This is a genomic window from Streptomyces sp. NPDC058295 (assembly GCF_042880655.1).
Taxonomy (GTDB): domain Bacteria; phylum Actinomycetota; class Actinomycetes; order Streptomycetales; family Streptomycetaceae; genus Streptomyces; species Streptomyces coriariae.
On the sequence record NZ_JBHVYO010000038.1, the window covers coordinates 1 to 56,100 of the forward strand.

At 69.4% G+C, this 56,100-nt stretch carries 51 protein-coding genes, 5 pseudogenes and 1 riboswitch; of the genes and pseudogenes, 24 read left to right on the plus strand and 32 right to left on the minus strand.

The features are described 5' to 3' along the window. Window positions 1-216: 216 nt before the first annotated feature. From ACFVYS_RS32155 to ACFVYS_RS32165, 3 genes are all read right to left on the minus strand, one after another. Window positions 217-828, minus strand: coding sequence for a hypothetical protein (locus tag ACFVYS_RS32155; RefSeq protein WP_389507782.1), 612 nt, complete (start codon window positions 826-828; stop codon window positions 217-219). 347 nt (window positions 829-1,175) lie between these two features. Next, window positions 1,176-2,603: a helix-turn-helix domain-containing protein gene (locus ACFVYS_RS32160; protein ID WP_389507784.1), complete on the minus strand. Its 1,428-nt coding sequence runs from the start codon at window positions 2,601-2,603 to the stop codon at window positions 1,176-1,178. Then, the gene (locus tag ACFVYS_RS32165) at window positions 2,579-3,070 is read right to left on the minus strand and encodes a DUF3099 domain-containing protein (RefSeq protein ID WP_389507786.1); all 492 of its coding nucleotides are present in this window, start codon (window positions 3,068-3,070) and stop codon (window positions 2,579-2,581) included. The genes ACFVYS_RS32160 and ACFVYS_RS32165 overlap by 25 nt, the downstream gene beginning before the upstream one ends. Before the next feature lie 28 nt (window positions 3,071-3,098). Here ACFVYS_RS32165 and ACFVYS_RS32170 point away from each other — a divergent pair. The 3 genes and pseudogenes from ACFVYS_RS32170 to ACFVYS_RS32180 all read left to right on the plus strand — a co-directional run. Continuing rightward, a pseudogene (locus ACFVYS_RS32170) lies at window positions 3,099-3,250 on the plus strand (transposase); the annotation flags it as partial. Between the two features lie 97 nt (window positions 3,251-3,347). Then, entirely contained in the window at window positions 3,348-5,381 is a 2,034-nt protein-coding gene (locus tag ACFVYS_RS32175) for an amino acid adenylation domain-containing protein (RefSeq protein WP_389507788.1), read from the plus strand. Window positions 5,382-5,388: 7 nt separating this feature from the next. Next, the gene (locus ACFVYS_RS32180) at window positions 5,389-5,634 is read left to right on the plus strand and encodes a phosphopantetheine-binding protein (RefSeq protein WP_389507790.1); all 246 of its coding nucleotides are present in this window, start codon (window positions 5,389-5,391) and stop codon (window positions 5,632-5,634) included. 145 nt (window positions 5,635-5,779) lie between these two features. Here the strand turns inward: ACFVYS_RS32180 and ACFVYS_RS32185 are convergent, their stop codons facing one another. From ACFVYS_RS32185 to ACFVYS_RS32195, 3 genes are all read right to left on the minus strand, one after another. Next, on the minus strand, window positions 5,780-6,775 hold the full coding sequence (locus ACFVYS_RS32185) for an aldo/keto reductase (RefSeq protein ID WP_359034133.1): 996 nt from the start codon (window positions 6,773-6,775) through the stop codon (window positions 5,780-5,782). Window positions 6,776-7,048: 273 nt separating this feature from the next. Then, window positions 7,049-8,194: an MFS transporter gene (locus tag ACFVYS_RS32190; RefSeq protein WP_389507792.1), complete on the minus strand. Its 1,146-nt coding sequence runs from the start codon at window positions 8,192-8,194 to the stop codon at window positions 7,049-7,051. 168 nt (window positions 8,195-8,362) lie between these two features. Continuing rightward, window positions 8,363-10,090 (minus strand): non-ribosomal peptide synthetase, encoded by a 1,728-nt coding sequence (locus ACFVYS_RS32195; protein ID WP_389507794.1) that lies wholly within the window; start codon window positions 10,088-10,090, stop codon window positions 8,363-8,365. A 321-nt stretch (window positions 10,091-10,411) separates the two neighbouring features. Here ACFVYS_RS32195 and ACFVYS_RS32200 point away from each other — a divergent pair, with 321 nt between their 5' ends. Continuing rightward, window positions 10,412-11,743, plus strand: a complete 1,332-nt coding sequence (locus ACFVYS_RS32200; RefSeq protein ID WP_389507796.1) for a condensation domain-containing protein — start codon at window positions 10,412-10,414, stop codon at window positions 11,741-11,743. 276 nt (window positions 11,744-12,019) lie between these two features. Here the strand turns inward: ACFVYS_RS32200 and ACFVYS_RS32205 are convergent, their stop codons facing one another. From ACFVYS_RS32205 to ACFVYS_RS32215, 3 genes are all read right to left on the minus strand, one after another. Beyond that, the gene (locus tag ACFVYS_RS32205) at window positions 12,020-13,255 is read right to left on the minus strand and encodes a condensation domain-containing protein (RefSeq protein ID WP_389507798.1); all 1,236 of its coding nucleotides are present in this window, start codon (window positions 13,253-13,255) and stop codon (window positions 12,020-12,022) included. Between the two features lie 211 nt (window positions 13,256-13,466). After that, window positions 13,467-14,249, minus strand: coding sequence for a thioesterase II family protein (locus ACFVYS_RS32210; RefSeq protein ID WP_389507800.1), 783 nt, complete (start codon window positions 14,247-14,249; stop codon window positions 13,467-13,469). Further along, a complete protein-coding gene (locus tag ACFVYS_RS32215; protein WP_389507802.1) occupies window positions 14,242-16,803 on the minus strand; it encodes a beta-ketoacyl synthase N-terminal-like domain-containing protein in 2,562 nt (853 codons plus the stop codon). Before ACFVYS_RS32215 ends, ACFVYS_RS32210 begins: the two co-directional genes overlap by 8 nt. Before the next feature lie 618 nt (window positions 16,804-17,421). On the opposite strand from ACFVYS_RS32215, the gene ACFVYS_RS32220 reads away from it, so the two are divergent. From ACFVYS_RS32220 to ACFVYS_RS32235, 4 genes are all read left to right on the plus strand, one after another. Beyond that, window positions 17,422-18,132: a thioesterase II family protein gene (locus ACFVYS_RS32220; protein ID WP_389507804.1), complete on the plus strand. Its 711-nt coding sequence runs from the start codon at window positions 17,422-17,424 to the stop codon at window positions 18,130-18,132. Then, window positions 18,123-18,947 carry an SDR family oxidoreductase gene (locus ACFVYS_RS32225; RefSeq protein WP_389507806.1) on the plus strand — a complete coding sequence of 275 codons (825 nt, stop codon included), beginning with the start codon at window positions 18,123-18,125 and terminating at the stop codon, window positions 18,945-18,947. Before ACFVYS_RS32220 ends, ACFVYS_RS32225 begins: the two co-directional genes overlap by 10 nt. A 16-nt stretch (window positions 18,948-18,963) precedes the next feature. Beyond that, entirely contained in the window at window positions 18,964-21,705 is a 2,742-nt protein-coding gene (locus ACFVYS_RS32230; RefSeq protein ID WP_389507808.1) for an amino acid adenylation domain-containing protein, read from the plus strand. 326 nt (window positions 21,706-22,031) lie between these two features. Then, window positions 22,032-22,481, plus strand: coding sequence for a transposase (locus ACFVYS_RS32235; protein WP_389507810.1), 450 nt, complete (start codon window positions 22,032-22,034; stop codon window positions 22,479-22,481). Here the strand turns inward: ACFVYS_RS32235 and ACFVYS_RS32240 are convergent. Then, the gene (locus ACFVYS_RS32240; protein WP_389507812.1) at window positions 22,439-23,149 is read right to left on the minus strand and encodes a PRC-barrel domain-containing protein; all 711 of its coding nucleotides are present in this window, start codon (window positions 23,147-23,149) and stop codon (window positions 22,439-22,441) included. The genes ACFVYS_RS32235 and ACFVYS_RS32240 overlap by 43 nt on opposite strands. Window positions 23,150-23,749: 600 nt before the next feature. Between ACFVYS_RS32240 and tap the strand changes: the two genes are divergently transcribed. The 4 genes and pseudogenes from tap to ACFVYS_RS32260 form a co-directional block, all read left to right on the plus strand. After that, a complete protein-coding gene (gene tap / locus ACFVYS_RS32245) occupies window positions 23,750-25,843 on the plus strand; it encodes a telomere-associated protein Tap (protein WP_389507814.1) in 2,094 nt (697 codons plus the stop codon). A 3-nt stretch (window positions 25,844-25,846) separates the two neighbouring features. Continuing rightward, on the plus strand, window positions 25,847-26,404 hold the full coding sequence (tpg, locus tag ACFVYS_RS32250; protein ID WP_389507816.1) for a telomere-protecting terminal protein Tpg: 558 nt from the start codon (window positions 25,847-25,849) through the stop codon (window positions 26,402-26,404). 112 nt (window positions 26,405-26,516) lie between these two features. After that, entirely contained in the window at window positions 26,517-27,089 is a 573-nt protein-coding gene (locus ACFVYS_RS32255; protein WP_389507818.1) for a GNAT family N-acetyltransferase, read from the plus strand. 96 nt (window positions 27,090-27,185) lie between these two features. Beyond that, a pseudogene (locus ACFVYS_RS32260) lies at window positions 27,186-27,500 on the plus strand (transposase); the annotation flags it as partial. 222 nt (window positions 27,501-27,722) lie between these two features. On the opposite strand, the gene ACFVYS_RS32265 reads toward ACFVYS_RS32260, so the two are convergent. The 6 genes and pseudogenes from ACFVYS_RS32265 to ACFVYS_RS32290 all read right to left on the minus strand — a co-directional run bounded on the left by ACFVYS_RS32265 (window position 27,723) and on the right by ACFVYS_RS32290 (window position 32,433). Beyond that, a complete protein-coding gene (locus tag ACFVYS_RS32265) occupies window positions 27,723-27,965 on the minus strand; it encodes a DUF6411 family protein (RefSeq protein ID WP_020126348.1) in 243 nt (80 codons plus the stop codon). 577 nt (window positions 27,966-28,542) lie between these two features. Then, on the minus strand, window positions 28,543-29,346 hold the full coding sequence (locus ACFVYS_RS32270) for a hemolysin III family protein (RefSeq protein ID WP_389507820.1): 804 nt from the start codon (window positions 29,344-29,346) through the stop codon (window positions 28,543-28,545). Between the two features lie 36 nt (window positions 29,347-29,382). Continuing rightward, entirely contained in the window at window positions 29,383-29,715 is a 333-nt protein-coding gene (locus ACFVYS_RS32275) for a MerR family transcriptional regulator (protein WP_389507822.1), read from the minus strand. Between the two features lie 870 nt (window positions 29,716-30,585). Further along, a pseudogene (gene tpg / locus ACFVYS_RS32280) lies at window positions 30,586-30,871 on the minus strand (telomere-protecting terminal protein Tpg); the annotation flags it as partial. Further along, window positions 30,852-31,266, minus strand: a pseudogene (locus ACFVYS_RS32285) (transcriptional regulator); the annotation flags it as partial. The pseudogenes tpg (ACFVYS_RS32280) and ACFVYS_RS32285, both read right to left, overlap by 20 nt. Before the next feature lie 1,041 nt (window positions 31,267-32,307). Then, the gene (locus ACFVYS_RS32290) at window positions 32,308-32,433 is read right to left on the minus strand and encodes a hypothetical protein (protein WP_389507824.1); all 126 of its coding nucleotides are present in this window, start codon (window positions 32,431-32,433) and stop codon (window positions 32,308-32,310) included. Between the two features lie 4 nt (window positions 32,434-32,437). Between ACFVYS_RS32290 and ACFVYS_RS32295 the strand changes: the two are divergent. Continuing rightward, window positions 32,438-33,131: pseudogene (locus ACFVYS_RS32295) on the plus strand (transposase); the annotation flags it as partial. On the opposite strand, the gene ACFVYS_RS32300 reads toward ACFVYS_RS32295, so the two are convergent. Continuing rightward, entirely contained in the window at window positions 33,128-33,556 is a 429-nt protein-coding gene (locus ACFVYS_RS32300) for a hypothetical protein (protein WP_389507826.1), read from the minus strand. The pseudogene ACFVYS_RS32295 and the gene ACFVYS_RS32300 overlap by 4 nt on opposite strands. Before the next feature lie 204 nt (window positions 33,557-33,760). On the opposite strand from ACFVYS_RS32300, the gene ACFVYS_RS32305 reads away from it, so the two are divergent. Then, window positions 33,761-33,967, plus strand: coding sequence for a hypothetical protein (locus tag ACFVYS_RS32305; protein WP_389507828.1), 207 nt, complete (start codon window positions 33,761-33,763; stop codon window positions 33,965-33,967). A gap of 36 nt (window positions 33,968-34,003) precedes the next feature. Here the strand turns inward: ACFVYS_RS32305 and ACFVYS_RS32310 are convergent, their stop codons facing one another. Next, window positions 34,004-35,455 (minus strand): phytoene desaturase family protein, encoded by a 1,452-nt coding sequence (locus ACFVYS_RS32310; RefSeq protein WP_389507829.1) that lies wholly within the window; start codon window positions 35,453-35,455, stop codon window positions 34,004-34,006. 39 nt (window positions 35,456-35,494) lie between these two features. Beyond that, window positions 35,495-35,674 carry a hypothetical protein gene (locus ACFVYS_RS32315; RefSeq protein WP_389507831.1) on the minus strand — a complete coding sequence of 60 codons (180 nt, stop codon included), beginning with the start codon at window positions 35,672-35,674 and terminating at the stop codon, window positions 35,495-35,497. A 170-nt stretch (window positions 35,675-35,844) separates the two neighbouring features. On the opposite strand from ACFVYS_RS32315, the gene ACFVYS_RS32320 reads away from it, so the two are divergent. The 4 genes from ACFVYS_RS32320 to ACFVYS_RS32335 are packed head-to-tail and all read left to right on the plus strand — an operon-like array spanning window position 35,845 to window position 38,751. Continuing rightward, window positions 35,845-36,195, plus strand: a complete 351-nt coding sequence (locus ACFVYS_RS32320; RefSeq protein ID WP_389507832.1) for a hypothetical protein — start codon at window positions 35,845-35,847, stop codon at window positions 36,193-36,195. Beyond that, entirely contained in the window at window positions 36,192-36,872 is a 681-nt protein-coding gene (locus tag ACFVYS_RS32325; protein ID WP_389507834.1) for a DUF5819 family protein, read from the plus strand. Before ACFVYS_RS32320 ends, ACFVYS_RS32325 begins: the two co-directional genes overlap by 4 nt. Next, window positions 36,869-37,891, plus strand: a complete 1,023-nt coding sequence (locus ACFVYS_RS32330) for an HTTM domain-containing protein (RefSeq protein WP_389507836.1) — start codon at window positions 36,869-36,871, stop codon at window positions 37,889-37,891. The genes ACFVYS_RS32325 and ACFVYS_RS32330 overlap by 4 nt, the downstream gene beginning before the upstream one ends. A gap of 5 nt (window positions 37,892-37,896) precedes the next feature. Continuing rightward, entirely contained in the window at window positions 37,897-38,751 is an 855-nt protein-coding gene (locus ACFVYS_RS32335; protein WP_389507838.1) for a serine hydrolase domain-containing protein, read from the plus strand. Between the two features lie 520 nt (window positions 38,752-39,271). Here the strand turns inward: ACFVYS_RS32335 and ACFVYS_RS32340 are convergent. Both ACFVYS_RS32340 and ACFVYS_RS32345 read right to left on the minus strand, forming a co-directional pair. Further along, window positions 39,272-39,397, minus strand: a complete 126-nt coding sequence (locus ACFVYS_RS32340; RefSeq protein ID WP_389507840.1) for a hypothetical protein — start codon at window positions 39,395-39,397, stop codon at window positions 39,272-39,274. A 370-nt stretch (window positions 39,398-39,767) separates the two neighbouring features. Then, the gene (locus ACFVYS_RS32345) at window positions 39,768-39,899 is read right to left on the minus strand and encodes a hypothetical protein (RefSeq protein WP_389507842.1); all 132 of its coding nucleotides are present in this window, start codon (window positions 39,897-39,899) and stop codon (window positions 39,768-39,770) included. 264 nt (window positions 39,900-40,163) lie between these two features. Between ACFVYS_RS32345 and ACFVYS_RS32350 the strand changes: the two genes are divergently transcribed. Further along, window positions 40,164-40,919, plus strand: coding sequence for an ASCH domain-containing protein (locus tag ACFVYS_RS32350; protein ID WP_389507844.1), 756 nt, complete (start codon window positions 40,164-40,166; stop codon window positions 40,917-40,919). 905 nt (window positions 40,920-41,824) lie between these two features. Here the strand turns inward: ACFVYS_RS32350 and ACFVYS_RS32355 are convergent. From ACFVYS_RS32355 to ACFVYS_RS32365, 3 genes are all read right to left on the minus strand, one after another. Continuing rightward, window positions 41,825-42,385, minus strand: a complete 561-nt coding sequence (locus ACFVYS_RS32355) for a hypothetical protein (protein WP_389507846.1) — start codon at window positions 42,383-42,385, stop codon at window positions 41,825-41,827. Window positions 42,386-43,606: 1,221 nt separating this feature from the next. Beyond that, window positions 43,607-44,212: a dihydrofolate reductase family protein gene (locus ACFVYS_RS32360; RefSeq protein ID WP_389507847.1), complete on the minus strand. Its 606-nt coding sequence runs from the start codon at window positions 44,210-44,212 to the stop codon at window positions 43,607-43,609. Between the two features lie 212 nt (window positions 44,213-44,424). Continuing rightward, a complete protein-coding gene (locus tag ACFVYS_RS32365) occupies window positions 44,425-44,649 on the minus strand; it encodes a hypothetical protein (protein ID WP_389507849.1) in 225 nt (74 codons plus the stop codon). Window positions 44,650-45,077: 428 nt separating this feature from the next. On the opposite strand from ACFVYS_RS32365, the gene ACFVYS_RS32370 reads away from it, so the two are divergent. After that, complete coding sequence (locus ACFVYS_RS32370; RefSeq protein WP_389507850.1) at window positions 45,078-45,323, plus strand: hypothetical protein; 246 nt, start codon at window positions 45,078-45,080, stop codon at window positions 45,321-45,323. Window positions 45,324-45,525: 202 nt separating this feature from the next. On the opposite strand, the gene ACFVYS_RS32375 is transcribed toward ACFVYS_RS32370, so the two are convergent. The 7 genes from ACFVYS_RS32375 to ACFVYS_RS32405 all read right to left on the minus strand — a co-directional run bounded on the left by ACFVYS_RS32375 (window position 45,526) and on the right by ACFVYS_RS32405 (window position 50,468). Beyond that, a complete protein-coding gene (locus tag ACFVYS_RS32375) occupies window positions 45,526-45,720 on the minus strand; it encodes a hypothetical protein (RefSeq protein ID WP_389507852.1) in 195 nt (64 codons plus the stop codon). A 536-nt stretch (window positions 45,721-46,256) separates the two neighbouring features. After that, window positions 46,257-46,379, minus strand: a complete 123-nt coding sequence (ykgO, locus tag ACFVYS_RS32380; protein ID WP_020132570.1) for a type B 50S ribosomal protein L36 — start codon at window positions 46,377-46,379, stop codon at window positions 46,257-46,259. Between the two features lie 35 nt (window positions 46,380-46,414). After that, entirely contained in the window at window positions 46,415-46,675 is a 261-nt protein-coding gene (locus ACFVYS_RS32385) for a type B 50S ribosomal protein L31 (RefSeq protein ID WP_389507854.1), read from the minus strand. Window positions 46,676-46,728: 53 nt separating this feature from the next. Continuing rightward, window positions 46,729-46,893 carry a 50S ribosomal protein L33 gene (rpmG, locus tag ACFVYS_RS32390; RefSeq protein WP_389507856.1) on the minus strand — a complete coding sequence of 55 codons (165 nt, stop codon included), beginning with the start codon at window positions 46,891-46,893 and terminating at the stop codon, window positions 46,729-46,731. Between the two features lie 236 nt (window positions 46,894-47,129). Beyond that, window positions 47,130-48,344 carry an MFS transporter gene (locus tag ACFVYS_RS32395; RefSeq protein WP_389507858.1) on the minus strand — a complete coding sequence of 405 codons (1,215 nt, stop codon included), beginning with the start codon at window positions 48,342-48,344 and terminating at the stop codon, window positions 47,130-47,132. 353 nt (window positions 48,345-48,697) lie between these two features. After that, complete coding sequence (locus tag ACFVYS_RS32400) at window positions 48,698-49,564, minus strand: bifunctional 5,10-methylenetetrahydrofolate dehydrogenase/5,10-methenyltetrahydrofolate cyclohydrolase (protein ID WP_389507860.1); 867 nt, start codon at window positions 49,562-49,564, stop codon at window positions 48,698-48,700. Between the two features lie 22 nt (window positions 49,565-49,586). Next, window positions 49,587-49,672, minus strand: a riboswitch (ZMP/ZTP riboswitch). Window positions 49,673-49,970: 298 nt separating this feature from the next. Continuing rightward, window positions 49,971-50,468, minus strand: a complete 498-nt coding sequence (locus tag ACFVYS_RS32405) for a GNAT family N-acetyltransferase (RefSeq protein WP_389507862.1) — start codon at window positions 50,466-50,468, stop codon at window positions 49,971-49,973. A gap of 666 nt (window positions 50,469-51,134) precedes the next feature. Between ACFVYS_RS32405 and ACFVYS_RS32410 the strand changes: the two genes are divergently transcribed. Continuing rightward, window positions 51,135-51,701, plus strand: a complete 567-nt coding sequence (locus tag ACFVYS_RS32410) for a Uma2 family endonuclease (protein ID WP_389507864.1) — start codon at window positions 51,135-51,137, stop codon at window positions 51,699-51,701. A gap of 401 nt (window positions 51,702-52,102) precedes the next feature. Here the strand turns inward: ACFVYS_RS32410 and ACFVYS_RS32415 are convergent, their stop codons facing one another. Beyond that, window positions 52,103-52,471, minus strand: coding sequence for a PPOX class F420-dependent oxidoreductase (locus ACFVYS_RS32415; RefSeq protein ID WP_389507866.1), 369 nt, complete (start codon window positions 52,469-52,471; stop codon window positions 52,103-52,105). 472 nt (window positions 52,472-52,943) lie between these two features. On the opposite strand from ACFVYS_RS32415, the gene ACFVYS_RS32420 reads away from it, so the two are divergent. The 3 genes from ACFVYS_RS32420 (at window position 52,944) to ACFVYS_RS32430 (ending at window position 56,078) form a co-directional block, all read left to right on the plus strand. Next, the gene (locus ACFVYS_RS32420; RefSeq protein ID WP_389507868.1) at window positions 52,944-53,996 is read left to right on the plus strand and encodes a hypothetical protein; all 1,053 of its coding nucleotides are present in this window, start codon (window positions 52,944-52,946) and stop codon (window positions 53,994-53,996) included. Window positions 53,997-54,756: 760 nt separating this feature from the next. Then, window positions 54,757-54,978: a hypothetical protein gene (locus ACFVYS_RS32425; RefSeq protein WP_389507870.1), complete on the plus strand. Its 222-nt coding sequence runs from the start codon at window positions 54,757-54,759 to the stop codon at window positions 54,976-54,978. A gap of 557 nt (window positions 54,979-55,535) precedes the next feature. After that, window positions 55,536-56,078 (plus strand): DUF1707 domain-containing protein, encoded by a 543-nt coding sequence (locus tag ACFVYS_RS32430; RefSeq protein ID WP_389507872.1) that lies wholly within the window; start codon window positions 55,536-55,538, stop codon window positions 56,076-56,078. The last annotated feature ends 22 nt before the right edge of the window (window positions 56,079-56,100 follow it).

Genomic DNA, 56,100 nt, shown 5'->3' on the forward strand with positions numbered 1-56,100 from the left:
CGTCCGTCCCACGTGGGACGGACGGCGGCCTTGCAGGATGCGGTCACACGGCGAGGCACCGCTTCGGTGCCCCGCCGCCGGTACACGTCAGTTCACGCACCGCTTCCCGCACTTGGTGATGCCGTCGCTCTCGGCACAGGCACCTGCGGCGAAGCAGCGGTCGAGCGCCCTTTCTGCGATGGCGTGTGAGCACACCGCGTCCGAGCGGCGATCCGGTCAGCCCGCCCAGCGGGAGTCGAGCGCGATGGTCTGCAGGCGGTCGAGCGTGAGCGGGGGCTTCGGCCGCGTCACCGGGCCGCCCTCGGCGTAGGAGTTCACTTCCTGGACGATGACCCGGCGGCCGTCGGGATGGAGGGTGTCGACCAGCCACACCACGGCGGAGCCGCCCTTCTCCGATGCCCGCTTGGCCCGCTTCACCTGGGTGCCGTCGCCCAGGGTCAGGGCCTGGCACGCGATGTACTCGCCCTCGCAGCCCATGAGCCCGTCCATGACGTCGCCCATGTCGTGCTGGGCGTTCACCCCGATCATGCTCTTTCCGCGGCCGTCGTCCCAGACCAGGGCGGCGTAGCCTTCCTGGCTCTGCTCGTCGGAGATCTTCGCGCCCTTGGGCAGCAGGGACTTCAGCACCCGGACCATCTGGCGGCCGGACAGCGGCGCGCCCGAGTCGGACAGCGCGGTGGACGGGGCAGAAGCGCTGACCGGGGCGCCGGCGGTTTGCGGTGCGGCGGAGGCCTGCGCCGCCGCACCGAGCCCGAGGGCCAGGACGAGGCCGGCGGCGACGGCCACGCGGCGGGCCGGACGACGGCGCGCGGGAGTGTTCCTGTTCATGTGGTGGCTTCCTTCTCAGGTTCAGAGCGCGGGTGTTCCTGCGTCGTGGGGCGGCGGGTGGTGCGAGGCGCCGCACGCCGCCCGGGCACAGGGGTGCCCCGGTGCACAAGCGCAGGGCGGTGGTCGTCGTGCTGCCGGCGGGACGGTCGTGCCGCCTCAGCCGGTGCGACATCCACAGATTCCTGGACGCCGCGGACCCCCGGCAACAGCTGCCCCCGTACCCGGGACAGCGGGACCGTCCCACCTGCGTTGACCTGCGCAAACAAGGAGGCCTGGGATGCCGTTCCGGGACGCGGGGACGACCCGCGTCGTGCCGGCCGGCCATCGGATGCGGCCGATGTCGCCCGTCAGCCGCCGGTTTCCGCCTCGCCGTCGGCGGCGGTGGTCATGGGGACCCAGCCGGCGGGGCCGCGGTACCAGTAGTGGGGCAGCCCCTTGATGCTGGTGGTACGGAACGGGCGGCCGTGGTCGTCGATGCGCACCGTGCCGCTGCGGCCCTGCGAGGACCATTCGAGTTCGAGGTACCAGTCGCAGGTGCAGGACTCGGTGCCCGCCGAGACCAGCAGGACCTCCGGCTCCTGCAGGGACACCCGGTAGGGGAAGTCGACCGCGAAGCTCGGTGAGTCCGGGCGGCCGGCCGGCACGGCACGGGGCCGAGGTCGGTGCGCGTCGAGGTCGATGGAGAAGTAGCGGGGCTGGAGGGTGGCGCCGCAGCCATCGGCCGTGGAGTAGGCGATGCCCCGGCGGGCGGCGGGGACGGCGCGGCCGACCACGCGCACATGCAGGGCCTCCAGGACGACGGCCGCGGAGCCACGTCCCTGCACCGTGATCCGCACATTGGTGTCCCGCCCGTGCACCGCGCCCTGAGATGCGGCCCAGGGCGCAGCGTCCGCCGGGTTCGGCGGCGGCGGGACCTGCTGCGGCGGCTTGTCGATGACGTAGTCATGGTCGCATTCGAGTTCCCCCCACACCTGGGAGTTGGCGGTCCAGGTGAGCGGGGCCGGCAGGGCGGCCACACCGGTGTTCGTCCGGTTCTCCTGCGGGCCGCTGCCGCTGTGCGTGGCCGACGCGGAGGGTTGCGGTGCGGTGGCGGGGGCGGAGGACGGCGGCGGGACGGCGCCGGCGCTCGCCCCGCTCTTGTGCGGGCCGCTGCCGCTGTGTCTGGCCGACGCCGACGGCTTCGGTGTGCTAGGGGCGGAAGCCGACACCGGGCCGTCGGAACGGGGGCCGGCAGCCGATGCGGTGAGAGCGGCGAGCACGACGGCGAGCGAGGCCGCCAGTGCCATCGCCCGCCCGGGCCGTCGTCGGGGGCGCCCGGGGCGGGGACCCGGCTCGCCCGCCGAGGCCGGCTCCGGGCGTGAAGTGACCGGGGAGATGGGCTCCGGGCGCGGGACGGACGGCGGCACCGGCTCGGGTTCCTCGTCCGCCGCACTGCTGGGGCTCGGGGACGCGGCCGCGGCCGCCGTGCTCGTGGGGCCGTCGGGCGCCGGTGCCCGCCGGGCGTCGCACGGGCGTGGCCGTTGCCGGGCCGCGACGGCCAGGACCCACCGGCGGTACAACTCCGCGCGTTCCGCGGGGCAGGCTCCGCACAGGGCGGCGAACCGCTCGATCCCGGCGAAGTCCAGGGGGACCGCCTCGCCCGTGCAGTAGCGGTGCAGCGTGGAGGACGTCATGTCCAGACGGCGGGCCAGCGCCGCGTAGCTGCGGTCCGTGCGCTTCTTCAAGCGCATCAGCAGGAGCGCGAACTCCCCTACCTCGTCGTGCCTTGCATCCATGCGGTGCGCACTCGCATCCATCCGTCGGCCTGTGCAGTCATGTCCCGGTCCGGGACGGCATTCCAGGCGCTCCCCCGTACCTGCACGTCGCTACGGCTGGATTGGTTCCTGGTTGCCGGCCGTGAGCTGCAGGGGCCGCCCGGCGGATCGCGAAGGTACGGAGCGGGTCGGCGGGGCAGGTGGAGAGCGGACACCCGTCCGCGGGCCGGAGCCCGTACGGCAGGGGCGTCTGCGGGGCAGGCCGTATGTGTGCGGGAGGAGGAGGCGGCCGGTACGCCGGGAGGAAAGCGGGCGAAGGCGGGCCAGCTGTTCCAGGTGACGGCCATCAGGACCACACAGGCGCTGCGCACCAGCATGGCCACGATGTAGCGGCGCTGGCGGCCGCGCAGATCCTCCGACAGGCCGGTGCGTGCGCGGGTGATGGACTCGGCCCGGGGTCCGGTCCGGTGCCATGGGGTTCGGCTCATGGGGGCCTGCGTAGGCACTCCGGCAGTATGCCCGGCCCGTGTTCCCAAACCCCGAGGAGCCGGTCCCGGACGGCCGCCCGGTGCCAAGAACAAGCACCGGCCACCCCGCTACGACGTCGGTAAGACCGTCAAACGCCCCGAGACCCTCAAGGCCTCGGCAAGCCCGGAAGATCTTGGTAGATAAAGAACTAGCGGCCTTGCGGGCGAGATGTTGATCTTGCTAACCTCGCGTCGATCTTGTACGTGAATTGACACATCGCCAATTCTCGCCATTCCGATGATTGAGGTCGCGCGGATGCAGCTGCGCATCGAACTTCGCCCGACGACCGGCGCCTCGGGGGGCCGTGCCCTCAGTCCAGCGGAAACGGTCGTGGCTCTGGCAGCCCTGGTCCACCGCTTCTCGGGACACGATCTCAGCGTGCAGGGCCGCCGGTCGGAGGATCTGCTCTTCCCCGCGCCGTTGCTGGTCGACGCCGACCTCATGGCCTGCTCACTGGCGGAGAGCCTCACGCGAGCCGAGCTCCGCCAACTCGAAGACAGGGCGCCCGACGTCACCGTCACGGTCGACGCGGTGCCGGGCAACGGATCCGAGGCAGTCGTCGAACTGGCTGAACACCTGGCGGTCGATGGTCTGGGCAACTCGGTCGCGAGGGCCGTCCAACACTTTGCCGATCAGATCGCACGGCTGCCCCACCTTCCTCTGAGCGAAATCAGCACAGTCGCTCCCCATGAGGAGACACGGTTGCTGGCACTGTCGGGTGATCAGTGGGACGACACCGCATCGCTTCCTCTCGTGCATCAACTGGTGGAGCGTCAGGCCCTGCTGAGGCCCGATTCCAGCGCCGTGAGCGAGGGCACGCGAGAACTCACCTATGCGGAGCTTCATTCCGCTGCCGTCCGCGCCTCACAGCGCCTTCGCGCCGCAGGAATCAGGTCCGGCTCGCTGGTCGGTCTGATGACCGAGCGAAGCCTCGATGCGATCGTCGCGTTGCTCGCCGTGGCGATGGCGGGGGCGGCTTCTGTGCCGCTCGATCCCTCCTACCCGGCAGCACGTTTACGCATCATGCTGGACGATCCCCGGATCGCTGCCGTGGTCTACAGCGGCGAACCGGTTGTTTCCGCTCCAGCAGGCACTGCCATGCTGCCGCTGGCAGAGCTCACCGACCAGGCCGATCCCGGATCCACCCCTCGGGATGCCGAACCCGGGCATGCCGAAGCTCCCGAAGACGCCCTCTTCACACTCGTGTTCACCTCAGGCTCCACGGGCGTTCCCAAGGGGGTGGAGATCACGCATCGCGGTGTCGCCCGGCTGGTCACGGACGAACAGTGCACCGGCTTCGCGGCTGATGACGTCGTGCTGCAATTCGCGCCGCTGACCTTCGACGCCTGCTTCCTGGAGATCTGGGGAGCACTGGCACGTGGAGCCCGGCTGGAGCTGGCCCCGCCAGGACCGCTGGGGCTTGCTGAACTCGCTGAGGTGATCGAAGAGCGAGGAGTCACCGTCCTCTGGCTCACCTCCGGCCTTTTCCATCAGATCGCCGAGTACGAGGCGGACTGCCTGCGTGGGGTGCGCCGGCTCTTCGTCGGTGGTGACGTCGTATCGCCTCATCACGTCGATCGGGTCGCGCGCATGTGGCCGCACCTGGAACTGGTCAACGGATACGGCCCGACGGAGAACACCACGTTCACCTGTTTTCACCCCATCAGCCACGACGGACCGACGGATCTCCGCACCAGTGTCCCGATCGGCCGCCCCGTCGCCCGGACCCGCGTGCATGTGCTGGACCGGTACGGGCAGCTGGTGCCGCCGGGAGTCCCCGGCGAACTGTGGGTCTCGGGCGAGGGCCTGGCCCGCGGTTACGCGCTGCGTCCGGACCTGACGGCGGAGCGCTTCGTGACTCCGCAGGAGGGGCCGCTGCGCGGAGTACGGATGTACCGGACCGGAGATCGCGTCAGGTTCCTCGCCGACGGTGCCCTGGAATTTCTGGGACGCACCGACTTGCAGGTCAAGGTCAACGGGTTCCGCATCGAGTTGCCGGAGATCGAGTCGGCTCTGCTCGCCTGCGACGGGGTCCGCCAGGCGTGTGTGATCGTGGAACAGGACGCCGTCGGCGGAAAGCGGCTGGCTTCCTATGTGGTTGCCGAGGACACGGACGGGCGGTTGGGGCTGGAGCTGCGAAAGGCCCTGCGCGCGCAATTGCCGCACTACATGGTGCCGACTCGTTACACGGTGCTCGACGAGTTGCCGCTGACCCACAACGGCAAGGTCGACCGTGCTCGCCTCGCCGCCACTCCATCGAACAAGGACTGAATCACCTATGACCACCCCCGCCACCGGTGTCCACGAAGCAGTCGTCGCGATCTGGACCGAGGTCCTGGGTACCGAGGTGACCCCGGACGCGGATTTCTTCCTCCTCGGAGGGCACTCTCTGCTGGCAACGCGGATGATCGCACGCGTCGAACAGACTCTGGGTGTGAAGGTACGGATGCGCGACGTGTTCGATCACGCGGAGCTCGATGATTTCGTCGGGCTGGTGACAGACCTGGCCGCGGCCCAGCGGTAAATCGTTAGAACGGTTCAGCGGTCGTTCTCTCATGCTTCGTCACGCGATATCGCGAAGCATGGAGAACGACCGCATCCCCTGTTCCGGAAGGAACGGCACTCACCAGGTCGGGGAACCTGCCATGACACGGGGCCGGACGTCGGCCTCAGTGCTGGCCCGGCAGCGAGGTGATCGGGTGCCCGGCGACGTTGTGCGGCTGGTACAGCTCTTCGAGGTAGCTGATCTCTTCGTCCTCCAGCACCACGTCCAACGCGTCGATGGCGTCCTGGAGATGACTCATCTTGCTGGCACCGACAATGGGTGAGGTCACCGTCGGCTTCGACAGCATCCACGCCAGCGCCATCTGCGCCATCGGCACGCCACGCTTGTCGGACAGTTGCTCCAGCCGTTCGACGATCTCGCGATCGCTGTCGCAGTAGAGCATCTTGCCGAACTCGTCGGTCTCGCTGCGGGCGCTGACGACGTCCCACGGGCGGGCGAGCCGCCCCCGCGCCAGCGGGCTCCACGGGATGACGCCGATGCCCTGGTCGGCGCAGAGGGGCAGCATCTCCCGCTCTTCCTCGCGGTAGATCAGGTTGTAGTGGTTCTGCATGGTGCTGAAGCGGGTCCAGCCGTTCGCGTCGGCGACGTACTGGGCCTTGGAGAACTCCCAGGCCCACATCGACGACGCGCCGATGTGCAGTGCCTTGCCGGCCTTCACCACATCGTGCAGGGCCTCCATGGTGACCTCGATCGGCGTCGCCGGGTCCCACCGGTGGATCTGGTAGACGTCGACGTAGTCGGTGCCGAGCCGGCGAAGGCTGTTGTCGATCTCCGTCATGATCGCCTTGCGGGAGAGCCCCACACCGTTGGGTCCCGGCCGCGTCCGCCCGTGAACCTTCGTCGCCAGCACGACCTCATCACGGTGACCGTATTCGCGCAGGATCTGCCCGACGATCTGCTCGCTGGACCCCGCGGAGTACACATTGGCGGTGTCCACGAAGTTCACGCCGGACTCCAGGGCGTGCAGCATCAAAGGCCGCGCCTGGTCCAGGTCCAAAGTCCAATTGTGGACCCCCTTGCCCGGTGTGCCGAAGCTCAGGGCCCCCAGGCAGATCCGCGACACGTCTATGCCGGTCGAGCCCAGCTTGACGTACTTCAAGATGCTTCCCCTTGATCGGTTCAGAATCAGAACAAACACGCTGTACCTGCAAAGGATATTGCGCCTTTGCAAGCATGATCAGCTTACGTGATCCGAGCGTCAGAATGCAGTGGCAAATCGATCCGCAGAACACTGACTAAACGCAGCCGAGTGGGTTTTGAAGCCCTCTTGGCATAGTTTTACGCACCCGCATGATTGAACGGGATAAAGGCAGGCGATCGACCGATGCCATGAAATTACGCTCAAAAACAACCCGGTGGTGGCGGCGATGCCTCAGCCCTGGGCTGCCGCCGGTCCTCGCACGCGGGACGCGGTCACCGCCACCAGCAGGCCCAGAAGGATGCAGGCCGCGCAGACGAGGAACATCGTCCGGTACCCGGCGGCCTGCGCGATCAGCCCGAGTGAACCGCTGCCGATGGCGACCCCCACCGTGAAGCAGGCGCCGAAGACCGACAGCGCCATGGCGCGCCCGCGCTCGCTGACCGAGCGCACCACGAACACCCCCAGCGCCGGGTAGATCTGCCACATGCCCACGCCGGTGAGTACACCGCCGACCACACCCATGGCCAGCGTGTGCGACAGCCCGACGAGCGCGATCCCCACCGCCTCGACCACGAACAGGGCCACCAGTTCCACCGGCCGCGTGACCTCCCAGCGGATCCACGTACCCGCTATGCGCAACACCACCACGGTCAGGGAGTACGCGGTGACCACGGCCGCTCCGCCGGCGACACCCAGGGCGTCGAACTTCGCGACCGCGAAGCTGGCGACCGCCGCGAAGCCGAACGCGGTGAAGACCAGTGCGACGCTCGGCAGCACGGTGCCCAGGAGCGCCTGGCGCCGATCGACGTCAGCCTTCTCCGTCTTCGGGGGGATACGTACTTCGGGGACGTACGCGGCGATCGGGATGACGATCAGGGTGACCAGCCCGGCGATCACGAATGTCTCTGCCGTGCCGGTCCAGCCGGCGAGCAGAGTGCCCAGCGGAGCGCCCAGCCCCAGGGCCAGGTAGTTGACCGTACCGCCCAGCCCCAACGCCCAGTTCTGCCGGTCCTTGGCGACCAGCTGCACCGGCCAGACCCCGGTCGCGGCCTGCATCACTCCCATACCGACACCCACCACCAAGCGCAGGAGCACCAGTTGGCCGATCGACCCGGCCAGCGGGCAGCACACCGTGGCCAGCGCCGTCAGCACCGCGCCGCCGATGGAAAGGGCCCGGGTGCCGAGACGGTTCATCAAAGCGCCCGACACCGGCCGCGACAGCAGCGACGTCACCGCATAACTGCTGACGACCGCACCGACGTCCGCCGGACCGCCGTGCAGCCGGTCCGTCACGTGACCGGGCAGAATCGGAATCGTCAGGGCGAACGGCAGATAACCGATCCCCGTGGCCAGCGAGATCAGCAGTGCGTACCGCATGGACCTCTTGTCAGTGGTCTCGGCGGCCTCGGAACTCAGCTCAGTCGGCACAGAAACTCTCTCTCCGGCCCAGGCGCGGACCGGGAACGGAACACCCGCTCGCCGCCCGTGCCTCGACCCCGATCCCAGACGTACAACCGGCAGCCCACCGAGCCCCCGAGGACACCATCACCCGGCGGCCGGGGAGACGATCTCCGTGACCGCCTCGGTGAACTCGCCCAGGGTCGTCTTCTCGAACATGATCCGCGGGGGTATGCGGTGGCCCAGCGCCTTGCGGATCCGGCCTGCCGCCTGCACTGCGAGCAGCGAATGCCCGCCGCGCTCGAAGAAGTCGTCGTCTTCCCGCAGTTCGATACCGCCCAGAAGCTCGGACCACACCCGTACGACCACCTCCCGCACCGGGTCCGCGGCAGGCACCGGGTCCGCGGCAGGCACCGGGTCCGCGGCGGGCGAGGCGTGCAGGGCGCGCAGGGCCGCGAGATCTACCTTGCCCCGCTCGGTCATCGGCAACCGGTCCACGAACGTGATGACGTTGGGCACCATGTGGCTAGGCAGCCTGGCGCGCAGATACTCGTGGATCTCATCGGCCGACCGCGGGCCGGCCTCGGCCACCACATACCCGGCCAGGGCCTGCTCCTGCGGCAGGAGCACGCAGTCCACGACGTGCGGATGCGTGCGCAGAGCCGACTGCACCTCGCCGATCTCCACCCGGTGCCCGTTGATCTGAACCTGCTCGTCATCCCTGCCCAGGAACTCGAACACGCCCGCGGCATTCTTCAGGACACGGTCTCCGGAGCGGAACACCCTGCCCAGGTCCGGCAGCCAGGCGAAGCGTTCCGCCGTCAGCGCGGCATCGCCCAGGTAACCGCGCGCCACGCACGCGCCACCGATCAGCAGTTCCCCGTCCGGCGAAACATGCAGCTCGGCCCCGGTGACACCCAGGCCGATCGGCACATCCGGCCTGGTGTCCGTGCCGGCGTCGAACTCGTGGTACGTGACCGCTACGGCGGCCTCGGTCGGCCCGTACCGGTTGAACACCCGTACCGCGGGCAGCAGTTCGGCGATCCGGCGTGCCGTTGACGTCGGCAGCCGGTCCCCGCCGCTGATCAGGTACCGCAGGCTGCGGGCTTCCCTCAAGCGCGGCTCGTCGAGCAGCAACGGCAGAATCGCCGGGGGGAGCCGGACCGCGGTGATCTCCTGCTCGACCAGCGCGGTGGCGATGGCGAGCGGGTCCAGATGGTCGCCCTCGGCGACCGAGACCACCGTGGCACCCGCCCGGAGCGGCCAGAAGAAGTCGGTCAGCGAGGCGTCGAACGTGTAGGGCGCCACCTGCAACAGCCGGTCACCCGGCCCGAGCGGCAGCCGCTCGGCGAGCCAGTCCAGATGCGGCGTCAGGTTGCGGTGTTCGACGACCACGCCCTTGGGCGCGCCGGACGAGCCCGAGGTGTAGATGACGTAAGCGGCATCCTCTGGGGAGCCGGCCACGGCCGGTCCGTGCTCCCCGTCCGCGTCCCCGTCCGCGTCCACGCCGAGTGTGCGGACACCGTCGTGCCGGAACCGGGCCGCGGTCGCGTCGTGCACCAGCACCGCGGCCGGCGCGCAGTCCGTCAGTATCCGTGCCAGCCGAGGAGCGGGTTCCGCCAGACTCAGCGGTACGAACGCCGCGCCGGCCCGCAGCGCACCCAGCATCGCGACGGCCATGTCGGCTCCGCGCTCCAGGAACAGCGCGACCCGCTCACCAGGGCCCGCGCCCACTTCGGCCAGCCGTCTCGCCAGCCGCCCCGACCGCTCCTCCAGCTCCTGGTAGGTCAGCGACGTGCCGTCACTGTCGAGCCAGGCCGTAGCCGCCTGCGCTCCACCGAGAACCTGGGCGTGTAACAAACCCTCGTCCGACATGCTCATCCCCCGCGGGTGGATCACTCAAAGTGGATCAGTCAAAGACACTCGATCGGATCACAGCAGGAGAGACCTAGTCAATAAACGATCATCAAAAGCTCCTGGCTGGCCGGTCGTTGGCGGCCTTCGTGTCGCACACAGCAATGCCCAGCTCGCAGCCGGGTTGTAACATGATCACAGGTTCGGGGGGATCCCCTGATCGCGCAGGGTTGCACCGCCGCCGAGAACGTCTGTCCGGGGCCGCGTGCCCTTGCGGACCGGCCTGTGGACAGGGTGTCTGCGCAGGCATCTCACGCCGCGAAATGAGGAGAAGCCGCGCTCATGGACTCCGTGTCGAGGATGTCGCCGCCCGATGCCGCCGCCGCAGATGCGCCCCTGGCGATGTCCGCTTTCCAACGGCGCATTTGGCTCGCCGAGTTGATCGATCCTGACGTGCGCAACCACGTGCCGCTCGCCTGGGAGGTGGCGGGCCGCCTGGACCCCGGTCGGCTGCGCGCCGCGCTGGGCCGCCTGGTGGCCGCGCACGAGATACTCCGCACCCGTTTCATCGAAGACGACAACGGGCTGTCGGTGAGGCTGCGTGAACCGTGGCTGCCGGAGCTGGAGGTACTCGACCTGCGCGAGGCTCCCGACGGCATGATGGACTGGCTGGACGCCGGCGTCCGCCGGCCGTTCGACCTCGAATCCGGACAACTGCTGCGCGCCGCCCTCGGCGAGCTGGGCGACGATCGGCAGGTGCTGCTGCTGTGCCTGCATCACCTGGTCATCGACGGGGAGTCGGTCCCCCTCCTGCTCGCGGAACTCGACCGCCACTACACCACGCCGGACAGGCCGCGACCGGTCGTCCAGTACCGGGAGTTCGCCGCCTTCCAGCAGCGTCAGCGTGATACCGACGCCTGGAACACCGACCTGCTGTACTGGGAGTCCACGCTGCGGGGAGCGTCCCCGGACACACCACTGCCCGTACCGGAGCGACCGGAGCCGAACGGGGCGTTCCAGGTCTCGCTGCCCGCAGGGCTGCTGGACTCGCTTCAGAAAGTGCAGTCCGAGCGCCGCGTCAGCTGGTTCATGGTGGCCGCCACCGCCCTGGCGGTGACCATGCACCGGTGGGCCGGCCTGGATGACGTCACCTTCGGTTCCCCGACGGCGAACCGGGACGAGCCCCCGTTCGCCGAACTGCTCGGTCCGTGCCTGAACACCGTGGTGCTGCGCTCCCGGGTGACCTCGGACAGCACGCTGCTGGACGCGTTGATGCAGATGCGCGACCAGGCCCTGGACGCGCTGGAGCACCAGAGCGTCGAGTTCGACGATGTGGTCGCCCGGCTGAAGCCGCCCCGGCGCTTCGGACGCACCCCCTACACCAACGTCACGTTGAACATGAACCTGCTGGACGACCACGCCGCCGATCTGGACGGCACGCGGCTGACACCGGTTCTGGACGACTCGCTGCGCAGCAACTACGCCAAGTTCGGCCTGACAGTGACGATGGCGCAACGAGACGGCCGGCTGATCGCGCTGATGGCCTATCGCGGAGACCAGCTCAGCGCCTCTCACGCCCAGGAACTGGCTGCCGAGTTCGCCGACGTGCTGACCCGCTTCCCGCAGGCCCTGAACGAGCCGGTCCTGTCCCCCGGAACGGGCCGACGCCGGTGAGACGACGGACCATGACGTGGGTCATCGCGCGGGAGGCCGAGGAGACCCGGCGGCGCGCGTAGTCGCGGACTGAGGTTCCCGGGCTGTGTGAGAGGCGCTGCTCGGTTCGTTGCCCACCTCGCGGGACGCGAGGGCGTGTTCCAGAGGGGGCAGGAGCCCTCGCCGGTGGAGATCGTCGTCAGGCCGGTGCCCCGCAGCCGTTCCGGCGCATCAGGCGTTCGTCCCGCTTGCGGCCCACACCGTCACCGCCTCTCCGAAGCCCCCTGGCCGAACTCTTCAGCGCGCGTCCTGGCCGCTGTCCGCAAGGGATTCGCGCAGTGCGTCGGCGAGCGCGGTCGCGGCGGCACCGGGCACGATCGCGGGATCGTGGTCGATGCGCAGCGACAACTCCTCACCGTCGTGGAGGGCCGAAACGACCACTGGCTCGTGGGCCCTGTGGCCCGACACATAGAGGAACCGGCCGGGCTCGCCCTCCAGTATCGGCGCCGGGCGGCGTGTGCGGTCGATGAGGGTCAGCACCAGATCGAGGTGGCCGGTCCACGGCGCCTGGCACGCCCTGGCCGCCCGGACGACTTCGTCGAACGGGGTGTCGATGAATTCGAGGTCCTCCAGCCAGCTCTCGCGGATGCCGTTGTGCTGCGGGTGGGCCAGCACCGTGTTGATGAAGCACCCGACCACGCCCGCCCCGTCCTGGCCGCCCCAGGTATAGGCGACCGGTGCGGCTCCCGCCGTCCGGGCGAGCGCCTCGTGGCAGCCGGCCAGCACCGCCGGGAACGGCCGGAGCGCGGCCGGTCCCGACAACGTGACGTGCTGCCAGACCGAGGCGCTGGGGCCGGGTTCGTACATGCCCGTGCCCCACAGGCCGGGCCCCGCGTCGCGTACCCGCGCTGTCCAGTGCTCCAGCGCCTCCGGCCCGCTGGCCTCGTGCTCCCTGTCCAGCTGTTGCTCCACTGCTTCGCGGTAGCGGCGCAGTGCGGTGGCGGACCCGGAGTCCGGCTCGTGTGCCGGGCTGTGGTAGGCGGACATCAGCTCGTCCAGCACCAGCCCGGTGGACTCGCCGTCGCAGATCAGGTGGTCGAAGCCGATGGCCAACAGATCCCGCCGCTCGTCCCTGGCCAGGAGCACCCGGAACGAGCCCAGCCCGGTGGGCCAGTGGTCCAGGGCGGCCCACAGAGCGCGCTCGGTGTCCGGGGCTGTGATCTCCCGCACGATCGGGGAGTCGGGAAGGGGGTCTATCCGCAGTACCGGCACCCCTCCGGCGGTGTCCGCGGCCCCGCGCAGGGCCGGATGCCTCAGCAGGACCGATCGCGCTGTCTGCTCCAGGCGGTGGGCCGACAACAAGCCGGGCGGGAATTCCAGGAAGACCGGCAGGATCTGCGCCCGGCCGTGCGGGTCGGTGGACCTGGAGTGGTGGAACCTCCGCTGCGCGCCGGTCAGCGGCATCAGCTCGTCGACTCCGTTGTGGACGTTCGCGTAGTGCTTGAGGTAGGTCCTGGTGATGCTGCGGTGCACAGCATGCCTCCACTGTGTTCTGTTTCCACGCCGGCTTGTTGTCCGCCCCGAAGAGGGGCCGCCGGCGTCCTGCCGAAAGCGATCCAGCTCGGGCAGATCGACGTGCCTGCCCGAGCTGGATCGCGGTGAATGCCCTTGGCCGGGGCGGTCGTTGCGGGAACGACCGCCGTTCAAGGGCGGTTGCAGCGGCTCACGGCCCCTGCTGGGCCTCTCATCGGTTCATGACTCGCTCGGCTCGCGTCAGATCGGACGGCTCGGACCGGACGGCTCGGATCAGATCGGACCGGACCGTGTCGGTGAGCAGTCCGACCAGGCCCTCGGTGTCCTGCCGCGTGTGGAAGTGACCTCCTGGCCGCACGGACGACGCGAAGCCTCCGTCGGTCTGGTCGCGCCATGCCGCCGTCCACGCCTCGCCGTTCGGCTCCGCGTCACCGACGATGGCGGTGATGGGACTGCGCAGCCGGGGGCCCGGCACGTACTCGTAGGTTTCCAGTACCTGGAGATCGGCGCGGTAGCAGGCCAGCGCGGCGGTGAGCAGTTCCTTGTCGGACGTGGTCGCCGCGGGCAGCGGGCCCCAGTTCCGTTCGATCTCGGCATGCAGCTCGGCGTCGTCGAGCAGGTGCAGCGACTGGGACTTGGTGAGCTGTGGCGGGGCCGGACACGACGAGACGAAGAGCCGCAGTGGCTTCGGTTGCAGGGCCCGGGCCACCTCGAACGCGACCAGCGCGCCCAGGCTGTGTCCGAACAGGGCGAACGGCGGGGTGAACTCCACCTGCGCGAGGATCTCGCCGACCAGTTCCGGCATCGAGGTCAGCGCCGGTTGCTTGAGGTCGTGGGCCCTGCCAGGTGGCTGGATGGCCGCCAGGCGCAAGCCGAGGGTGTGTGCCACCCACCGCGCGTACTCCCCGCCCGCCCCGCCTGCGTGCGGGAAGCAGTACAGGGTGGCGACGGAGGCATGCGGTGCCGGGCGTGTGATCACACGTATGTCAGCCACGAGGCGCCGCCGGGACGTCGCGCATCTGCTCTTCGATCAGTGCGGTGAGTTCGCGCACCGACGGCGCGAGGTACATCGCGCGGATTTCCATTTCCACCGGCAGCAGTTGCTCGAGCTGGCCCAGCAGTTCGTGCGCGACCAGCGAGTCCCCGCCGAGGTCGAAGAAGCTCTCGTCCGGGTCGACGTTGGGCAGGCCGAGCATCTGACCGAACAGCCTGGACACCGTCTGTTCGATGTCCACGTCGGCGTCGGCGGTGGGTGCGGCGTCCGCGGTGGGTGTGGTGGGCGCCGACGGCTGTGCGGTGGGCCCGGCCTCCAGCAGGTAGCGCTGCCGCTGGAACGGGTAGCCGGGCAGGGCCACCCTTCGCGGCTGCTCCGCGTGGGCTTGCGCCCAGTCGATCGGCAGCCCGGCGAGGAAGAGCTCGCCCAGTGCTGCCAGCGGGTCGGTGACCGTGATGGCGAGGTGGTCCGGCGTCCACTGCGGCTGCTCCCGCAGCCGTGCGAGAAGCCGCGAGTCGCCGATCTCCAGGAACACCCGGCCCGGAGTGTCCAGCGCGCCCTGGAGCTGGGCGTCGCTGCTGTCCGGGGTCAGGGTGAGATCCGGCTTCAGGCCGAGCGCCGTCCAACGCTGTACCGCTTGCCAGGAGGCCGTCTCGGACACCAGCAGGACCACAGCCCGTCCGTCCCGGGCGTGGTCACCGGAGATCAGCCGACCGGGCTCGTTCCCGCCGAGCACCTGCAGCGCGTCCTGCGTGTCTCGCACCACCGCGTAGCGGCGGTGGCCGTGCAGCCGTCGGCCGACTTGCAGCGTCCACGCCACATCCCGCAGGTCGGACTCGGGGTGATCCGTCAGATGGCCGGCGACACGTGCCGTCAGTTCGTCAAGGGCGGCCGGCGTGTGAGCGGACAGCACCAGCACCTGGTCCTGCGTGCTGTGTTCCCGGGCCCGCGGCGCCGGCGGCTGCTCCAGCACGACGTGCGCGTTGCCGCCGCCCAGGCCGCGCGCGGTGACGCCCGCCCGGCGCGGCAGCCCGGTGGGCTCCCACGGCGTGGGTTCGGTCACGACGGTGAACGGGCCCGCCGCGAAGTCGATGTCCGGGTTCGGTTCGCTGTAGTTCAGGCTCGGAGGAATGACCCCGCGTTCCACGGCGAGCACCGTCTTGATGAACCCGGCGATGCCGGCGGCGGCATCGGTGTGCCCGATGTTGGCCTTGACCGAGCCGAGCAGGCACGGCTGCTCACGCGGCTCCCCGTCGGCGAAGGCGTGGTTCAGCCCGGCGATCTCGATCGGGTCCCCTACTCGGGTGCCGGTGCCGTGGGCCTCGACGTAGGTGATGGAGGAAGGCGTCACACCCGCGGCGTGCTGGGCAGCCTGGATCACCTCAACCTGCCCGCGCACTCCCGGGGCGGTGAACCCGGCACGGTCCCTGCCGTCGTTGTTGACTGCGGAACCACGCAGGACAGCATGGATGTGGTCGCCGTCGGCGATGGCCTCGGACAGCCGCTTGAGCACGACCATGCCGCACCCCTGGCCACCGATCACCCCGTCGGCAGCCGCGTCGAACGGGCTGCACGTACCGCTGGGTGAGGTAATTCCGCCGACCCGGTAGTTGTCCAGCGCGGCGGGCAACCGTACCGAGGTACCGCCGGCCAGTGCCAGGTCGCATTCCCCGGACAGCAGTGCCCGGGCGGCGAAATGCACGGCGTACAGCGAGGTCGCGCAGGCCGCCTGCACATTGGTCGTCGGTCCCCGCAGACCCAGCTTGTAGGCGACGCGACTGGCCAGGTAGTCGCTGGTGGTGCCGGTCAGAATGTCCCAGTTGGTGATCGTGGCGTCTTCCTGCTGCCTGGCCCGCATTGTCTCCGTGTAGGTGGACAGGCTGGACCCGGCGTAAATGCCGATCAGTCCGGGGAATCGGTCCGGGTCGTAACCCGCGCCCTCGATCGCCTCCAGCGAGCACTCCAGCAGGATCCGGTGCTGGGGGTCGATGAGCAGGGCCTCACGCGGGGTGTACCCGAAGTAACTCGCGTCGAACCACTCCGGTGTCTTCAGCAGTCCGCCCGCTGGGACGTATTCCTTCGTGCTGCCGCCGGGAGTGACGAAGCTCTTCTTGGGGAAACGGCTGATGCTGTCCACGCCGGACACGAGGTTGTCCCAGAACTGGTCGGGCCCCTCCGCGTCCGCGAAACGACAGGCCAGTCCGATGACGGCGATTTCCGTGTCACGCCAGTCGGCCTCTGGGCCGGCAGAGGTCGCCGCCTCGGCCTTCTCCGGCTTCTCCGGGGCGTTCGCGACCGGTTCCTGCGCCGGTGTCGATCCGTCGAGGAAGGCGGCGCACGACCGGATCGTGGAGTAGATGAAAAGCTGCGGCAGAGTCGGCCGGATACCGAGACGCTCCTCGATCTGCGCGCGCACCATCTGCATGAGCATCGAGTATCCGCCGACTTCGAAGAAGTTTTCGGTCACTCCGACGTCGTCTATCTCGAGGACGTCGCACCAGATCTCGGCGAGAATTCGCTCGGTCTCGGTCGCTGCGGGCTGACGAGCGCTCACCGGATCACATCCTGGCGTCGTCCGTTTTCATGGTCAGCGAATATCGCCCGGCATGAAGCAGCCATCAAACCGCTCAGTCTCATGTTCCCCGTCAACTTTCTCGATCAGCAAGCGTGGTGATCCACAACGCCAGCGACTATAACGACGCCGACTCCACGGTTACAAGATCACCTTCGCTGGTGCGGGCGCCACCCGTCAGACGTCTGACGTCCAGTCAAACCCTAGCTCAGGCACGCCTCCACAGTCGGTCGAGGCGGCGGCGGGCCACGGAGGGGCGGGCAGGACCGGCAGTCGGTCTTTGTCTGTATTTGGTGCGGAGTTCGATCCATAAGGGCATAAGTGTTTTCTCGTGGCCGGTGTCGGACAGAACCGCTCGGACCAGCACCGCCGGCCCCGGCCCACCGAGGACACAGGGACGCCCGCGCAGGCTGACCGTGCCAGGTCCGTGCTGTCACCAACTGGGCTACGAGGCACCATCAAATCAATCAATAGCTCACGCCCGGCTCTCCTCTCGGACACCGTGCACCCGTGACAACACCGCCCACTCCAAGGCAAGATCAACTACCGCGGCTCCTGGGTTACACTCCCCGTCGTCAACGATGAGAAAGTTGGGGGACCGTGGTTACACAGCAGCTCTTTCTCGCCTGTCTGCCTTTCGCCGGCGGTGGCGCCGCCTTCTTCCGGGAATGGGAAAAGACAGACATACCCAAAGTCACGGTACTTCCGGTCCAGCTACCGGGCCGCGAGGAACGATTTCTTGACGATCCTTTCACCAAAGTTTCCGACGCAGTTGCCGAACTGACGCCTAAGATCGCCTCCGCTGCCGGAGAGGGGGCGGCCATCGCGCTGTTCGGGCACAGCCTCGGCGCAGTGCTCGCCTACGAGATCGCCAGGGAACTGGAGCGGACGGGCCACCCCGGGCTGCGCCACCTGTTCGTCAGTGGATCACCGGCGCCGCACGACGGACGGACCGAACGGGCGACCGGCCTGCCCGACGAGGAGTTCCTGGCCGGGGTGCAGCGGTTCGCCGGCTACCGGCACGAGGCGTTCGACGATCCCGACATGGTCGAGGTCCTGCTCCCGATCCTGCGCGCCGACGTGGAGATGCACGAGAACTACCGGGCGACCGGCACGGAGCCGCTCTCGGTGCCGGTCACCGCGCTGCGCGGCGAGCACGACGAACTCGTCTCCCGGGAGCAGGCCGAGCAGTGGGCCGAGGTGACGCGGGGTCCGTTCACCTACCAGGAACTGCCCGGTGGCCACATGTACCTGGTCGACGAGGCCGAGCGGGTGCTGCGGACGGTAGCCGGGAGCCCGGCATGCGACTGACCGGCAAGACCGTGATCATCACCGGCGCGGCCCGCGGCCTGGGCCGGGCCTGCGCGCTCAGGTTCGCCGAGGAGGGAGCCGACCTGCTGCTGCTGGACATCACGCAGGACCTGGCCGGCGTGCCCTACCCGCTCGGATCCGCCGGCCAGCTGGAACACACCGCGGATCAGTGCCGGCGCGCGGGCGCCGCGACCGTGACGGCCGCCGTCGACGTACGCGACGCCCAGCAGTGCGCGCTGGCGGTCGAGCAGGCGCTGGACCGGTTCGGCACGGTGGACGTGCTGGTCAACAACGCCGGAATCGCCTCGCCCTCCGGGAAGATCGCCCACGACATCACCGAGGAGGAGTGGTCGCTCATGCTCGACATCGACCTCTCCGGCGCCTGGCGGATGATGAAGTCGGTCGCACCGGTGATGGTCCAGCGCAGGTCCGGCAGCATCATCAACGTGTCCTCGACCGCGGGCACGGTCGGATACCGGCATTTCGCGAGCTATGTCGCGGCCAAGCACGGGCTGATCGGACTGACCAAGGCCGCGGCCCTGGACTACGCCCCGATGCGGGTCCGGGTGAATGCCCTGTGCCCCGGCTCGGTCCGTGACGAGCCGGTGATGGAGGGGCGGATGCTCGCCGAGATCGCCCGGTCGCTGGAGGTCCCGGTCGCCGAGCACGAACAGATCTTCGTACGGGACCAGCCGATGAACGCGCTGATCGAACCGTCCGACATCGCGAACGCGGCACTGTGGCTCGCGGAGGACGACTCCCGCCAGGTCACTGGCACCGTGCTGACCGTGGACGGCGGCTTCACGTCCCGATGACCAGGAGGTCCCAACCGTGACGACACCGACGATCGATGAACTGGCCGCTGGATGTCACAGCCTCGTCCTGCGGCTGCCCGGCACAGCCGATCCGCAGCGCCTGCTGTCCGAGGCGCTGCCCGATCCGGTCCAGGTCTGGCAGACCCCGGTGCCGGCCGACGCCGACGAGCCGGCCGGCCAGGACCGCAGGCGTGCCGAGTCCCTGCGGCCGATCCACCAGGACGGCCCTCCCCTGCGGGCCGTGGCCCTGAACTACCTTGACGGAACGACGGACCTGGTTCTGGTGGCGGTCCGCGCGGTGATCCCGCCGGCCGCGCTGCGGCGGATCGCCCGGCTGCTGCTGGACGGGTCAGGCGACGCCGTACCGGCGTGGCCCGCCGCCCCCCGGCCCGGCCTCGCGCACCGCGGACGCCTCGATTGGGGTCTGGGCGATCCGGACCTGCGCGGGGTCGCTGGCCGGGTGCAGATCGACCTCACCGGGCAAGGTGAATCGTTCCTGCTGCCGGCGATCGCCCTGGCCGTGAGCCGGTACAGCGGGGAGGACCGGACGGAACTGGGCGTGCTGGACCTGAGCGACGGCACAGCCGAACGCATCAGCGCCTACCCGCTGGAGGAGCCTGCGCAGGCTTCGGTCGCGGACTTTCTGCACCGCTTCGACCAGGCACCGGTCACCCCCCACGCGCCGTCGGCCGGGGTGGTCCTGAGCCCGGCGTTCGAGGAGGGGAGCTATACGGCCTGCCTGGCGCCGGTCTTCCCGCTCACCGTCCAGCTCGACCCCGGTTCGGCACGAGCGACCTGCCACTTCGACCAGGGCATGGTGGACGCCTCCATCGCGCGGCAGTTCAGCACACACGTGGCTCACCTGGCCGGGCAACTGGCGAACAGCGCGGCGCAGCGGCCGCTGTCCGAGCTGGAACTGCTGTCGCAAGCCGAACGGGCGGCAGTCCTGCGGGCGGGCGAAGCAGGCGACGGCGCCCCCGCGCGGGGGCGGATCGACCGCGCCTTCGAGGAGATGGCCGCCAAGCAGCCGCAGGCCGTGGCCCTGCTGGCTGGCGAGGAGCAGCTGACCTACCGGCAGTTGGACGAGCGGGCGGAAGCGGTAGCTGCGGGCCTGCGTGCGCTGGACATCGCACCGGGCAGCCGGATCGGTGTCTGCCTGGAGCGAGACGCCGACCTGGTGGTCACTCTGCTCGGCGTGCTCAAGGCGGACTGTGCGTATGTGCCGATGGATCCCCGCTATCCGGAGCAGCGCCTGAGCTTCACCGTCCGTGACGCGGGCATGCCCGTCATCATCACCTCCGCACCGGACTTCCCCGCGGTCCCCGGCACCCGGCTGCTGTCCCCGGGCGAACTGACCCGACTGGCAGCAGGCCGGACGGAGGCCGGTGCACGAGCCGACGACGGCGGCGAGAACCCCGCCTATGTGATCTACACCTCCGGTTCGACCGGCACGCCCAAGGGCGTGGTGGTGCCGCACCGCAACGTGCTGGCGCTGCTGCACGCCACCACCGGGGATTTCGCCCTGGGCCCCGACGACACCTGGACGCTGTTCCATTCCAGCGCCTTCGACTTCTCCGTCTGGGAGATCTGGGGGTGCCTGCTCACCGGCGGACGCCTGGTCGTGGTGCCCTACTGGACCACCCGCGACACCGAGGAGTTCTACGCCCTGCTGGCCGGGCAGCGCGTCACCGTGCTCAACCAGACGCCGTCCGCGTTCGCGCAGCTCATCCGCACCGACCGGCGCGTCCGCGGGGACCTGGCCCTGCGACTGGTCATCTTCGGCGGCGAACCGCTGGACGTGCGCATGCTCGCGCCTTGGTTCACCCGGCATCCGGCATCCGACTGCCGAGTGGTCAACATGTTCGGCATCACCGAAACGACCGTGCACGTCACCGCCCAGACGATCACCCCGCACGATGTCGTCACCGGCTCGCGATCGGTCGGCCGTCCGATACCGGGGTGGACGGTGTCCATACGCGACGGACAAGGACGGGTCCTGCCGCCCGGCCCCTCCGGCGAGATCTACGTCGGCGGCGCCGGAGTAGCCGGCGAATACCTCGGTCGGCACGAACTGACCCAGCAACGGTTCATCCTCGACGAATCCACAGGCGAACGGATCTACCGCAGCGGTGACAAGGGCAGGCTGCACCCCGACGGGCGTCTGGACCACCTGGGCCGGCTCGACAACCAGGTCAAGATCCGCGGACACCGCATCGAACTCGACGAGATCCGCACCGTGCTGCTGGGCGCACCCCACGTGACCGCAGCGGCCGTCGTCGTCAACCGCGACCAACCCGACGACCCCGCCAGCAGTAGGATCGACGCCTACGTCGTCCTGGAGGGTGCCGCCGATCGCGCACACGTATTCGCGCACGCCAAAACCACACTTCCCGACTACATGACGCCTGCGACGATCACCCAGGTCACCGAAATCCCGCTGACCATCAACGGGAAACCCGACACCACTCAACTGCCCGACCCGCGTACCGTGCCGACTGAGCCGCTCGACGCCCCAAAGCCCGCCACCGGTACCGTCGCCGACACCGTCCTGGGCATCTGGAGCAAGCAGCTCAACACCCCGGTGAACCTCCAGGACAACTTCTTCACCCTCGGCGGCAACTCACTTCTTGTCACCCGAGTTCTCGCCGAGATGCGGGACCAGAACCTACCCAAGATCTCACCCAGGCAGTTTTACAGCCACTCCACCGCAGCACAGTTCATCGGACTCGTCCAACAACTCAGCGGAGCCGACGACTGAGGTCCTTCAGTAGCTGTTGTCTTTTCGATCTTGGGCGATGGTGGTCGAACGGGGATTCCCGGTCGGGTGATCCTGCCGTGGTCACAGCATGAGGACAGGGCCTCCTGAACAGCTCGTGGGTGTCGAATCCATAGAGCACCAGGAGGCCCCTGTGCCGCAGTCTTCCGTGTCGATGGCCGGGCAGTCCAACTCGGCCGCCCCAACGTGTGATTGCCTCGCGCACACGTACGGCAACGCGGCTGACCGCCCCGAACGGCAGCGCCGGTACCCGACGGACATGCGGACATGGAGTGGACTGAGGTCCGGCCGCTGCTGCCGGTGCCTGGATGCGCGGGCGGGACGGCCGGCCGGAAGGACACTGCCACCGCGCGGTGCTGGACGCGATCCGCTATCTCGTGGACAACGGCGACAAGTGGCGGGCGATACCTGCCGACTTCCCGCCGTGGGACCGGGGTGTACGCGTTCTTCCGCCGCTGGCGCGACCATGCGCTGGTGAGGGAGTCACACGACCGGCTGCGCGCGCGGGTGCGCGAGAGGCTGGGCCGGGATGCCGAGCCGTCGGCGGGGGTGATCGACTCGCCGTCGGTCAAGGCGGACGCCGTCGTCGGCTTCCGTCGATGCTGTGCTGCCGCCGCACGCCGTGTGACGGCAGGGGAGTCATGACTGATCCCCCGGGCCCGCGGTCCGGGGGATCAGCTTCTTGCGCATCTCGTTGCGGTGCGCACCGAATCCTTCACGGCATATCTGAGCGGCCTTGCTGTTCTTCGGTGATGTAGTACTGGCGCAACTTGGCCCGTTCGGCCTCTCCGCGTTCAGTGTGGCGCCTCGGCTCGTCGACTCTCGTCGATGCCTCGCGGTCCCTGGGGCTGTCGGAGTCGGCGGAGACGGTCTCTTCCTCCTGCTCCTTGCCGCTGCGGGCGATGCCCGACGCGGTGGTGTCGTCATAGCCGCTCTGCGGGGTGGCAGTGTCGGGGTGCTCTTCGCCGCTGCGGGCGATGCCCGACGCGGTGGTGTCCTCGTAGCGGCTTTCCCGCGCGCCGGCAGTAGTGGTGTCGGGAGAAGTCGTGGCGCCGGCATGAGCCCAGCCGCCTTCACCCGGCTGATTGGCTTGCTGCCAGGCGGTGTCCCAGGCAAGGCCGTAATACTCGTACAGGTGGTGCTCCTCCTGTACGGACAGGTGGCCGCCTGCGTCGACGTCGATGTGAGGCGCGTCTTTGACCTTGTCCTTGGAGTAGGGCACTTCCAGGTGGTCCTCGACCACTGCGGCGTCCTGGATGGGTACGAAGGACTCACTGGTGCCGAACAGGCCCGTTTTGACGCTCACCCACTCGGGACGACCGGTGACATCGTCGAGGAAGACGTGCTTGGCGTCGCCGATCTTGTGGCCCTCGGCGTCGTAGACCGGATGATCCAGCACTGTCGGGATCTGCTCTCGCGTGATCATCTCTCCTCCCACTTCCCTGTGTGATTACCGGTTACCTTCCGAGTCCACAACCGTTCGTCTGCTCTGTTGATCATCGCGCTTCTCTTTCCATGCGCCCCCTATCCGGATAACCACAAAATGCAGCAGAACACGCAAATCTTCGCTTTTGTCATGGACGCGCGGGGTGTGGGGTGTATAGGTCCAGCTACCGGTACGACATAGTGCAAGCGGTGAAACGCCATGGAAGGCACGGCGGGGTGCCGGGGTGCACAAGCTCATCGCCCTGTGCCAGGGCCTGAACTGCGCCGCCATGCTGCGCCGCCATGATCCGCTCGATCCTGGTCACATCCCGAAGCGGTGGGCACGCCCGTCGTCCCGTCGAGCGCGGCGGCCCTGGGCCCAGTACAGGCCCGCACGGGCTCATTGGGGTCCCCAGGACCCCCGTCGAGCGGTTGGACAAGCTCGGGGTGTCCTTCTCGAACAGCAGAGCAGGCGCGCGAAGCTCACTGGCGACAAGCTTTGGAAACTGCTGTCCTTGGGCTGGAATGGGCGCGGCAAGGACTAAAGGACGGGGTAAGTTTGTAGTTAAGTTAGGTTTCTTTCCTGAGTGAAGGTGCAGTCATGGCATCCGAGGAAGAGCTGTTTGCGTCCGTCGACGCTCTGCTGAACGAGGAGCCGCACCTGCCGCCTCCGGCGGAGCGTGCCCGGCTGCGTGAGGCTGCCGGCATCACCCAGGCCCGCCTCGCTACCGCGTTGAAGACGACGACCCAGTCGGTGAAGAACTGGGAGAACGGCCGCAGCGAGCCGAAATCACCGCGCCTGGATGCTTATCAGCGGCTGCTGAACGGGTGGGCGGCGAAGTACCCCACCCCCCAAGCCGCCTCGGCTGCCGCGACGGTAGCGGCGGCCACCGAACCGGTGACGTCCGGGGTGGAGGCAGACCCTCCCCAGGGTCCCGGCATTGCAGCTGCAGAGTCGGCGCGTCCCGTCCCGCGGCCCGCCGCGGCGTCGCGCCGTCCGGCCGCGAGGAAGGCGGCGCAGTCCGCCGTCGATCCGCGCTTCCCGCACGGTCCGCTGGCGGTGCTGGACGGTGACGGCTGCGCGTACGGCGTCGGCGGCATCGTGCTCGACTGCCCCGCGACCACTGTCGTGGAGCTGGTGGAGTGGACGCTGCACGAGTCCGGCCTCGGCGCGCCGCGCCTGCACCGCAACGGCAAAGACAGTGACCCGCTGATCGTCCTCACCGCGGCCGCTGCCGTGAAACTCGGCCTCCCGGAGCGCCTCGAAGGCCACGAGCAGCGCCGTTCCCTGCGGCTGCCGGAGGATCATCCGGTGGTCAAGCAGGTGGTGAAGGCGAAGTGGCGCCTCACGCAGCGCGGATTCGGCCCGTGGGCAAGGATCTACCGCAAGGCCGCCGGTACGCAGCGGCAGTGCGTGCAGCTGGCGATCCTGTCCTGGGACGCTCTCGATGAGCGGTCCTGGCCCGGCGTGACGGGGATGGAGCCGGCCGACGTCGCCCGCGTCCTCGGCGTCTACGCGACCCGCGTCATCACCCCGCGCGGGTCCACGGCCGTATCGGGCCTTGAGCTCATGACCGCGCTGCGCCCGCCCACCCGCGCCGTGCAGGACCCCACGACCGGGAACTGGGTGCCCGGCCACAATCCCGGCTCGCTCGGCACGGACCCGATGGACCCGGCGCCGCCGGAGGCAACCCCCGAACACCCTGTCGTCGTGGACTCCGGCTGGAGCGGAGGGTTCCTGAACGAGGAGGCCTACCAGTGGGTGCGTGACGTCAGCCTGCTGACGGATGAGGAGTGCACGCTGCCGTACGCGGTCGGGCTCGACCTGAACACGGCGTTCCTCGCCGCCGCGGCCCGCCTGGTCGTCGGCCTCAGCGCGCCCGACCACTTCCACGCCCCGGCGTTCAACCCGAAGATCCCCGGCTCCTGGCTGGTCGACCTCTCCCGCATCGAGGTGGACCCGCGCCTGCCCTCGCCGTTCACGCCGGACGGCACGCGGCCGACGGGACCTGCCTGGTATCAGACGCACACCGTCGCCTACGCCCAGGAGCTCGGCTACAACGTCGCTCCGCTGGAGGCGTACCTGCGCCGCGAGACCGGCGCGTACCTCGATCCGTGGCACGACCGGCTCAAGACCGCGTACGTCGACACCCTCGCCGACCTCGGCGTCACCAAAGACCTCACGGACGTGGAGTTCCTCGCCGCCATGGAGCGGCACAAGGACGCCGACCCCGCGATGGCGGCCGTCCTCGCCGCCATCAAGGCCACCGTCAAGGGCGGCATCGGCAAGCTGCGCGAGCGCCCCCAGGGCAAGAAGTACAAGGAGGGCGAGCCGTGGCCGGCCCTCCAGCGGCCGACCTGGCGCCCCGACATCCGTGCCGCCGTCATCTCCAAGGCGCGGGTCAACATGCACCGCAAGCTCACCAACATGGTCAAGTTGACGGGCTTGTACCCGCTCGCCGTGTTGTCCGACTGCGTCGTCTACCCCAGCCCCGGCCCCTCGCCGTTGGACTTCCTGCCGTATGCCGCGTCCGGCAAGCCGCAGCCCGGTGGGTTCCGCCTCGGGCCCACGCCGGGTCTGGCGAAGCTGGAAGGCGTCCAGCCGATGCTGTGGGCGGTCGACCTGATGGAACAGGGCTACAACCCCGCCCGCCACATCAAGGGCGGCGACGCCGTCCTCGACGAAGGGGAGTAACCGGTGGGCGAGATCGACGACGCGATCGAGCGGGCCGACCGGGAGTCGTTCACCCGGGAGCCGCCGAAGACGTTGAAGGGTCAGATCGGGTACCTGCTCAAGCAGTTGGGCAGCGCGAAGGCCGTCGCGCGGGAGATCGGGGTCACCGCCGACTCGGTGAACCGATACCGGCGCGGTGCCCGCAAGCACGCCCGCGCCGACGTCGCGGCGAAGATCAACGACGCGGTACGGGGCCGCTGGCAGCCACAGGTACGCAAGCGTCGGCAGAAGCAGGCGGCTACCGCGACCGGGATCACCGTGGAGACGAGGGCCCGGTTCGGGTACACCGCACCCGTCGGCACCACCGACGACGGACGCTTCCGCCGCCTCACCGTGCACCTCCCCCCGGCCTACGCACAACGCCTCTTCGACGCCCGCGCCCAGGGCGCCAACGACCAGGAAATGCGCCAGATCATCGCCGAAGGGTTCAAAGAGATCTACTTCCAAGACGGCGGAGGCCGCGCTACAGGACTCTCCGATGTCACTCTCAACGACATCGACTACCTCGACCTCGACTACTGACCCCGGCCCGATGGTGGTGCCTGTGCCTGCCGGTCGTGTGCCGAAGCACGATAGTTGGCACATCAGCAGGATTGTTGGCACCAAGATCGTCGGCACGTCCTAGAGTGACTCGATGAGCGACGATGCCGTGATATTGCGTCCAGTGGCCGAGGATGATCTTCCGGTGCTTGAGCGGTTCCTGACAGATCCGGAGGCGACCGGGCCCTTCCAGTGGCTGGGCTGGTCAGATCCGGGGCGCTGGCGGCGGCGCTGGGCGCAGGACGGCATGCTGAGCGATGAGGGCGGTCAGCTGATGGTGGTAACCGGCGCCGACCGGCTCGGCTTCGTGGCATGGCGGAAGGTCGTGACCTCGAGGAGCTCCTACTGCTGGAACATCGGAGCCCAGTTGCTGTCAGAAGCCCGGGGCCGGGGTGTCGGCACGCAGGCCCAGCGGCTGCTGACGCGGTATCTGTTCGCGCACACACCGGTGGTCAGACTCGAGGCGGACACCGAGACGGGGAACATCGCTGAGCAGCGCGCACTGGAGAAGTCCGGCTTCACCCGCGAGGGCGTGCTGCGCAGCACCGTGTTCCGGGACGGGCAGTGGCGGGACGTCGTGCGCTACAGCCTGCTCCGCGACGACATCGCCTCAGCCAGGAGCCCTGCCGCACATCGGCCCAGCGCCGAAGGAGAGCGAACGGCCTGACCCGCACTCATCCCAGCGCGTCGAAGGAGCAGCGAGGCCGGTGACAACAACCCTGCCGGTTCTGTCGTTGGTGACAAGCAGGCGGCGAGGACGGCCCGCACCAGGCCAGACATGGTCCTGGCCGACAAGGCGTACTCCTCCCGCGCGATCCGCGAGCACCTGCGCAAGCGCGGGATTCGAGCGGTCATCCCCGTTCCCACCGACCAGCGCGGCCACCGCCTGCGGCGCGGCACCCGGGGCGGCAGGCCACCGGCCTTCGACCGCGAGGCGTACAAGCAGCGCAACACCGCCGAACGCTGCATCAACCGCTTGAAGCAATGGCGAGGCATCGCCACCCGCTACGAGAAGACAGCGACTGTCTACTTGGCTGGACTGCACGTCGCGGGCATCTTCCTCTGGTCCGCCAGGTGATCCAAACGAAACGGCCTAGGCCGCTACACATAGCGATCCTGCCACCGGCCCGTCGCAACGCACGTCGCGTATAGGACTCGCCGGCCAGGCCTGCCTCGCCGACCAAGCCCTCTTCGCCCAGCTTCCGGTAGGAGGAACCGGGGTCGCACGCCGCCGACATGTCATGCCAGCAGGTCATCGCCGGGCTCTCACCTGCTGCCGTCGGAACATCGCAGCCGACCGTCAGAACGGCAGGCGTCGACGCGCCCGGCGGCCGGCGGAACCGCTGCGGCCCACGGCCCGCGAACTGGATTGGAAGGGCTTGCTCAGCAGGCGCCCCAGCGGACCGGGGGCCTTGGAACCTGCCTGGGCCCCCAGGCCCAGGGTGCGCTGGGCGCCGTTCTGGGGGTGCCGGCTCAGTCGCGGGACGACGAAAGCGAGTATCGCGAGGACTACACAGAAGGCGATCACGCCGACGATCATCATGGGGAAACTCCTGGGCGGTCTAGACGGTTCACTGCGTGCCACAACACGGACATTGCATTCTTGATGCCGACCGACTGCCCGTTTCGGCGCAGGACACGCCAGGGAAGGCACAGCCATGGCGCCCCCGCGAGCCCAGAGCCGACCTGTCTGTTAGTGGTGGGGGATGTCGCTGCTGGAGGTCCTCGGTGACGGCCTTGACGATCTCCAGGCCGTGCTGGCCGATCTCCGGCGCCGCGGAGACGGTCTCCGATGCCTTCCATCCGGCCCGTGACGAGGGCCGGGAACGTGGCCGCCGCCGTCGGGGATGCGGCGTCCCCGCCAACGTCATTGCCCTGCCCCGGCCACTGTCGCCTCCGGGAAGACGAGCAGCCCGCCCGCCGTCCGGCCCTCTTGCGGTCACACTGCTTGATGACGCTCAAGCCTCCGCCCGGGGTGCGCGAAAGAGCTTGCCGAGCCCGATACCGGACAAGTCACATTGCACCACGGGACCCGGGGCACGCCGCGCCCACCAGCCCCTCTCGGATCCTGTGCGGTCAGGGCCCTCCGAATCCTGCGCTCCGGCACGCCTCGGCCGCGGTCATGTGGCTGCCAGGAGGATGGCCGTGTAGTGCGCGGTGAAGGCGGCGATGGTCAGGGCGTGGAAGACCTCGTGGAAGCCGAACCAGGCCGGTGAGGGGTCGGGGCGTTTGAGTCCGTAGACGACGGCGCCCGCTGTGTAGAGCAGGCCGCCGGCAATGACGAGTACGACTACCGCGATGCCGCCGGCGCGGGCGAAGTCCGGCAGGTAGAAGACGGCCACCCAGCCCAGGACGATGTAGCACGGGGTGTACAGCCAGCGGGGAGCGCCGATCCACAGGACGCGGAAGGCGATGCCGACCAGAGCACCTGCCCACACCGCGGCCAGCAGCACCCGCTGCTGGCTCGCGGGCAGCAGCAGTACCGCCAGCGGGGTGTAGGTGCCGGCGATGATCAGGAAGATGTTCGCGTGGTCCAGCCGCCGCAGGACCGCCTCCCCACGCGGGCCCCAGGTGCCGCGGTGGTAGACCGCGCTGGTACCGAACAGCAGGCAGGCCGACAGCGCGTACACCGAGCAGGCCGCCACCGCCGCCGCCGAGCGCGAGACGGCGATCAGGAGGATCCCGCCGACCAGCGCGAGGGGGAACACGCCGGCGTGCAGCCACCCACGCATCCTGGGCTTCAGCGCAGCCGCCGCACGGTCCACCCCGCCTTCCAGGCCAACGGCTGCCTGCCTGGAAGGCAGTTGGCCGGTCGCGCCGGCAGACGCATCCGTCGCGGTTGTGCGCAGGGTGTCGGGCAGAGTGCGGGGGCGGGAGTCGAACTCCCGTCCGCGTAGCGGCGGCTGGGCATCCTCGGCGATCATGCGTTCATATTCTTGAATTCGGCGGAAGAGGGCGGGTCAGACGCTGGCCGGGTGCGGGGTTGCGGGGCGGCGGTGTTCGGCGTTGAGGCGCTGGGCTTCTTCGAGTTGGTCTTCGAGGATGATGATGCGGCAGGCGGCCTCGATGGGGGTCCCGTGGTCGACGAGTTCCCGGGCGCGGGCGGCTATCCGCAACTGATAGCGGGAGTAGCGGCGGTGGCCGCCTGCGGAGCGCAGCGGGGTGATGAGGCGGGCTTCGCCGATGGCGCGGAGGAAGCCCTGCGTGGTGCCGAGCATCTCGGCGGCCCGGCCCATGGTGTAGGCGGGGTAGTCGTCGTCGTCGAGACGCCCGAAGGTGTCGTCTACAGTCATCGCACCTCTCTGTGGAACGCGTGGAGGGGCCCTGGCGCCGTACTGCCGCCAGGGCCCCGAAGGAACTGCTACACCATCTGCCGGCCCTTCTACTGCGCCGGCCTTCTGTTTCCGCACACCCGGCCGAGATGCTGCCGGGGATGCTGGGATCGCGGTTGCTCGACCGGAGACCACCTCACTATCGATGTCCTGCGGTACCCGGACTCAACAAGCCGCCCGGGCGATCCTGATGGCGCCCAATTCCTCCGTTCATTCCCTCAATGCTGGTACTGCTCTCCTGCGTACTGCTGGTGATGCGACCTGCTCCGTGACCTGTCACAGCGCCACTCTTCGGCAGCCAGCCCCGTTCGCCTGTCCTGCGTCTGCTCTGGCTTGGAACCCCACTGCCGAACCTCCCGGTGCGCGCGCCCGCAGCCGACGCCTTCACCGAGGTACCACTTACTTAACTGCACTGCTGGGTACTGCGAACTTCACTTGCGGGTACTGCCACTGCGGTACTGCTCATGGCGGCCCCTGATCACTGCGGGCCACCCGGTCCGGCCGTCAGCCCCGTCGCCGTCCTGCAACAACCCTGGCTTCGGAACTCCACCACCGCACCGTCCTGCGCACTGCAACTACGTACTGCTGCCCGGCAGTTCGTGTCTGCCAGGCCCTGCTGTCTCTCTGGGCTACGAGAGAAACCATACCCACGCCACCGACCAATGTCTACTCCAGCCAACATAGATTTTCTGTGTGCTCGACTGAGAGGACATCGGGCTTGAGAGCAGCGTTAAGGGCACCAGATGGAGTCCACCCAGGCCGAGGACGACTGAGGGGGCCAACCGGAGACCGGTCGGCGCACGCGAGACGCGTCGCCCTCTCGTTGAACCGCGCGGCCTGCCGGCGGCGGCGCTTGCGGACCCGCGGTTGCCAGCGCTGCGGCACCGCCCTCGTCGACCTTCGTCGCAATGTCCGGGGGCGGGTTCCTGCGGGCGCCGCGCCGGTAGCGGTTGACCGAGTCGGCGGTGACACCGATCTCCGCCGCCACCGCTTTCGCACTGCCCAACTGGCGGATCACGAAGCCGATCCGGCCCTTCAGCGTCCTGGGCGGCTCCTGGATGAAGGACTCCCGGTCGGTGCGCTCGATGGCGTCCCCGATCTCCTTCGTCCAGGACAGCGTCGCCACCCTTGATGTGACGGGCCGGGTTGAGGCCCTGCTCCATCAGGTCGACCGCCCACAGCATCGTCTGGATGCCCTCCAGCTTGGCCAGGCCCGGCGTCGGCCCGAGACGGAATCCGCCGGGCTGCGGCTTGCCCGAGGCCGCATACGGCAGGAAGTCCAGCGGGCTCTCCCCCGGCGACGGGTAGACGACGCAGTCGGACAGCACCGCGAGCGGGAACAGACCCGTCATCCTGGCCATGTTGGAGAGCTTGCGGTGCATGTTGACCCGGGCCTTGCTGATGACGGCGGCGCGGATGTCGGGGCGCCAGGTTGGGCGTTCCAGCGCCGGCCACCGCTCCCCCTGCTTGTAGGACTTGCCCTGGCGGGCGCTCACGCAACTTGCCTACCCCTCGGACAGGTCAACTGACGTTCCGGACCCAGCGTTGGCTTGCGGCGTCCCAGCTCACGACCACGCGTCGGCCTCGGCCATCGGGCTTTGCAACCTCCTCAAAGAGGTGCTCTGGCGCTGTCCCATCGTGATGGACATCGGTCCGGTCCTCGATCTGGACGATCTCATCGGGACGAAGGTGCGGGCTTTGGGAGACCGGGGTCTCGCACGTGATGCCATGGACGTTCACGCCGCCCGCCACCTCTACACCATTGGCGCACTGGAGAGCCTCGCAGCCAGACGCCCGGAAGAGTTCGACCTCCATGAGCCGCACGACCGGCTGGAAAGCCTCGAGTGGATCAGCGACGCGGAATTCGAGGCTTATGGCATGAACACCGCCGGGTATCACGGAACTACGCCGCTGGGCCCAGAGCTGGCTCGTCGAGGACCTCGCACAACGGCTCACCGAACCCTGGGAAGACCCCTACGACCAGTGACTCTTCACGACCGTCACGAGCCGTCACGAGCCGAACTTTGAGACGGTCGGTCCTGGCCGGGGCGGTCGACGAGCGGGTGCGCCCGTACGGCCCACCCAGCCGGTGAGGACCACGGGTACCGGGCGCCGAGGACTAGCCGAGCTACACCCCGAATTTAGCCTTGCATGCAACCCTGTCGAATGACTGTTGGCGGGTGCGTGCGATTTCTCGGTGTAACAGCAAGTGAAAGACACTGAGTGGTGCCCCCGCAGCGCGCATCGGCACCCTGGCCTGCCGGGCACCTTGCAACTACATCGGTCCTGTCGGAGAGCCGCCTCGCGGGCCCGGCGGCCGCCGTCCTCCAGCACCGCCATGATGGGTTCATATGCCGGAGCTGCGCACCCTGGCTCCTGGCGGGACGCGCGCGCCTCCGGAGCCTGCCGCGCACCGGACGGCATCGCGCCGGCCCGCACCGCTCCCCCGGCCCCTGCCGCCGGACCCGCGCTTCCGGCGCGCTCCAAAGCCGGGCAGATCTCCAGGAGTTGCTCCCGGAGTCTGTTGATGTGGGCGTCAGGGCTCCCGATCCGTCAGTCCTTGCCGTCGCTCTTGCCTGTGCCGCCGCCGCCCGAGGGGATGGCGTTGCGGCCCCGGGCGGCGACGATCGCCCGGCGGGAGCGGACCAGGCCGCCGGCCGATGCGACGGACGCGTTCATGGGGCGGTTTGGGTTGCCCGCCCAGATCCGCAAGGCCGGAAGGCGACGGCTGGTCACGCTCTTACGGCCGAAGGCCCCCAGGATGGCCGAGCGGCTGGTCGAGGACATCTTCACCGCCCTGGACGAACAGACCGTCACCGTTCCCGGCACTGAGGCGGCCGCATTGATCGTCCCAAGCCTGGCCGGATCCCTGACGGCCGTCCTTGACCAGCGCAAGCTGCTGGACGGAAGGATCGAGGACCTGCTGGAGGCACACCCTCTTTCGAAGGTGGGCGATCACAGGTCCCATTACGGTGGCTGTGGTGGAAGGGACGTCCATGCCGGGAATCGGCGTCAGGACCGGGGCCAGGATCCTGATCGAGGTCGGCGACGGCAGCACCTTCCCGACCGCCGGCCACCTCGCCGCCTACGCCGGCCTCGCCCCGGCAACCCGCAGTTCCGGGTCCTCGATCCGCGGCGAACAGTCCTCCCGGAGGGGAAACAAGCAGCTCAAACGGGCCTTCTTCCTCTCCGCGTTCGCAGCCCTGGCCGACCCGGCATCCCGCATCTACTACGACAAGAAGATCGCCCAGGGCAAACACCACACCCAAGCCCTGCTCTGCCTCGCCCGACGACGGGCAGACGTCCTCTTCGCGATGCTCCGCGACGGCACCTTCTACGAACCACAGCCGGTCCGGGCCCTCGCTCCGCAGACCTAGACCATGGTCAAAAGGTGATCCGTGGGGCTGTAGTCGATCTTCCAGTCGGCATAGATCCCGCAGAGTCCGTCCTTGACGCACCGCAGGCCCACGGTCACCCAGCGGACCGATCCGTCGCCGCCGAGTGAGAACGCGACCGCGGCCTCGAACTCCTCACTCCCGCAAGGGCAGCCGACCGCACCGGGCTCGTCGTCCTCCCAGGACTCCTCGTTCCAGTACTCCTCGCTATCCGCGATGAACGCACGGCTGCAGCAGCCCGAACACTCCCGTTCCGCTCCGGACGCATTGACCAACACGAAGAACACACGGCCGCCACACCCACACACGGAAGGGGCGATCTTCACCGGGCGGCCGTCAACCGCACCCCGCAGGAACACCGCGAGCTCCGCGGGGACACCCTCACCAACCTGATCATCAGCATGCACGGACACATCGTTCCAGACGCCCCGAACTCACACCGTCCAGCTTGACCAAAGACATAGGGCCCCCGCGCGGCCTTCATGAGGGTGGCGCCGCGCCTGCGTGCGGCGCGATTCGGCCAGCTGCTCATCTGCCGTGCGCCGAGCCGTAGTTACCGGTGCGTAGAGTAGGACGGTTGCCTGAAGGTCATTTTGGGAAGGGATCATGGAGTGCGTCGGTTGCTTGGCGTGGCGGTGGTGTTGGCGGGGATGGCTCTCGCCTTCTGGTTGGTCCTGGGGCCTTCGTCCGACTGGGAGGGTGCCGCGAAGTTCATGCACTTCGCCCTCCTGCTGTCCTGCTTCCTGGTGATCGGCGGCGGGGTGCGGCTGGTCTTCCCCGACAAGTCCGCGGACGAGGTGGCGGAGAGCGCGGGGTGAGCAGCGCTCTGCGCGGGCGGGTCGCGTGCGGACGGCTCACCGCGGTCCGATGTCCGGAGCAGTACGTACGCCGAACTCGCGGCGCAGGGCGGACAGCGCGGCAAGGTGTCCCGGCATGCCGTGGACGCTCGGTCCGGGCGGCGTTGACGCCGAGCACAGGTACACGCCGTGCAGCGGGGTGCGGTACGGATCGAAGCGGGGTACGGGACGCATGAGGGACTGCCAGAGGGTCATGGCTCCCCCGCCGATGTCTCCCCCCACGTAATTCGGGTTGTACTCCTCGTACTGTGCGCCGCTGATCCCCCGCCGGTGGATGACCGTGTCGGTGAATCCCGGCGCATAGCGCTCGATGCACGCCGCGACCGTCGCGGCCGGGTCGACGGCGTCACCGTTGGGGACGTGGGCATAGGCCCATACGGGACGTCGTCCGGCTCTGGCGCGGCCGGGGTCGGCCGCGGCCGGGTCGACCAGCAGGACGAACGGCTCCTCGGGCCGGATGCCGGCCGCCGCCGCTGTCTCGGCCCGGTACATCTCTGCCTGGGTCCCGCCCAGGTGGACGGTGGCGGCCTGTCCTACGGCGGGATTGGCCCAGGGGATCGGCTCGGAGACGAGAAAGTCGACCTTCGCCGCCGCGGGCCCGTACCGGAACCGGGCGAGGGCTCGCCGGTAGCGGAGGGGCAGCCGATCGGCGGCGATCCGGGCGAACGCCTTGGGGCTCACGTCGAGCAGTACCGTCTTGGCACGGGGGAGCTCCTCGAGACGGGTCACGTGATGGCTGGTGTGGAAGGTTCCGCCGCAGGCGACGATGTCGGCGGCGAGCGCGTCGGCGATGCGGGCGCTTCCGCTCTCGGGCACCGGCCAGCCGCCGGCGTGCGCGAGGTGTCCGAGAAGCACGGCGACCGCGCCCGAGGCCAGGGACGGCAGTCTGCCCACCGCGTGGGCCGCCACCCCGGTGAGGAGGGAGCGGGCCTCTTCGGTGCTGAAGTGGCGGGGCGCCAACGCGGTGCCGTGCACCAGCATGCGGGAAGCCAGCAGCGCGGGGACCGAGAGGCTGCGGGGAAGGCTTCGTTGTCCGGAGAGGATGAAGTCGACCAGCTCTTGGGAATGTTCGAGCAACGGCTGCATGAGGCGGCGCCAACGTTCGCCGTCCGGGCCGAGGTGCTCGCAGGTCGCCTCCAGGTCCCGGTAGGCGAGGCCGGCGCGGCCGTCTTTGAGAGGGTGGGCGTAGCTGACGGGCGTGGACAGCATCGTCACCCCCCGGGACGCCAGGTCGAACTGGCGGAAGAAGGGGGACGCCACGGCCATGGGGTGAACTGCGGAACACAGGTCGTGTTCGATCTCGGGGTCGAAGAGCGACTCCGTCCGCAGCCCGCCGCCGATGGTTTCCCGGGCCTCGTACAGCGCGACTTTGAGTCCTGCGCGTCCGAGAGTGACCGCTGCCGCCAGGCCGTTGGGCCCGGTTCCCACCACGATCGCATCTGGTTCCATATGTCCTCCGTGAGCATTCAGGGCCGGAACGGTACCATTTCACCGTTCAACGGATTCACGTCGATCGCTGACCGATTGCGGCCCCCAGGGAACCGAATGGCGCGCCAACCACTCAGGGGTGAAGGCGCGCGAACACAGCGCTGTGATGATCACCACATGATCACTCCTTGAGATGGCCTTGATGATCTCCATAAGATCATCAGGAATCGCGGCGGGCATGAGGGCTCACTTGCAGATGCAAGCGGGCATACGGGGCGCACGTCGCAAACATTCTCCGTCTCCGTCGGAAAACCTGGTCAGCTCACGGGGGCGAGCGTTCGGGAATGTCTGACCAACATTTTCCGCACGCCGTCGTCTTCCCCGGACGACCAGAAAAAAGAGGGGAAACAATGAAGAAGAAGAATGCCGCACTCGTCTTCGGTGTGGCCGTCGCGGGCACGCTCCTGACGGTGTCGATGCAGGGTTCGGCCCAGGCCTCCACCCCGCAGCAGGCTGACGTGAGCCTGAGCACCCAGGCTGCAAGCGAGGGCGCTCCGGTCGCCCCGCGCGCCGCCGCCGGCGCGCGGGCTGCCGCGGCGGCCGGCCGGGCCGCTGCTCGCGCCACCGTGCACGCACGGGCCGCCGCCGGCTCCGTCGCGCACCAGGCGTCCGAGGTGGCGAACAACTTCAGCCTGTTCAGCGCGCCTGCCAAGGTGTCCGTCGACGGCGCCTCTGCCGCGGCAACCGCTTTCGACAGGTGATCGCGCGCCATCGGCGCATCCAGAGGGCGGCACTGCTGGCTGGTGCCGCCCTCCTGGGCGCCCATTTCTTTCTTGCGGCGTTCTCCCAGGCGCCGCTCAGCCCCGCCAAAATCAGGCTTCATGGGCTCATCAGCGGCTACCTGGAGCCGTATTTCACACAGAACTGGAGCCTCTTCGCTCCGAATCCGACAAAAGACGACGAGGGCATAATAGCTCGCGCAAAGTGTTCCGACGGTTCCGTCACGGATTTCTACGACGTGACCGGACCTCTGATCAAGGAGACCCAGGAAGACCGATTCTTCCCCTCCCGCACAGTACGCCTCGTAAGCAACGGGATAAATCAGCTGAACGATTCTGACGACCTGCTGCTGCGACTCCGTCAGAAGGAGGAGGAGAAGAATACCGAGGACTCGCCAGCGAAAGACGGAAAGCGTGATCACGTCATTCCTCTGACTCCGTACGAAAAGAGTCAGCACGAAGACGCCGAGCGATCGCTGTCCCGTTTCTCGCTGACCCGGATGCACGACGTCTGCCCCGACGGCACAGGGCCGACCGCTGTCCAGGTACGCATGTACATCAAGACGTTGCCTCCCTGGTCGCAGCGGAAGAACTCCGAGGCGAAGAGCAAAGTGGACCTCTACGACTTGCCGTGGAAGAAGGCGGTGGACCTTCGATGAGGATCAAGGAAGCGATCGACGCCGCCGCCAGTCGCCCCATCGCCGCGCTGGGCGTGTCGGGGACCCGCGCGCTGCTGGGCTTCGTCGGCCTCATGTACTACGTGAGCCACTACAGCGACCGGAGCTACCTGTTCGGCCCGGGAGCCGACTCGGTCCTGCCCCACCACCTCTTCGTCGAAGAGATCAAAGAGAAGGGCAGCTTCAGCCTCTACGCGTGGAGCACCTCCCAAGCCTGGTTCGAGGTGGTCTTCCACCTCGGGCTGTTCGCCGCTGTGGCCGTCACCTTCGGCGTGGGGGGCCGGATGGTCCTCGCGGCGCACGGAGTGCTGCTGTGGTCGCTCTACGAGCGGCAGTCGGCATTCCTGGACGGCGGGGACAACCTCGCTCAACTCGTCATCCCGATGCTGCTGCTGACCGACTGCTACCGGCACTTCTCCTTCTCGAGCGGGCTCGCCCAGCGCGTCACGAGACGACTCCCCGAAGGCCTGCGCTGCCTCCGCGTCCCCCTGCATAATCTCGGCGTGGCTGCGATCGCCGTGCAGATGTGCCTCGTGTACGTGGTGAGCGGTCTGTACAAGGTGCAGGGAGAGGTGTGGCAGGACGGCACTGCGCTCTTCTACATCATGCGCGTTCCCGAGTTCGAGCTGCCGGGATGGTCCAGCCTGGTCTACGACAACGACGTCCTCGTCTTCCTCGGCACCTACAGCACCACGTTGTTCCTCGTGTACTTCCCGATGGGGATCCTGGTGGCGAGGCTGCGCCCGTGGACGGCGGCGGCATCCATCGCCTTCCATGTGTCCATCGGCGTGTTCATGGGACTCACCGCGTTCGCCCTGACGATGATCGCCTGCGACCTGATCTTCCTCTCGTCGGCCCTGGCCCGTGCACGCCGGACGGCACGCGGCATCACAGCACGCTGGACGCCGAAACAGCCCGGAGGCGTCCGGACCGTCACCGAGGGGGGCGCGCCGGGCAGCGACCGCACAGTCGATGCCCCCGTTCCCCAGACAGCGAACTGACAGCCATGCGCACCGTCCCCACCTGCATCCTCGGCAGCGCCGACGAGAATCCGATTGTCACCGGCGCACACGACCCCGACAAATACGTGGAGGTCGGGTCCTTCACCAAGGTCATCACCGGAACCATCCTCCAACAACTGGCCGGACAAGGGGTGCTGACGCCTGACGACCCCGTCGAGCGATGGCTCGGCGCCCCGCCCGGAACCGGCATCACCCTGCGTCATCTGGCGGAGCACACCTCAGGTCTGCCCCGGCTTCCCCCTGGCACGTCCCGCCGCGACCCGTACCGGACGTTCACCGACGACCGGCTGCGCGAGCTGCTCGCCGGCCTCGACCTGCTCGCCGTCGCCCCCGCGGGACAACGCCAGGAGTACTCCAACCTCGGCTATGCCGTGCTCGGCGCGGCGCTGGCAGCGGCGAGCGGGCAGGAGTACGAGGAGCTCGTCGCCGGACTCGTGTTGTCACCCCTTGGCCTGCCGCCGCACGCCATGAGCGCCACACCGCCGCAGCACAGCCGGCTGCTGCCGACCAGGTGGTTCGGCCGCACGGTGAAACCGTGGACCATGACCGGCGCAGTCCTGCCCGCCGGCGGCCTATGGGCGACTCCCCGCACGCTGGCACGCGTGCTGACGGCTCTCGTGCTCGATCGTTCACTTGGAGAGCCGGGGCTCGGATGGCAACGCACGGGGCCGCTGCCCGTGGTCTGGCACAACGGAGCGACAGGCACGGCATCCGTCTTCGCCGGCGCCGTCCCGGACGGGCGCTGGACCGTGGTACACCGTCTGAGCGGTGACTCCGACGTGACGGATCACGCCGGCCTGGACTACCTGCGCACAGCACAGGCGCAGCCGAAGGAGTGAAGCCGCCTTCGGTCCCCAGGCCGCTGCCACAGGCGAGCACGACGGCACACCGTGGGTGGCGGTCGGGCACTGTCTGTTCCATCCGCAAGGTGGCGGTCAGCCGACCGACCGGGGTGGACGGTCACGAGACCCTCCCCGTGCGGGATCACGACTCCGCGCCGGTCGTGGCAGTGGCCTGCGGTGAGCGGCGCTGCCGGTCTTCTCGGTCGGGCAGCCGACCGGGGTGGCGGGCAGCGTGCCGGTACTTCTCCAGCCGGGAGAAAAGCCGGAGGACATGTTCACCTCCGGGTCGTACCGGCCATTGGTGAAGGTATTGGAAGGTTTGCGGGCTCACCGGAGTGGGTGAGGAGGTGATTGGCGATGGTGGACGACTCCACATCACCGTCGGCTCGTTCCTCGTACTCGCCCTACTGGGCTCGGCGGTGAGCCTGGGTTTGGGCATTGCTCTTCTGGCAGGGGCAAGTCACCGAAGCAGGTCTGTGGTGGCTGCACACCTTCGGCGTGAACGGCCGATTTGCCCTCATTGCTGCGCTGCATCCGGCAGCAGGACATCGCTGAACGCCTCGGTCTGACGCAGTCCGTCGTAGATCGCCCCGCTGGACCACGCCCCGTCATGGCCGCGCCGACGCTCGATGTGCAGCGCCACCCACGGGCTGGGGGCGACCCCACCGTCCCCGCGGCCCGAGCCGCCGATCCCGCAGCCCTCACCGACAACTGGTCGTCCATCCTCGCTGCGTGTCTGCGGCTCCCCTTGCCGCCGCGTCGTGTGTGCCGCCCGGGCGCGGGTATCCGCTCCGCATCGCAACCCGTCGGGCCGGCGCCCGACCAACCGGAGGAGAGGTACCGCATGTCCGCCTCCCTCGTGGAAACGGTCGATATCGAGGCCCCGTCGCTGTCGCCTGAAACTGGCGGAGACCGCCGCAGCGTCTTGACCTCGAACTCGCATGCCGTGGTTCACCGTTGCGGTACTTGGCGCGGTTGGCGTCCGGGAGTTGTCGTCAGATCTCGCGCCCACGTCAGAAGCGAAGGATGACGGCTGTCTGGTAGGTCTCGACGGTCTTGTCGTGGCGGATCGCGATGGCGTGGGCCGGGGTGACACGGGCGGCCGGGGGCGGCCGGTGCGGCGACGAGACCGACCCGCCCGCCACGAGTACCGCCTGTCGGCGCGTTGCTCCAGCCGAGCGCGGCCACTGCGTGCTCGCTACCCCGCGTACCGGACCGCTCTCTTCACCTCATGCTCCACACCGGCCCGCATCGCGCCCTGCTGTTGCGCGTGCTCGGTAGGCCGAAACCCTGTGGAGCCCACCTGCATGGCGTGGAATGCTCTTGGGCGACTGCTGTCGGAAGGAAAGGTTACAAGGGTGTACGTCCCGTCATCTGCACGAGCTCTCGATGATGACGAGCGTGAGCTTGTGGAGCTGGCACGCCGCACCATAGACGCGCATACCGACGCCGGGCCCGACGAAGACGGGATCCACACGGTGGGCGCCGCGGTCATGGCCGCCGACTACCGGATGTTCGCCGGCGTGAACCTCTACCACTTCACCGGCGGGCCCTGCGCCGAACTCGTGGCTCTGGGAGCCGCGCGAGCCCAGGGCGCCCGCCAGATGCGCTGCATCGTCGCCGTGGGAAACCACGGGCGCGGGGTCATCGGCCCGTGCGGGCGAGATCGGCAGGTCTTCGTGGACTACTACCCCACCATGCGCGTCATCGTGCCCACGCCCGCGGGGCTCAGGTCCGTTCTCGCCGCCGACCTGATGCCGCTGGCGGAGCGATGGACCCCGGAGGCGGGCATGAACGGTCTCGACCCGTCGCTCTACCAGGACCCCGAGACGGCCGGTCCCCCGATCATTCGGTTCAACCCCCGCTACCTCGAAGTCGTCCGCTCCGGCGCCAAGACCAAGACCACCCGCTTCCGTGACCCGGCCCAGCTCGGGCCGGCACGGCTGATGTTTGAGAGCGACCCCGAAGTCGTCCTGTGGGCAGAGGTGACCGGCATCAGGCACTGCCTGGTCAGCGACCTCACCAACCAGGACGCCCAAGCTGAGGGGCTGACGACCGCAGCCGAACTCCGGGAAGGCCTTAAGGGCCACTACCCAGATCTGGCGGGAACCGACGAAGTCGACGTCATCACCTTCCAGATCAACGACAAGACGGGCGCCACTTGAACCACGGATGCGCCGACGATGACTGGACCGCGAGGTGACGACGAGCACTGAGGGGGGCCAAGATCATCCCGCTGCCTGTTCGAGGGCGTCGGCTCTGCCGCTGACCAGTGCACCGGCTGGACCGTCACCCGCAGCTCAGGGATACGCCACCGCAGCCCTGCCCTCCTGTGCCGGCTTGTCCGCCCCTCCACAGGCGCCCAGAGGGCCCTGGCACCAAGGAGCGGCCGGCCCATGCTCTTCCGCCTCCTCGCCATCGACACGGCCATCACCCGAAGGCTCTCGGACCACCCTGCGGGACGCCAGAAAGCCAGCACCGTGGCCCGGCACAGGGGCCCCCACGCGGGACCAGGCGCGCGAAGCTCACCACGGACCCGCCCCCGCAGCCCGGCGTCGCCGGGGCCGGCAGGGCAGCGAAGGGGCACCGAGGGCCGCATCGCCGCAAGGAAGCGGCAGACGTCCGCGGGGTGACCACCGCATCCCCCCGGGACTGGGACGACGTCAGCCACTGCGTGAGAACCCCCCGCGTCTGAACCGCCCCCAGAGGCCGTGCGGATGACGGGTGGTCAGGGGTATCCGGCCGAGGTCGGGGTGCCGCAGGCAGGTGGTGTCGTGCTGGACGGCGCGGATATCGATCGACCAATCCTTCCTTCACGCCGTGGGCGGCTGTGATTGCGGGCGTGTGTGAGTCGAGCCCGAATCGGCGGTACACACCTACACAGTTGTCTCGGGGGGTGTTCGGCGCAAAGGCCGGTCGAGGGTCCAGCACGTTGCCGCCGGCACCGGCAGCGGGTGTCGTCGACCAGGTCGACTGCGGCGAGCGGGTGCAGGGTTTGGGCCCGTCTTCCGGATCGGCCGATGGGGAAGACGGGCCCCGGATGTACCGGCCGGGGCGTTGCCCCGTTGCCCTAGGCGGCCTTGGGGCAGGTCACATGGGCGAACTTCGAGGTGACGGTGTAGGTGTCGTTGGGGACGCCGGTGAACTCGAAGATACCGTCCTTGATCGTGACGGTCGTGTCCACGGCGGCGCCCTTGGAGTTCTTCAACGTGACCGTCTCGGCCTCCGGGAACCCTCTGCCGGATACGCCGTAGGTTTTTCCCGGGCCCTTGGTGACCGTGCACTTGATGGCGGCTTCCTCGTCCGACACGAACTTCAGGCAGGACGCGGTGGCGGTTCTTCCGGTGACGCGGTAGTTGTCGTTCGGCACCCCGGTGACCTCGTAGAACCCTCCTGTGATCGCCTTGGTCACGCGCACCACGGTGCCCTTGGAATTGCGTACGGTGACTTTTTCGCCCGCCTTGAATCCTTTGCCCGACACCCCGAAGCGACCACCGGGGCCTTCGGACACCCTGCAGGTGGCCTTGGGCGCGGCCTTCACCGCCGCGTCGGCACTTGAGAAAGTGACCGCGGTCCATCCGCTGAAGGCCATCGCTGACGTCAGTACGGACGCGAGAATCTTCTTACGCATGGGTTTCTCCCTGCTTCTGACAGACGGAGAGACTGGAGATCCGAAGCCGCGGCACTGCCTGCGGCCCGGCGGAAAATGTGCCCCGCTACCCCACCCGATTCATCACTATTCCACCAGGCGCGCCCGCCTGCATGTCGGGTCTCCTGCCCCGGCCAGGGGCCTCGGCCCGCATTGCCGCCCGCCCTGATCCGGGTGCGGCTCGAGGTGAACGACCCGGACCGGAACCCCCGGCCGGCGGGCCGACTGGCAACGCCACTTCGCCGCGCTGCGCGAACTTGTGCGCGATGAGGCCGGTCGGGCCGACGTCCTGCCCGGTGTCACGTCCACGGCATTGGCGTCGGCCGGTTCCTTCAGAAACAGCGTCAGCACACTGTCTGGGCAGGGCTGGTGGACGGCGGCGCGAGCGGTTGGAGCGGCTCGGCGTCGAACCCCTTGCCCCCGGCGCCGAAGACGCCGGCCAAGGCTTCCGCGCCGGCTTCCGGAGGACAGGACTACGCCGTGAAGCTGGGCGTGTTCCTCTCCCACGCGAAGTTGAACCGACAAACTCCAGCAGCTCGCCCCCTTCGGACTGGGGTGGGCGACGTAACCGCCGGTGGGTCGCTCGGTACGACCCGCCGGCCTGTCAGGTCCTCGGGTTCGCGTCGCGGCGTCGCCTGCAATCTCGCGCATGTGTTGCCTCTCGGCGGGCCGGACGTGAATCGCAGCTGACGCGCTCACAGACCGCTCACCCGGGCGAACCCGCGCGCGTGGGAATCGTCCTGCGTATGGCGACCGCGGCGGACAGAGCGGGCGCTCCGTCTGCGTTCGAGGGCGGCGACGACGAACAGGGCACCGGAACGAGGGACAGTCATGCTCGGTGGCCCTACCGAAGGCCCGTGCCGCTGATCTTCAGTGGACCGGCGGACGCGTGGCAGCCGCATCCGCTCACACCTGCGCCCTTCGGCACCCAGGAGCAGGAGTGGCGACGTCGGCCGAGCCATCAGGTTCCGGTGGCGGCCACGGCCGGGATGACGGCGAGGGGTGGGCGGCGAGCCCACCATCTGCCCCGGCGTCGGCACCGATGACGCCCGCCGTGCCCAAGGAGTGACAAGGACATCGGTCGCCTGGTTCCCACCCGGCGCCGCGAGTCGCTTCCAGGCAGCTGCGGCACGCTCGCCGGAACTGATCGGCAGCCGTCTCGTCAACAGCCTCGTTGACCCGGAGGTCACCAGGCGAAACCGCTCAGTAGCTGTCGTAGCCGGGCTTGCCGTTCGGCCGGAAGACGCCGACGACGGTGCCGCCCTTCGTCGTCGTGACGGTGACCGGCTCCAGCGCGGTGGGGATCGCTCCATCGGCGAACAGCCGCTTGCCGGTGCCGATGATCACCGGGTGGATGGTCAGCCGGTACTCGTCGACGAGGCCGTGCCGCATGAGGGTCTGGGCGAGGTCGCCGCTGCCGACGACGTTGACGTTGCCGCCGTCGGACGCCTTCAGCGCGCGTACGGCATCGACGATGTCGCCCTCCAGCAGCGTGGAGTTCTGCCACTCCACGGACGTCAGGGTCCGAGACGCCACGTACTTGTGCATGCTGTTCATCCGATCGGTGAACGGGTTGTCGGGATCGGCGCCCGGCCAGTACGACGCGAAGATCTCGTACGTCTTGCGGCCCAGCAGCATCGCGTCGGATTGCTCGTACCAGCCGGCGATGGCCGCGCCGACCTCGTCGTCGGTCACCGGCTTCTGCCAGCCGCCGTGCTCGAAGCCGCTCTCAGCGTCCTCGTCCGGGCCGCCCGGCGCCTGCATGACGCCGTCCAGCGTCAGGAAAGTGCAAACGATGATCTTGCGCATGGTGCGCTCCCTTCGTCGACGGGTAGACGGCACCACCGCCACAAACTCATCGGCGGGACTTGCGGACCTGCCCCGGTTGCCCCGCCGTCGGTCACGGAGCGGCGGGGCTCTGCGAGGGCCCAGCCGTTCGCCCGGCGCCCGTACGGGCCGGGCGCCGCTTTCACTGCTCTCGCGGCGCGCTGCGGGCGGCCGGCCCCGGCGACGGGAACAGCTCAGGCGGCACTCCACTGATGTGCGCGGCCGCCGCGCCACTCGATCCATTGGTCGTCGTCCAGGATGCTGTCGGGATCCTGGACGCCCGCGCCCTCAAGGAACACCACCAGATCGTGATCGCTATAGGCGGTGCCGAGGATCTCGACCCGGCCCTGCGAGTGCACGGAGACGCTCCTGCCGCCCGTGCTGGAGGGCGGGTGTACGACGATCGACGCGCTGCTCACCCTTCCCAGCGTGCCCCCGGCAAGCTCACCCGGCGACCCCGCCGCGGCGGTCAGGGGCTGTCGCCGGAGTAGTGGCCGGGCGTACGGGCGCTGGCAGCTGCCCGCTGCCCCGGCCGAACGCGACGCCCTCACCCACCTCGCGGAGGACTGCCCGGACGCCACCGTCACCTACGAGCGGGTACCCCAGTGGGCGCGGGCCGTCGGGTGGGGCGCAGCCGGCGGGCCTGGCCGCCTCGTCCGGGTGCTGCTGCGCCTGAAAGTGCGCTGTGGCCGGCGCCTGACGCCCGCGTGGAGGAGTGCGAGTGCGGACGGCCTCGAGACGGGCGAGGCTGACGGCATGGGTTCCGTGATGCCCGTGGACTCGTGCCCGCCCGACGAGGACGACGGACGGCGGGCCCAGCAGTCCGGTTACGGCAAGGGAGACAACCATGACTGTCCGTACCTACGTCTCAACGACCGTGCGGAGCGACCGGGTCGACGAGGTTCTCCACGCACTGGAGGAAATGGACCCCGATGCGATCGTGTCATCCGTCAACCGCCCGGATGCTCCCGACGTCCCCGCCGGGGTATCGGTGTCACTGGCCGGCGATGTCCGTGAGGCGGTGAAGAACCAGCTCGATGTGATCCCCGATCTGGAGTGCGAGATCGACGTGCGGGACACCGAGGACGTGTGAGCCGGACCGACGGACCGGAAGAATCCGCGAGTACCCGTAGCGAGCGAGGAGGCCCGGCGGCGCTCGCGTCGTCGGTACGTCAGTACCTGTGCAACTTCGCGCAGCCGGCGGACAAGGGGTTCGACGCCTCGGCCGCCGGCGCGGACGCCGGGAGCAGCCGGACGCATGCCGGGCCGTCCCGCTCCGGTCTGTTCCGCCTCGCTCAGGAAACCGGCTCGGGAACCTCGCCAGGCCTGACCGGCACGATCTCGACACGGGTGCAGCCCACGGCTTTCAGTTCGGTGCGGCGGTGCTTCGCGGACCGCTTGTCGTACCTGCCGGCGGACGCCTGCGGGGTGCCGTCCGGGTCGGTCCACAGCAGACCGTAGTTCTGCATCGCGCTCGTCATGGAGGTCATCACTTCCCCGCGCCCGGCAGCCGTAAGCACGCCGCGAGTCGTCCGTGGATGATCACGCGGCCGCCGGTCCTTCGACAGGGGCAGCGGGGGCTTCTCAAACGAGGGATGGCGGCACGTTGGCAGGCGGGTGGGCAGGCCGTGTTCTGCCCGGCTGGGTCGGCTCGGGTGCAGCCGGGCCGGCCGCGCGTCCGCGGCAGAAAAGGGTGCGGCTCCGGGGCGGCGAGGACGCCGGCCCGGAGCCGTAGGCGAAAGAGCGTGGTCGTGAAGGGGCGGTCGCCTGCGCGGCGAAAGGCTCTGCGGGGCTTCAGCCGGACGATCGTCCCCGCAGGCAATAGGTGAGGCCCGGGGACACTGTCCCCTTCACGACCACGTCCCGCACAACACCCGCCGCCGCGGCGGCATTCCCGTCCCCTTCACCGGACGGGCGGGCTCCCGTCCCGGCTAGGCTCGGCTCGGTTCGGGGGCACGCGGGACGCAGCTCCCGGGCGCGGTAGGTCCGGCTGCGGCGTGCGGCCCGGCCGGCCCGACGGGTGCTGTCAGCCCTGGCGGGCCTTGAAGCGGGGGTTCTTCTTGTTGACGACGAAGACCACGCCGCGGCGGCGGACCACCTGGGCCCCCGGTCTGGACTTCAGCGAACGCAGGGACTTGCGTACCTTCATGGTCTGCTTCCTCCTGTTCGGATGACGGCCCGCGGTCAGGGCCGGGCCGGGGCTGTGCGGCCGTAGCGGCGCTCGAACCGCTCCACCCGCCCGGCGGTGTCCACGACCCTCGAGGTCCCGGTGTAGAAGGGGTGACTCGCCGATGAGATGTCGACGTCGATCAGCGGGTAGGTGTTGCCGTCCTCCCACTCGATCGTGCGGGCCGAGGTGGCGGTGGAGCGGGTGAGGAAGAGGGCGTTCGCGGCGCGGTCGCGGAAGGCGACCTGCCGGGATTCGGGATGGATGCGGGGCCTCATGGGGTTTCCTTCCTTATGGCTGTATGGCTGTCTGCCCGGGGCGCAGGCGTGGTTCAGCGTTCCTCGCGGAAGGCGGTGTGCTTCCCGGCGAGCGGGTCGTACTTGCGCAGGACGAGCCGGTCGGGGTCGTTGCTGCGGTTCTTGCGCGTCACGTAGGTGACGCCGGTCCCCGCCGTCGACTTCAGCGTGACGAGGGAACGCGTGCTGTTGCGTGCCATGAGGTCCTCCTTTCACCCACACCCCCGGATTGACCGGAGCATGTCAGGTTCATGCTGTGCAACAACCTCTCCGGCCGCCTCATTCCCGGCCGGCCCGCAGCTCCGGTGCCGCAGGCACTTCATTCAGCACAGCTGCCTGCCGGCTTGCGCCGGGCCGGCCTCAGCGGGCCAAGCGGCCGCGACCCGACCGGGCCGCCCGTGAGCCGGCCCGGCACCGCGCCGGCGTGCACGCGTGGTCAGGCTGTCGGGATCTGTCGGGCCTGTGCCGGGGTCTCGGCCGCCGATGACGTGATCAGTTCGGAGGGGCCGTTCCCGCGGTCGGTGAGGCCTGCGAAGAAGGCGAGGGCGAGGCCGGCGGCGGCCAGGGCCGCGCCGACCAGGGCGGGCGAGCCCCAGCCCCAGCCGGCCGAGATGGCCAGGCCGCCGAGCCAGGCGCCGCCGGCGTTGGCCAGGTTGAACGCGGAGTGGTTGGAGGCCGCCGCCATCGTCGGGGCGTTCTTCGCCTTGGCCATGAGCAGCATCTGCACGGGCGTGGTGACCAGGGCGCCCATCGCGCCCATGAAGGCGAGCGTCACCAGGGCGGGAACGGTGCTGTGAACCGTGAAGTAGAACGTCACGAGCGACGCGCCGAGCAGGGCGAGCCCTCCGTACAGCGTCGGGCGCAGCGCACGGTCGGTCAGCGGGCCCGCGACGAGCGTGCCCAGCGTCATTCCGGCGCCGTAGAGCGCGAGGACCCAGGTGGTCGAGGATTCGGAGAGGCCCGTCAGGTGGGTCAGGATCGGCACCAGGTAGCTGTAGACGGCGAAGAAGCCGCCGAATCCCACGACGGCGGTGGCCAGGCCCAGGACGACCTGTCGGTTGCCCATGGCGCGCAGTTCGTGCCGGATGCCGGCCTGGTTGCTGCGCGGCTGGTGGGGGACGAAGGCGGCCAGCGCGGCCAGCGCGACGAGGCCGATGACGGCGACGGCGCAGTAGGCGTAGCGCCAGCCCAGTTGCTGCCCGAGAGCCGTGCCGGCCGGGACGCCGATGATGTTGGCGATGGTCAGTCCGAGGAACATCCTCGACACGGCCCGCCCGGCGCGTTCGGGAGCGACCAGCCGGGAGGCCACGACGGCGCCCACGCCGAACAGCGCCCCGTGGGGCAGGCCCGCCAGGAAGCGTGCGGCGAACAGCAGGCCGAAGCCGGGTGCGAGGGCGGACGCGACGTTGCCGATCACGAACAGGGCCGACAGCAGGAGCAGGAGCCGCTTGTGGGCGATGCGCGCGCCGATACCCGTCAGCAGCGGGGCGCCGACGACGACGCCGAGCGCGTAGGCGGAGACGATGTTGCCGGCGTGCGGCACGGACACGCCGACCCCGTCGGCGATCTGGGGCAGCAGCCCCATCGTGGCGAACTCGGTCGTACCGATACCGAACGCGACGAGGGCAAGGGCCAGCAGGGCCAGTGGCATGGAGCGGAAGTACCTTTCGCGGGCGGCGGTCCGGATCGTGGCGGAGCAGGCGGGACCACGAGGGGTCCTGCTCCTGTGGCCATTCGCGCCGGCCACCGTTGCCCGGTGCGCCCCCCAGGGCAGGGAAGGCCCACAAGCAGTGCAGCGGTGGCCCATGCCCACGCATTCCAAGATCGGCCGACAGAAATTATGGCCTGCCTCACACCGGCTCCGGGGGCCGGTCATGCGGTGCAGGGACGGTCTGCGGGCGGCTGCGTCTGCGGTGCCGTCCGGCCGGGCAACCTCGCGGAGGCAGATCCGGCGGCTTTGGCCAAGGGCGGGAGAGCGGACGGGGGTGCGTGCCCGAGGGAGGGTCAGCGGTGCGGGACTCCGAGTTGGTGCGCGGCGGCGTCGACGGTCTGTGCGAGCAGGACGGCGATGGTCATCGGGCCGACGCCGCCGGGCACCGGCGTGATCAGGCGGGCTCGGGTGAGGGCGGTGTCGAAGTCCACGTCGCCCACGTTGCCCGGGTTGTAGCCGGCGTCGATCACCACCGCGCCGGGCTTGATGTCCTCACCCCGGATCAGCCGGGGCCGTCCCACGGCCGCCACCACGACATCCGCCTCCCGGACGATGTCCGGCAGGTCCGCCGTGCGGGAGTGGCAGTAGGTCACCGTCGCGTCCCGGGCGAGCAGGAGCATCCCCACCGGCTTGCCGAGGATCGCGCTGCGGCCCACCACGACGGCGCGCCGGCCGGTGAGGTCGACGTCGTAGGCCTCCAGCAGCCGCATGATGCCGCCCGGGGTGCAGGACACGAAGCCCGGCAGCGCGAAGCTCATGGCGGCAAAGGAATGTGCCGTGACCCCGTCGACGTCCTTGTGCGGGGCGATGGCCTCGAACGCGGCTCGCTCGTCGATGTGCGGGCCGCAGGGATGCTGGAGCAGGATGCCGTGCACGTCCGGATCGTCGGACAGGCCGGCGAGGGTGCCGATCAGCTCGGCGGTCGTGGTGGCGGCGGGCAGAGCGATGTGCCGGGACCGGATACCCGCCTTCGCGCACCGCGCCCGCTTCATACGGACGTAGGTGACCGACGCGGGGTCCTCCCCCACCAGCACCGTCGCCAGGCAGGGACTGGTCCCGGTGTGCTGTGAGATCTCTGCCGCCCTGGCGGCAGCCTCTTCGACGATGCGTCCGGCAAGACCGGTGCCGTCCATGAGCTGGGCCGTCTGAATCGCGGACATGGTTGCCCTCCGGGGGTGGCCGACCACTCGCCCAGGCGCACGGCAACGACGTCTCGTCAGACCGCTCCCCGGTGGTGCTCCACCTCAGCGCCAGTCACGGCCCACAGCGCACTGTAGTAGACGTGGAGCATGCTCACACCGCTCAATGTCCGGTGCCAGGAGGCGACTTGCCGGGGCCGGGAACGAAAGAGCGTGGTCGTGAAGGGGCGGTCGCCTGCGCGGCGAAAGGCTCTGCGGGGCTTCAGCCGGACGATCGTCCCCGCAGGCAATAGGTGAGGCCCGGGGACACTGTCCCCTTCACAACCACGTCCCGCACAACACCCGCCGCCGCGGCGGCATTCCCGCCCCGTCCGTACAGCATGCGCGAGCCGCGGCAGCGTGCGACTGAGGCGGATGAGGCGGCCGCTTACACGCTGCGCTCCATGCAGAGCAGCTGGTCGCGTGTTTCCCATGAGGGGGCGACGGTGAAGCCGAACCGCTCGTACAGGGCGATGGCGCTCGTACGCCATGTCCACACCGACAGGCGCAGCGTGCCGACGCCGTTCTCCGCGGCGTGCGCAAGCGCGGCACCGATCAGGGCGGACGCGACACCCCGGCTGCGGAACGCCGGGTCCGTCCAGAGTCTTTTGATCTCTGAGCGTCCGCCGGCGGGGGCGGTCAGCACGAGGCAGCCCGCGGCCGTGTCACCGCTCAGGGCCATCAGCACGGTGTCGTCGGCGAACGCGGCCCGCGGGTCGGAGATCTCTGCCCGATAGCGGTCCGGCAGCTTGTCGGCGTCCGTGACGGCGCTGCCCTTCTCGGCCTCGGTCCGCAGGTGGTAGGCCGCCAGCAGCTCGGCCAGCCGGTCCGCCGGGAGGCGTTGGCCCGGCCGGTGAACGATGACTGCCTCGCGTGGATCGGTCATTGCACCAGCATCCACGGCCTGTACCCGGCGTCCGACGTGGGGGCCGGTGCCCGCACAGAACAGGGAGGAAGGTCCGGCTGGCCAGGTTCCAGGGCGGTGAAGTTTGTGGCTGGGCTGCGCTGTCAAGGAGCTGGGGCGCCGGGATTCGATGCCGGTGATGGCCTTGTAGCTGGTCCGGTCGATGCGCGGGCCCCGGGCGGCCTGATACTTGGGCAGGCGCGTATGACGATGCGGGCTGCCCCTTGACGCCCTCCCCCTCTGAAGGAGGATGTCAATCGATGGCCGACCGCCACCGCGTCGACCTGGTCTTCGACGTCCTCGACACGGCAGCCGGCTGGGCCACCGGGAAGACGGCCGCATCATCCCCACGGACCGCGGATCGAAGTGCACCTCTGCTCAATTCCACTGCAAGAAGCGCGAGTTGGCCCTACGGCAGAACATGGGCAGGAACGGTATCCGATACGTGTCCCAGAGCATGGGGAACTTCCCTGTTCCGCTCCCCCGAGGCCGATCCCATTCTGCCGGTTCCTGACCCGTCATGGGCCCGCTGGTCGGGGTGTCCGACAGGAAGAGGGTGCGAGTGAGATCAGCGCGCCGGACGGACGGCAGACAGTACGCTGAATCCAGCGGGATCAGGCCCGCCGCACAGTGTCCGGGAGGTGCTTCATGACGGCCGAGATGATGGCCCCGGCGTGGATGCATGAGCAGATCACGGCCGAGGAGTACGACTCCTGGTCCGAGGAGCAGTGCACCGGCATTGAGGTCGTGGACGGGATGGTCGTCGTGAGTCCGAGTGCGTCCAAGCGGCACAACCGACTGGCCCGGATTCTGGCGAACGCCCTGGATGCCGCCGCGGGCCCGGAGTGGAATGCCGACACGGACTTCGACGTCCGGCTTCAGGACGTCCCGCTCACCAATCGCCGCCCGGACGTCGTCGTGTACCGCGCAGACACGATCGATGTCACCCCCACCCGCCCTGAACACGTGCTGCTGGTCGCGGAGGTGGTGTCGCCGGGCTCGGAGACCACCGACCGGATCGTGAAGGTCGACCAGTACGCCAAGGCAGGCATCGCCTTCTACTGGCGGATCGAGCAGACCGCGACAGGCGTTCCTCTCGTGTACACCTACGTTCTCGACCCCGCGACGAAGACCTACCGGAACGGAGACGTGTTCACCGGCGTCCTCAAGGCAGCAGCCCCCTTCCCGGTGGAGATCGACCTCGGCCAGGTCTGACCCAGGCGCTGCCCAGCAGTCGGCAGCGTGTGAGCGATGCGTGAGCAGACGGCCCGGCACAGGGCGGCAGGAGCCGTATCAAGTGGCTCGCCGTACGGTTCCGACCAGGGGAAACAGCACCGCGTGCAGCGCCGGGCGCCCCCCGGCAAAGACCCGGTCCCGCCCTGGAAGCGGGTGTCGCAGGCCGTTCTGCCAGGGCACAGGAAAAGGGCCGGATCAGGAGGGTTTCCTCCCAGAGCCGGCCCTTCGTCGTGTCCGGGGCGTGCCACACGCATGCCACTGGACAAGACCGAGGTGGCGAAGATCGACCCGCCCGTGGTGCGGCGAGGTCGCCAGCGGCCTTCGCTGCCCACGACCTGCTGGACAGCCCCCGCCCGACCCGTAACTTCACGGCCTTGCGGCTATTCCTCGAGGCCCCAGCTGTGGATCCGCCTGGGGTGGAGGCGGATCACCTCCTCACTGAAGTGCGGGCCCAACTCGTGGGGTCCGGTGAGGAGTTCGGCCTCTCCTCGGATGTCCACGCCGCGCACCGTCCAGGGCCGCAGGCTCACGATGTCGTCCACGACGAGTGCGGCCTTCGGGTTCTTGCGGAGATTGCGCCACTTCTTCGTCTGTCCCATGGCGAACCCGCCGATCAGGATCGTGCCGTCCTCCTGGAGGAAGAACCCGACGGGGTTGGCCTGCGGCTGTCCCGAGGGGTCGACCGTCGCGAGGCGCCCCAACCGCTGCGACATCAGGTACGCGCGTTCGGCCGTGCTGAATTCGGTCATGGCAGCAGCCAAACATGTCCCGGCCACGCGCACATCGGGTCATCGGCCTAGGTCCCGGGGCTGAGCCCGCTGCGATACCGAAGACGGCACCCAGGACGGCAGCGGAGACGGGAAGGTAGGCCTCGAAAAGGGCGGCCGGGAACGGCTTTGACGCGTGGTGTGCTGTTCGCCGGTGGTGAGCCGGACGTTCGCGGCGGAAGGGCACGGATCGCCGGGCCCGCGGCGGCTGCCGCACGGTGAGGGGAACCCGTCCGGCGCGGTCCGTGCCGCGCCGGACGGCGGGCGCAGACGGCCGCCGGCACAGCACGTCGAGGGAGGGCACGAGACACGTTCCGCGTACACCCGCGGGCGTGCGGGCGGCTCGTAACCTGGTCGGGTCTGATCGCCTGCGGGAGGGGAGTGTGCTCGTGCCGCCGTACGGGGAAGGGACTGCCGGCGGGGCTGCGGGCGGGGCTGTGCGTTGCCGTCGGCGGTGAGCGTCCTGGGCCGCCTCGGCCGTCCGCTGCCCGGGCTGCGCCGGTTGAGCGTGCAGGAGGTGCGGGGCGGGGCCCGGATGGTGCTGTGCGCCACGCTGTCGTGGTACCTGTCGGTCGAGCTGGGCATCAACAGTGCCCCCATCGCCGCCGTGCTGCCTGCGGTGTTCACCCTGTCCGGGATCCCGCTGTGGGCCCCCCGGCTGGGGCTCTACCGCCTGGGCAGTGTCCTGCTGGGGGTGGGCATCGCGGCGGTCGCCCTGCGCTGGCTTCCCGTGTCCACGCTCTCCCTCGCCGTCGTGGTGAGCGCCGGATACCTCGCCAGCCTCCTGCTGCGTATCGACGGTGTTCCCAGCCAGCAGGTGCTCGTCAGCGCCGTGCTCGTCTTCGGTGTGCCGGTCTCCGGCTATCCGGAGCAGCGCGTTCTGGAGAACCTGGTCGGGATCGCGGTGGTCATCCTCCTGGGCCCCCTGCTGTGGCCTCCCGATCCCTGCCGTCTGCTGTCCGGGCGGCTCGACGCCTACCGCGACCGTCTCGACCGGCTGCTGGAGGAGCCGGTCCCCCACCCCGGCCGGGCCCCGCTCGGGCGGGAGGCGGGGCAGGGCCCGGCCGGGGGGCTGTGGCAGCAGCCCTATGACCTCGGGCGGGATCTGGACCGGGCCCGCAAGGCGCTGCGCTGGAGTGTGACGCACCGTCGGTCGGCCGCCGCGCTCGACGAGGTCGGGCACCGCATCCAGCTGGCCGAACGCACCGTGGCTCCCTTGCACTGCCTCACCGCACAGCTGCAGGCCTCAGGCGGGTCGACGGCGGACGGCCCCTGTGCGGTTCATTCCGGCGAGGGCCCCGGCCCGTTGCTGGACGCCGTGCGGCACGCGCTGATCCGCGCGCTGGCCGGCGCCGATCCCGCGGACGCGGTCGCCCGGGCCAGGGCGATCGGCGAACAGGGCGGGCCTGCCGGGAGCGGGCGGCACGACAGCCTGCTGCGCGGCCTCCTGCTGCTGGTCCTCGACCGGCTCGACGACTACCGCGAAGCGCACTTCACCGGCCGATGACCTGCCGGTGGACCGGCGGCAGCACGAGGTACGGGTCCCGGCCGGTGCCGAGGTGGAGTGGGCGAGGAGTGAGGGGTGTGCGCAGGGCAGGATCAGGGGGCCCGGATGTGGCGCGAGCCGGTTCGGTGGTGTTCCTCTGGGGTGCCGCCCCGGGCTTTGTTTACTGGTCCGGCCCACGAGCCGGGGAGGCCGTCCCTCCCACGGACAGGGCAGGCCGCCCTCTCACCGATATTGCAGGGCGACTTGCACGGTTGTGGCAGGCCGCCGCCTGCGCAGTCCGGGCGGGCGACTTCTCTCGCGCGGCATGCAGTTCCCCGACCGCCCGCACCGTTCGAACACCCGGCGCCGCCCCGGGCGCCCCGGCCTGGTCACCACCCCAGAACGCCCCGACCCGTCGGCCTGCCGGTGACGCGTCATCTGCGCAGGGCAGGTGCCCTCAGGACACGCGACGCCCCCACGTTCCCCGCCGGATCGACCCAAAGACCGCAGTGTTCGATTCCCGCCGACCGCGTCGGCTCTCCGGCAGACCTGGGCAACTGAGCCGACTGCGCAGCCCGTTGCGGGGCTACCGCTGTCTCGGCTACTCTGCCGCAACCAACTCTCCTTCACGGAGGCCCCAGTTGCAGCAGATCCCCCAACGGTGGAGCAGCACGACGCGTCTGCGCGTCAGCTGCCTTCCGTAGCCGCGATTCGACACCGGTCACTCAGGTGACGTGTGTCCGGATCCGGTAAGGGTTGATCCACAACTGGGAGGTTCTTCATGGCGGCGACCACTCCGCTCCAGCAGCAGGCCTGCAACCACCGTGCCCTGGAAGTCGTGTCCGTTCTTCTGCTGTCGACCGTCGTCGCCCTGAGCGCAGCGGTCATCACCGTCGCGCAGGGAGCCGGTGTGAGCGCGGTCCTCACCACCAGCGCGAGCGTCTTCCTCGGCGTGTTCACCGTCGGCCTGGCCGCCATCACCTACGTCAAGCACGGCAGCTAACCCCGAACGGACAAGGGGGAGGCCGCAGACGGCCTCCCCCAGTCCCGAGCCTCTGTGCCGGCCACCTTCCCTCAGCCACCTCCTCCGGCCGGACCGAACATCCAGCCTCCTCGGCCTCCTGTTCTTGGTTGAGAGAGGCTCCGCCGACGAGCTGGATCGAGGTTGCCTTCTGCATGGGGAAGCCGCTGAGCGTCCTGGTCGGCGAGCCGGCTCTGCAGGGAATCCGGCTGCCTGCTCGTCACGGGCACGCGGTTACGGGGCGATGCAGGAAGTTTCTATCCGCCGCTCGGCCGAGACCGGCGCGTTCCGCACCCTGCCCGGTGGGGAGGCCACAAGCGGTCCAGGGGTTGTGGAGGGTGGGGCGGCCAGGGCCGAGAGCAGGCAGCTCCTCCGCGGCCACTGGTGACACGTCGCCAGGCGGCCGTACGGTCCCCGAGGCGCGAAGGGCCGTGGCTGGCGAGCGCCGGGCGGCTTGGCCGGAGGCTGCCGGTCTCCGGACGTCCGGCGGGGCGCACCGGATCGGGTGCGGGTCGCCGGCCCGGCAGTAGAGTCAAGGGGTGACCGCTCTGCCGGACGACCGGCCGCCGCTGATCGGCGAAGTGGACCGTGACACGGCCGTGCGGCGCCTGCGGGAGGCGTACGCGGGAGGTCACCTCTCGCACGAGGAGCTGGACGAACGCCTGCACCGGGTGCTCACCGTCACCACGCACGGCGAGCTCGTGTCGGCGCTGGCCTCGCTGCCGGAGGAGGATGCGGGCACCACGTCCACGATCGCCGCCGCCGGCGGACGGATCAAGCGCGGCGGGGCGTGGCGGGTGCCTCGGTTCCTCAAGGTCGAGTCCGCGTTCGCGGGGGTGCGTCTGGACCTGTCCCGGGCGGTCATCGAGCATCCGGTGGTCAACATCGAGCTGCAGCTCGGTACCGGCAGGGCGAAGATCACGGTGCCGCGCGACGCGATCGTCGCGTACGAGGATCTGCACACCGGGTGGAAGGACACGCGGTACAAGGCCCCGCGCAGTTCCCGGGCCGGCGGGCCGACGATCCGGATCTCGGGGACCATGGGGTTCGGACGGCTGAGGATCCGCCACGCGCGGCGTTGAGGTGGGGTGCGGCGCCGGGCCC

Excerpts from the sequence above, each read along its gene's own strand:
- ACFVYS_RS32335 (WP_389507838.1), top strand. The coding sequence starts at position 37,897 with ATGCGCACCGTCCCCACCTGCATCCTCGGCAGCGCCGACGAGAATCCG.
- ACFVYS_RS32270 (WP_389507820.1), bottom strand. The coding sequence starts at position 29,346 with ATGATCGCCGAGGATGCCCAGCCGCCGCTACGCGGACGGGAGTTCGAC.
- ACFVYS_RS32360 (WP_389507847.1), bottom strand. The coding sequence starts at position 44,212 with ATGCGCAAGATCATCGTTTGCACTTTCCTGACGCTGGACGGCGTCATG.
- ACFVYS_RS32165 (WP_389507786.1), bottom strand. The coding sequence starts at position 3,070 with ATGAGCCGAACCCCATGGCACCGGACCGGACCCCGGGCCGAGTCCATC.
- ACFVYS_RS32320 (WP_389507832.1), top strand. The coding sequence starts at position 35,845 with ATGAAGAAGAAGAATGCCGCACTCGTCTTCGGTGTGGCCGTCGCGGGC.
- rpmG (WP_389507856.1), bottom strand. The coding sequence starts at position 46,893 with ATGGCACGCAACAGCACGCGTTCCCTCGTCACGCTGAAGTCGACGGCG.
- ACFVYS_RS32155 (WP_389507782.1), bottom strand. The coding sequence starts at position 828 with ATGAACAGGAACACTCCCGCGCGCCGTCGTCCGGCCCGCCGCGTGGCC.
- ACFVYS_RS32240 (WP_389507812.1), bottom strand. The coding sequence starts at position 23,149 with ATGATCACGCGAGAGCAGATCCCGACAGTGCTGGATCATCCGGTCTAC.
- ACFVYS_RS32265 (WP_020126348.1), bottom strand. The coding sequence starts at position 27,965 with ATGATGATCGTCGGCGTGATCGCCTTCTGTGTAGTCCTCGCGATACTC.
- ACFVYS_RS32405 (WP_389507862.1), bottom strand. The coding sequence starts at position 50,468 with ATGACCGATCCACGCGAGGCAGTCATCGTTCACCGGCCGGGCCAACGC.
- ACFVYS_RS32310 (WP_389507829.1), bottom strand. The coding sequence starts at position 35,455 with ATGGAACCAGATGCGATCGTGGTGGGAACCGGGCCCAACGGCCTGGCG.
- ACFVYS_RS32225 (WP_389507806.1), top strand. The coding sequence starts at position 18,123 with ATGCGACTGACCGGCAAGACCGTGATCATCACCGGCGCGGCCCGCGGC.
- ykgO (WP_020132570.1), bottom strand. The coding sequence starts at position 46,379 with ATGAAGGTACGCAAGTCCCTGCGTTCGCTGAAGTCCAGACCGGGGGCC.
- ACFVYS_RS32255 (WP_389507818.1), top strand. The coding sequence starts at position 26,517 with ATGAGCGACGATGCCGTGATATTGCGTCCAGTGGCCGAGGATGATCTT.
- ACFVYS_RS32395 (WP_389507858.1), bottom strand. The coding sequence starts at position 48,344 with ATGCCACTGGCCCTGCTGGCCCTTGCCCTCGTCGCGTTCGGTATCGGT.
- ACFVYS_RS32385 (WP_389507854.1), bottom strand. The coding sequence starts at position 46,675 with ATGAGGCCCCGCATCCATCCCGAATCCCGGCAGGTCGCCTTCCGCGAC.
- ACFVYS_RS32160 (WP_389507784.1), bottom strand. The coding sequence starts at position 2,603 with ATGGATGCAAGGCACGACGAGGTAGGGGAGTTCGCGCTCCTGCTGATG.
- ACFVYS_RS32375 (WP_389507852.1), bottom strand. The coding sequence starts at position 45,720 with ATGACCTCCATGACGAGCGCGATGCAGAACTACGGTCTGCTGTGGACC.
- ACFVYS_RS32175 (WP_389507788.1), top strand. The coding sequence starts at position 3,348 with ATGATTGAGGTCGCGCGGATGCAGCTGCGCATCGAACTTCGCCCGACG.
- ACFVYS_RS32410 (WP_389507864.1), top strand. The coding sequence starts at position 51,135 with ATGACGGCCGAGATGATGGCCCCGGCGTGGATGCATGAGCAGATCACG.
- ACFVYS_RS32275 (WP_389507822.1), bottom strand. The coding sequence starts at position 29,715 with ATGACTGTAGACGACACCTTCGGGCGTCTCGACGACGACGACTACCCC.
- ACFVYS_RS32190 (WP_389507792.1), bottom strand. The coding sequence starts at position 8,194 with ATGCGGTACGCACTGCTGATCTCGCTGGCCACGGGGATCGGTTATCTG.
- ACFVYS_RS32180 (WP_389507790.1), top strand. The coding sequence starts at position 5,389 with ATGACCACCCCCGCCACCGGTGTCCACGAAGCAGTCGTCGCGATCTGG.
- ACFVYS_RS32400 (WP_389507860.1), bottom strand. The coding sequence starts at position 49,564 with ATGTCCGCGATTCAGACGGCCCAGCTCATGGACGGCACCGGTCTTGCC.
- ACFVYS_RS32355 (WP_389507846.1), bottom strand. The coding sequence starts at position 42,385 with ATGCGTAAGAAGATTCTCGCGTCCGTACTGACGTCAGCGATGGCCTTC.
- ACFVYS_RS32235 (WP_389507810.1), top strand. The coding sequence starts at position 22,032 with ATGCGCGGGCGGGACGGCCGGCCGGAAGGACACTGCCACCGCGCGGTG.
- ACFVYS_RS32290 (WP_389507824.1), bottom strand. The coding sequence starts at position 32,433 with ATGAACGCGTCCGTCGCATCGGCCGGCGGCCTGGTCCGCTCCCGCCGG.
- ACFVYS_RS32370 (WP_389507850.1), top strand. The coding sequence starts at position 45,078 with ATGACTGTCCGTACCTACGTCTCAACGACCGTGCGGAGCGACCGGGTC.
- ACFVYS_RS32425 (WP_389507870.1), top strand. The coding sequence starts at position 54,757 with ATGGCGGCGACCACTCCGCTCCAGCAGCAGGCCTGCAACCACCGTGCC.
- ACFVYS_RS32195 (WP_389507794.1), bottom strand. The coding sequence starts at position 10,090 with ATGTCGGACGAGGGTTTGTTACACGCCCAGGTTCTCGGTGGAGCGCAG.
- ACFVYS_RS32415 (WP_389507866.1), bottom strand. The coding sequence starts at position 52,471 with ATGACCGAATTCAGCACGGCCGAACGCGCGTACCTGATGTCGCAGCGG.
- ACFVYS_RS32200 (WP_389507796.1), top strand. The coding sequence starts at position 10,412 with ATGGACTCCGTGTCGAGGATGTCGCCGCCCGATGCCGCCGCCGCAGAT.
- ACFVYS_RS32315 (WP_389507831.1), bottom strand. The coding sequence starts at position 35,674 with ATGCCCGCCGCGATTCCTGATGATCTTATGGAGATCATCAAGGCCATC.
- ACFVYS_RS32330 (WP_389507836.1), top strand. The coding sequence starts at position 36,869 with ATGAGGATCAAGGAAGCGATCGACGCCGCCGCCAGTCGCCCCATCGCC.
- tap (WP_389507814.1), top strand. The coding sequence starts at position 23,750 with ATGGCATCCGAGGAAGAGCTGTTTGCGTCCGTCGACGCTCTGCTGAAC.